The organism is uncultured Brachyspira sp. (assembly GCF_944390845.1).
Lineage (GTDB): Bacteria > Spirochaetota > Brachyspiria > Brachyspirales > Brachyspiraceae > Brachyspira > Brachyspira pulli.
Window position 1 is genome coordinate 1 of the sequence record NZ_CALXRM010000011.1, and the last position, 57671, is coordinate 57671.

The window sequence follows — 57671 nt, forward strand, 5'->3', positions numbered from 1 at the left end:
TGTTAAATTAAAATCCATATTATTATTATACAATATATTAAAAAAATTGACAAACTTAAAAATTTTCAGTATATACCGAAAATTTTTAAGTTTATGTTTATTATTTTTCATATTTTTAATGATTATCATATTAAAATAATATAAATATAAAAGCTAATTTTTTACAAAATTTATAATTTTTAGTATATAATATAAAAAAATAAAAGGAGTGTAGTATGCAAAAAATAGCGGTTGGAATGAGTGCAGGAGTGGATTCTACTACTACAGCAAAACTTTTAAAAGAGCAAGGAAATGAAGTATTTGGTGTTACAATGCTTCTTTGGAATGGAGATAAAAGAGCACCTTTAAGCGGTTCTTGTTATAGTCCTTCCCAAGCAAATATGGTTGAAGAATGTAAAAAATATGCTCAGACAATAGGCATAGATTATTATGCTTTTGATGTTAGTGAAATATTTCAAAAGAAAGTTATAGATTATGTTACAGAAGCCTATAAACATGGACTTACACCAAATCCATGTATTATGTGTAATAGTGAAGTAAAATTTGGATCTTTATTTGAGGCTATAGAAAAACAAGGTTTGGAATTTGATAAATTTGCTACTGGTCATTATGCCGGAATAAGATACGATGAAAAAACTAAAAGATATATTTTAATTAGAGGAAAGAATTTAATAAAAGATCAGTCATATTTTTTATACAGACTTACACAAAATCAATTATCAAAAATAATGTTTCCTATGCATGAAAATACAAAAGAAGATACAAGAAAAATCGCAAGAGAATATAATTTAGATGTGGCAGAAAAAAGCGAAAGTCAGGATTTTTTTGCCGGAGAGTATCATAGATTATTTGATGAAGATAAAGAAGGCGAAATAATAAATATAGATACCAATGAAGTATTAGGTCATCATAAAGGAGTATGGCATTATACAGTAGGTCAGAGAAAAGGTTTAGGAATAGCATATAAGGAACCTTTATTTATAATAGCATTAGACAGCAAAACAAATACTGTTTATGTTGGAAATAAAAATCATACTTTTGTTAATGAAGTTAATATATATAATGTTAATTGGATAGTTGAACCAATACAAAAAGAATTCGAGGCTTTAGTAAAAACAAGAAGTGCACATAAAGGATCTATGGCAAGAGTTATACCTATAGATGAGAATACAATAAATATAAAATTCCTTGAACCTACAGGTATAGTTGCTAAAGGTCAATCTTGTGTATGCTATAATGATGATGTAACTATATGCGGCGGAATAGTTTATTAATATTTTTTATGAGGTATAAAAGATTTTAATAATATTATAATTACAAAACTTATTATGCTTATTAATACGATGGTTGCTCCTGGTTTTAAGCCTTCATAATAAGAAATAAATATACCTAATATAGTAAAAAATAAATTAAATAATACTGCATATATAATAGTTTTTTTGTAACTATTAGCTACCTGCATAGAACATGCTACAGGAACAACCATCATTGATGAAACTATTAATGCCCCTACTGCTCTTGCTGATATTGATACAGTTACAGCAGTTAATATAGTAAATATAAAATTTATTCTATTTACTGGAACTCCAGAAAGTTTTGCTAATCTTTCATTGAAAGTGATATAAAATATTTCCTTATACAAAAATATAAAAATTAGTATAGATATTGAACTTATAAATATTACTAATTTTAATTCAAAGTCACTTATAGCAACAATACTACCAAATAAAAAACTGTTGAAATTAGAATTATTAGCAACAAACCCGGAAAGCAGCCCTGCAATACCAATAGATAAAGACATTATTATTGATATAGACATTTCACCGTATTTAGATATTTTTTTTCTTATAAACTCTATTGATAAAGCAGCAAATATACAAAATATAATAGAAGCTAGTATTGGATTTATATTGAATACAAGTCCGAAAGTAACACCGGCAAGCGATGTATGTGATATAGCATCACCTATCATAGAAAGTCTTTTTAATACTACAACAACTCCTATACAAGGTATAATAACAGCAAGCATTATACCAACTATAAAAGCCTTACGCATAAAATCATATTGAAATATTTCCATATATTTTTCCAAACAATGATTTAAATTATATAAACGATCATTATATAGTTAATTTGTATAAAATGAAAGTTATTTATAATGATAAAAAATTAACAAGAACATACATTGTCATCATGCGGGTGCTTATGTTTATGTGAAAGTTCTATATCCAGCTGATTTTTAGCTAATTCAACTAAAGTACCTTCTTCAAAACAAAATACTCTATTTGATATTTTCGACATTCTCTCTACATCATGAGTAACCATGATTATAGATACATTCTTATTTTTATTTAATTCCTGTAATATTTTATATATTAATTCTATAGTTTCTCTGTCAACTCCATTAGTAGGTTCATCTAGCACAAGTAAATCCGGATTGGATATTAATGTTCTGGCTAAAAATACTCTTTGTACTTGTCCGCCTGAAAGTTTTGATATCATTCTGTCTTTATATTTTTCCATTCCTAAAAGGGTAAGCACTTCCATAACTTTTTCTTTATGTTTTTTGTTTGGAAATTTAAATAAGCCAATATCAGAAAAATTGTTTGACATAACTATTTCATAAACTGTAGCAGGAAAATGCAAAATTTTAGAATAAGCATTTTGTTCTAAATACCCTATTTTTTTCCAATCTTTAAATTTACTTATATCTTCTTCATATAATTTTATACTTCCTTTATACTGATGAAGTTCGCCTAAAATAAGTTTTAATATAGTGCTCTTTCCTGCACCATTAGAACCTATTATAGATACAAAATCTCCTCTATTAACATCAAAACTAATGCATTTTAATATGTCATCAGAAGTATAACCAAAATGTACATTTTTAAATTCTATAATCTTATTCATATTTTCTATTATTTATTTTTATTAATTAAGTCCGTTAGTCAATGACATAAGATTTTTTTCCATTATAGAAAAATAATCTTCTCCTGCTTTAACATCTTCTTCGCTTAAAGATTCTATCGGATTTAATGTATATATTGCAGCTGAAGTTTCCTTAGCTATAGAATCAACTAATTTAGAACTTGAAAATTCTTCATAAAATATAGCTTTTATATTATTGTTTTTTATAAAAGTAATAATTTCAGACATAGATTTAGGATCAGCTTCATCTCTTGCAATGGCTACTTGATTTAATGCATATTCTTTACAGAAATGACCAAAAGCAGGGTGTGTTACTACCAAATTAGTATTTTTTATATTTGATAAATTATCTCTAAAACTTTTATCTAGTTCATCTAATTTATCAGCATATATATTATAATTAGAATTATAGTAATCAGCATTATCAGGATCTATTTCCACAATAGCATTTTTTATATTTTCCATTTGTTTTTTAGCATTGATTGGAGAAAGCCAGAAATGCGGATCCAACCTTTCATTATTAATGCCTAAAGAAGATTCAAGATAATTTAAATCTTTAATGCTGTCTTTTACAGTATCAACCCAATGCTCCATACCGCCGCCATTATATACAAAAAGATTTGCTTTGGTTAAATTGGCCATATCTTTAGAAGTGATTTCAAAGTCATGAGGTTCTGAACCAGCTGATGTCATATTATAAACATCTATTTTATCTCCGCCTATTTTTTTAGTAAAATCATAAACAGGATATATGCTTGCATAAACTTGTAATTTATTTTCTGCATTATTATTTGTAATATCATTTTTTTGTGTATTATTTTTTTCACAGCTTATAATTAGGCTTAATATAATAATTATTGTTGTAATTTTTTTCATAAAGTCATATTCCCTTTATTTAAAATAATTGATAAATATAATTTTTACATTATAATATTATAATTAGCAAATTTCAATATGTTTTATAGTGCTAACATTTTATAATATATAAAAATACATATTTAAAATTAAGAAGTTTTTACCGAAAATTATAACGATATTATAAATTAATTAGGATAATTATGAAATATATTGTACATTTGTTGGTTATATCATTAATATTATTATCTTGTTCAACTACTCAAGTTGCTCAAAAAGAAGAAGTTAATGATGGACTTACCGGCAGGAAGTTTAAATTAGTAAGCATATATCCTGAGATGAATATTACTATAGAATTCTCATCAGATACTATTTCTGGTTTTTCTGCTGTTAATAATTATTCATCATCATATATGCTTGACGGAGATATATTTAATGTATTATCTATATCGCTTACTAAAAAAGCCGGAACAAGAGAAGAAATGGCTGCTGAGATTGATTATTTAAATATGCTTAAGAATGCTACTTCTTATAAAATTACAGGAAGACAGCTTACAATATATACTTTATTATCTAGCCATAATTTAGTTTTTGAAGAGATTTAGTTTTTTTATTAGGATATTTTAATGATAAGAAATTTTGCTATAATATTTTGTTTTATTACTACATTTTTTATAAGCTCCTGTGCTTCTCAAAATAAATCAATAGCAATATCTACAAGTACGCTTAATGGAAAAACTTTTCAGCTTACAAATATGTTTGAAGGCAGAGGAATAACAATATCTTTTTATAATGAAGAATTTTACGGCTACAGCGGTTTTAACACTTATTTAGGTAAATATGAAATGAGAAGAGGAAATATGATCATATTTAAAGATATGGTTGTTACAAAAATGGGCGGAGAATCTGAGGCAGTAGAAACAGAAAAAAAATATATAGAATTATTAAACAAAGCTTCTTCCATAGAACTTACAAGTACTTCACTTACTATAATAACTTTAGATGAGGAAAGACTTATCTTTAAAAGAATAAAATAAAATGAAGAATAAAAATATTATTTATTTTATTTTAGGTATAATTATATTCATTTTATTATGGTTTTTTATATCTTTAAAAATTAATTCTGAAATAGTATTTCCAAATATATTAACTATCATTAAAAAGTTAATTGAAATTATATTAGAAAAATCATTTTATAAAGATTTATTTTTAAGTCTAATAAGAGTATTTATCACATTTATATTATCATTTTTACTAGCTATTATATTTGGTATATTATCAGGTATATTCTCATCTATAAGATATATGTTAATGCCTATTATTAATTTTATACGCACTATACCAACAATACCATTGATATTAGTTGCTATAATATGGTTCGATAATAATACGGTACCAATATTTGTTTCTATGCTCGTGATATTTCCAATAATGTATGATGCTGTGGTTAATGGGATTATTAATGTTGATAAAAATTTGATAGAGATGTCATTATCATATAATGTTTCATTAAAGAATCAAATAATAAGTCTTTATATACCATCTATAAAACCATATATATTAACTGCTGTTTCTCAATCTATGGGTATAACTTGGAAAAGTATATTAGCTGCAGAGATATTAGCATTGCCTAGTTTGGGTATAGGAAGCAAACTTTATGAATCGCATTTATATTTAGATACTGTTAGTTTATTTGCTTATTGTTTAATTGCTGTTATTTTTAATGGTATTTTTGAAATTATTATAAGGCTTAAATCATGACTGAAAATATATTTAAATTAGAAAATATTAATTTATCATATAAAAATCTGATAATATTTAAAAATTTTAATATAGAATTTCATTTAAACAAAATTAATGTAATATTAGGTTCATCTGGATGCGGTAAAACATCTCTTTTAAATATAATATCTTCAAATATAGATAAAAATGACAAAGCATTTGTATATCAGGAACCAAGACTTTTAAATTTTTTTAACAGCTATAAAAATATAGAGTATGTATTGAAAGATAAAATAAAAAATAAAAATGAAATAGACAAAAAAATAAAATCATCATTAGAAATGGTAGGATTAAAAGATAACATATATTCAAAACCAAATGAATTAAGCGGCGGAATGAAACAGAGATTATCATTAGCAAGAGCATTAGCTTATGATTCAAACTTTATACTTATGGACGAACCGTTACAAGGTCAGGACATAAAAAAGAAAAAAGAATTAATTGATATAATAAAAAAAATACAATTAAGCACAAATAAAACTTTTTTCTATGTTACTCATGATGTATCTGAAGCTATTATGCTTGGAGATTATTTATATATACTTTCAAATAAAAATGAATATACTAAACTTATATATGAAAGAGAAATTAATGATTTAAATAGTAATTTACAATCAGAATTAATAGAAATCCTAATAAACAACTGATATATTTTCCCGCACGCAGAGTAAAATTAAAAATATAATTTGATTATAATTTTAGTTGTTATCATATATAAAATTTAGTTCACCGTGCGTTAAATGAATTTTAAAGTTAACAAAAAATTGGGTGGGGGCTTAAATTTCTAATTACACAATAAATATAATAAAAACTACAATTTTATAAATAAAACTAAAAAAATAAAGGGCGGGTGTTTAAATGAAATTCTATAACTATTCATCTTTAACTATTCTTTCTTTCAAATAATTAGCCTTTAATATAAAAGCTTCATTTTCTTTATAAAAATTTTTTTTAGATTCTTCATCTTTTAGAAGCGAACGCATTTCATCTTTAGCTTTACGCATTATTTCTTTATCTCTTATAATGTTTCCAAGTTTAAAATCAGGTATTCCGCTTTGCTTATCACCTAAAAATTCACCGGACCCTCTTAATTCCAAATCCTTTTCTGATATTTTAAATCCGTCAGTAGTTTCACATATTATATTAATTCTTTCTTTTATAATGTCATTTAACTCACTATGTAGTATTAAATAGCAGTAACCTAATTTATCTCCTCTGCCTACCCTACCTCTAAGCTGATGAAGCTGTGATAAACCAAAACGCTCTGCCCCTTCTATTAATATAGTTGTGGCATTAGGATTATCAATACCAACCTCTATTACTGTTGTAGAAAATAATACTTTTATTTCACCATTTGCAAATCTATTCATTATATATTCTTTTTCTTCATCTTTCATTTTACCATGTATTATTTCTATTTGAATGTCTGAAAAATAAGTTTCTTTGGCTCTTTTGAATTCGCTTGAAAGAGTGATGAAGCTTGAATCATTATTTTCTATTAATGGAAAAACAATATAACCTTGCTCTCCTTTTGCTATTCTGCTTTTTAAAAACTTGTAGCAATGATCTCTTTCATAAAGTTCTTTATATTTTGTAAGTACACCCTTTCTGCTGCTTGGCATACTCTTTATAATAGATAAATCTAATTCACCAAATAATGTTAATGCTAAAGATTGAGGAATAGGAGTTGCTGTCATAAGTAAATAATCAACATTATTTCCCTTTGACAATAATTTATTTCTTTGTGCCACACCGAATCTTTGCTGTTCATCTACTATTGCATAAGAAAGATTTTTAAATACTACTTCATCATAAATAATAGAATGTGTACCAACCAATATATTACTCTTACCCTCTCTAAGTCTTTTTAATAAATAACCTCTTTCACTTTGACTTACTGATGCAGTTAATATATCTACTTTTATAGTATCTTCCAAACCAGCTAATTTAATAATCTTTTTAAAATTATTATAATGCTGTAAAGCTAATATTTCAGTTGGAGCTAAAAATGCTGTCTGAAATCCAGCTTCTGCAGGTATTAAGGCAGTCAAAAAAGCTACTATTGTTTTACCAGCACCTACATCTCCTTGAAGAAGTCTAAACATTTGCTTCTCTGAAAATAAATCTTTTTTTATTTCTTCTATAGCACTTAATTGATCAGGAGTAAGCTCAAAAGTTAAACTGGATTTTACTTTTTCTAATAAATTTGATGAATCATATCTTTTTTCTTTTATAAGAATATTAGGTCTTCTCTCAATTAAATGTATATATTGAAAAGTTAAAAATTCTTCAAATATTAAACTTTCTTTAGCTTCAGATAATGCCTCAAAAGAAGTAGGAAAATGCATCTCCATTACAGAAGCAACAAAACTTTTAAGTCTGTATTTTTTCTTTATGATACTTGGTATATCATATTTCATATTTTTTTCAAAACTTACAAGTTCATCTACAATTAATGTTCTTAATTTCTTTTGAGAAAGTCCCTCTGTTAATGGATATATAGGTACAATTTTACCGTAAGATAATGCATTTGATGAAGGCTTTTCAAATTCAGTCATTCGGCATTGAAGTTTACCTCTGCTTCCTCTGACAAATTTACCAGTTAAATAAAGCTTAGCACCTTTCGTCACTCCTGCAGGAAGCCTTCCTCCATAAATAGGAACTTCACATACTGCAATACCATCTGTAACTATAACTAAAGGTTTATTTCTATATTGAAAAGTAAAGCTAGATATATCTATAACTTCAACATATACAACACAAGTTTTATCATTATTTTCTAATGCCTCATGTAGTTTTAAAGTTTTTCTTCTATCTTCATAAGTTCTTGGAAAAAAAAATATCAAATCATATAAGGTTACTATACCTTTTTTAGATAATATTTCAGCGTATTTTGGTCCTACACCTTTTGAATACTTGATACTTTTAGTGAAAATATCTTTACTATAATCATTAGTTGTCAAAATATATAATATTCCTCTTAATTATCTTTATCATCATCTGCTATTTTATATTCAACTTCATCAATTTCTTCTTCATCAATATCATTATCAGATTTTTTTATATCAGCTTCATCGCTGCTATCATCTTCTTCTCCATATTTCCAAATTTTATATTTATGCAAATCTTCAGAGAAATATTTTACACATAGCCCTATAATAAAAGCATCATCTAATAATCCTGCGAGAGGTATAACATCAGGTATTGCATCTATAGGAATTATTATATATATCAAAGCTCCTGCAACAGAAGCAATTGTTTTCCATGGTATATCTTTATAATTACCATGAATATAATCGCCTATCATATTAATCATAAGCTGTATTTGTTCTAAAAATTTTGAAAGATGTGATGATGATGATAAATTTAATATTTCTTTAGATTTCTCAAAAATTGATTTAAGCTTATCTAATGTAATATCTAATGAAAATTTATCCCATAATTCTTTTGCTTTATCCTTTATATCAGCCATAATAATTACCTATATCTTTATATTTTACATATTATAACATAAAATATAAAAATTATAAATATAATTAGTACTATATTTTTTCATCGAAAATATTGCATAAATAATAAATTATGTTATACTTAATCAGTAAGTATTTCCAGGAGTTTAATAATGGATAAAGAACAAATAAAAGCTGTAATAATAGAAAATGATCCTTCTATATTAAGTAAATATAAAACCGCTTTTAGTAACTTATTTAGTATAAGCAGTTTCGCAGATACAAATTCATCTTTAGCATATATAATAGAAAATAATTTAAGTATATATTTCTATATTATAAGATATAATGAAAGTGAAAAAGACAGTATTAAGTTTTTTACAGATAAAATAAGTAAAATAAATCCTCAAATAAAATTGGTATTAACTAATATTTCTGAAGACTTCGATACTAGTTTATATCCTAATGCTTTAATATTTCCTAAAAATACAGATGTTTCAGCTATAGTTCAATCTATTTCTAATGAAATATCTAAATTTGAAGAAAACAGCAAAAGAAGAAGACAATATTCAAGAGTAAATTGGCCTTTGAATGTAATTATAGCATATAAAGATAAAATTAGAGGAACAATCGACAGAAATATCTTATCCATTAGCGGTAACGGAGCTTACATATCTTCAGATACTAATATCCCTGATAAAGGCGATATGCTTGGACTTACTATATCCTTTAAGGATTTTAAACTCTTTACTGAAGCTAAAGTAGTTTGGATCAATAATGAAAATCAAAAACCTGATTTGCCAAAAGGTTTTGCTGTACAATTTATTGATATTGGTATGGCTTCTCAAAAAATTATTGACCAAATCATTAGAGACAAATTATTACAAGAAATATTAGTAGAATTTAAAGATGAGAACTTCTCTTCATAATGATTCAGATATAAAAGAAGCAAAACAATTAATAAGAGCCTCATTTAAGCTTATTAGAAATAATTTAGAGGATTCTTTTATACAGAATAAAAGCAATATTATATATAAAAAATTTAAAAATATAGTTAATATTGCTAAATTTAACTCTATATGTGTATATATTGACTTCAACAATGAAGTAGAAACCAAAAACATAATCAAATATGCTATGGATAATAATATAAAAGTATCCGTACCATTTCTAGTAGATGATCATAATATGAAATTAAAATATATTAATGATTATGAAAAAGATATTAATAGAAATACTAGATTTGGTAATGGAGAACCTTTTGAACGCTGTAAAGACTGCAGTATTGAAGACGTTTCAATGTTTATTATACCAGCAATAGCATTCGATGAAAAATGTAACAGATTAGGCTTTGGAAAAGGCTATTACGATAATATATTAAGATTAAATAAAAATGCCTTGAGAATAGGATTAGCCTACGATTATCAAATATTACCATCTATACCAAAAGATGATAATGATGAAATATTAGACATCATTATTAGCGAAAGCAAAGTTGTTACTGCTATTTTTTAATTATTCAATTTAATATTAACTAATCAGAGTTATTTATTAAGATTAATTTTCAGATTTATCTTCTTCTTCCTCTTCTTCAGTAGTGAATAATTTTTCCAAATCAAGAACAACTAATAATTTGTCCTCTAATTTACCCACACCTTTAATATATTTTTGACCAATACCTGATAACATAGGAGGAGGAGGCTGAATATCTGAATTTGAAATAGATACTACTTTGGATATAGAGTCAATAATAATACCCATATCAACATCTTCTATTTTTACTATGATGATACCTGTATTTTTATCGCCTTCTGTTTCTTCTAAATGGAATCTCTTTTTTAAGTCTATGATAGGTATAATATTACCACGTAAATTTATTACACCTTCTACAAAATCTGGGGCATTAGGAATAAGAGTAATCTTTTCCATTTTAATTATCTCTTTTGCCTGCATGATATCTATAGCATATTCACCGCTGCCTAGTCTAAAAGTAACTAGATTTGTACTATCCTCAACATCAACCCTACTTTCTGTACTTTCTACTGGTTGTTGCTCTAGCTGCTCTGCCATTTATAATGCCTCCATAAATAATTAAAAAGTAAATTCATTATCGGAAATAACTTCTTATATTTTATAATATATAGAAATATTTGCAATCAAAAAATTAAAATGAATCTAACACTTATACTATTCTAATCTATTTTTAGTTAAAAGTCAATCTATACATAAATTTATTAAATATAATTTCATATAACAGTATAATTTTGTTGTAAATATTGACATTACAATAAAAATATGTTATATATTGTTGTAATGTCAACTATTACAATAATTGTTTTAATTAAAATGGAGTAAATTATGGAAATAAAAAAAATTAATACATTTTGGAAATTATTCCCATTAATTTTCATACTCATTACTGTATTAATATTTACTGTTAATTATGGTGTACCAATAGAATTTTTACTTACAATAGGAACATTAATATCCTGTGTCATAGCATATTTTGCAGGATATAAATGGAAAGATATGGAAAATGCCTTCATAAAAAAGATTGTTGATACTTGGATTGGAGTATTGATATTTATATTAATAGGTATTGTTGTAGGTTCTTGGGTATATTCAGGAACTGTGCCAATGCTCATATATTATGGAATAAAATTAATTCACCCTTCTTTTATACCATTAATGGCATTTATTGTTACATCATTCTTGTCAATATTTACAGGTACTTCTTGGGGTTCTGCCTCAACTGCAGGAGTAGCATTCATAGGAATAGCACAGGCAACAAATACACCTCTTCCTTTAGTGGCTGGTGCTGTTATAAGCGGAGCATACCTTGGAGATAAAAATTCTCCTATATCTGATACTACAGTTTTGGCTGCTATGGGTGCTGGTACTACACTTCAAAATCATATAAAAACCATGTTAGTTAATACTATACCTTCTGCTATATTAGCTGCTATAGTATTTACAATATTAGGATTTAATTCCTCCCCTGCTAATAGTGATATATTAAATTTAAAAGAAGCCAAAGAAATATTAACATCATTAGATTTGATATTCAATTTCAATATACTATTATTGCTTCCTCCTATATTTGTACTTATTGCAAGCGTAAAGGGAGTTAATCCAGTAATTACTATGTTTATAGGAAGTTTAATAGCCATTATATTAGGAGCTTTGTTTCAAAACTTTGGAATAATAAATGCTATGAAATCATTCGTAACAGGATTCAATATATCAATGTCGCCTACAGTAAATCCTAATGATATACCATCAAATTTACATTCATTATTAAACAGAGGCGGTATGATGAGCATGATGCCAAGTGTGCTATTTTTAATACTGGCATTAACTTATGGAGCTATGCTTGAATTAATAGGAACTTTCAATACGCTCATAGAATTATTGATAAAAATAACTAGAGGTGTAAGAAGTTTAATATTCATAACTTGGTTCACAACTTTTACTATAAATTCAGCATTAAGCAGCTTACAATTTACATTCCTAACATTAGGTTCAGTACTAAAAAGCGTATACGAAAAATATAATATTAATAAAGGAGTGTTATCAAGAACAATGGAAGAAGGAGGAACTTTAACAGAAGTACTTTTGCCTTGGACTGTAACTGGTGTTTATATGACTTCCATACTTGGAGTGAATACTTTAGAGTACATGCCTTATTCATTTTTTAATTTAATTAGTATAGGTCTTTCATTTATTTATATGCTTACTCTGCCGAAATTTGCTGTACCAATCAATAAGGGCAATTTAAAAAATTAAAATATATTAAACTATACATAAACAATTACTTTTTAACAACTTCTGTATATTATATAGATATTATCAACTTTTTTGCCGCACAAAAAAGTTTTTATCCTTCAGGATACGCTACGCGAAAAACGCACATACTACAGCTTAATATTTTAAGAATATACATCAAATAGTATATAAGACCCTAGTTTTAGGTTAAAAATGCAGTCTTTCATGAGAAGAGTATCCGAATTTATCAAGGATATAAACTTCTTTTGGGAACGCCAAAGGCACTCATTTCAGTCGCAAAATAAGCGGGGTACGAAGCACACAGGACGGTTTGGATAGTCCCCCACAAATAATAAAATAATTTTTTACAAAATATAGTTGTTTAGGTATATACTAAAATAAATTGTAATTGAACTATAAAAAAGATATATTCAATCCGTATTCTTCTGAATGGTCTTTTATACTATAAGTTTTATTATGTTCAAGAAGTTTTATTTTTAATTTTTCTTGACTAAATATAGATGAAATATTATCTAATTCTAAAACTTCATTACTATTATTAATTGATAATTTTTTATTTGAAATTGCCTGTTTGTAATAAATAGGATTTGTACTTATATCTTTTCTTACAAAAAATAAATATACTTTATTAAGTGTAATATTCTTAAAATAAGAAAGTACTGCTAAAGATCTCAAACAAGCTCCATCAAACTGCTGTATTAATTCATCATCTTTTTTTCTCCCCTTACTAAATTCAAAAATATACAAATTGTAAACTTTTTCACTTTCTTTTTGGATAATCACTTTATCAGCACATTTTTTATTTTGTAAATATGGAAATGATTTATCTCCTTCTAATCCTATTATGGATAAAGAATTTTCAAAAACTTCTATAGTTACAGATATATCATGATCAGTTAATATATATTCTTTCTCATTATAATCATCAAAGAAATTATTAAGAAATATTTTTTTTAAAACTTCCCTAAAAACTTCAGGATAATTTTCATACCATTTCATTATTATAATTCTTCCTGAAAATCATATATTTCATCTGATATTTTTTTTAGTACTTTATTGAAAGTAGGAACTTCAAAACCGTACTCTGAACTTTCTAATTTTGTAACTTTTGTAAATCCGTCTTCTTCAATGTCAAACTGATACATTCTAACCTTATCTTCTGAAATCAAATCATCTTCATCATAACCGTATTTATTCATCAAATATTTTTTTCTTTCTTCATCATTTGAATTTAATTTAATCATATTATTTATATGCTGAACAATAGTATCGCTGTGAGTTGTTATTAAAATATGAGTATTAATATTCACTAATTTAATAAAAACTCTTGTCAATTGCTGCTGAAGATAAGGATGTAAAGAAATTTCAGGCTCTTCCATCATTATATCTTCATTATGTTTACTATATTTTAAAAATAGTATTAAAGCAGCAATTTCAGTAATTACTGCAGAACTTACATGCATTTTTAAATCGATATCTAAATTATTACTTTTATAATGAACTTTTGGAGAAGGCATATTATCTAAATATATCTTACCATTTATAATTTTATTTTCTAGTAAATCCACAATATTTTTTTTATTAATATTCTCATTGAAATTTAAATACGATAATTTAAAGAAAAAATCTCTTATAGGTAATGTTAATTCTAATTTATCATTAACATTAGAATAATAACTATTACTAAAATAACTGTTTAACGATTTATCTATTATTAAATCTTTAAACAATAAAAAACCTGTTCTTGATATAGGCAAAAAAAGAGTATTATTATATTCTCTTGACATAATACCCTCCAATATTCTAATACATAATAATGTAATAATGCTATCAATACTGTTACTAGCATTTCCTGGAAAATATTTATTATTATGATAAAAATAAATAATATTATCATTAGATTTATTAGATGAAATACTCTTATGATATTTCATATTAATATTTATATCATAATTTTGATACGATATATATATTTCTTCAGCAATAATATTTTTATAAGTAAATATACTTTCAAAAATAGCAACCTTATTATAAGATATAATATCATTTGCTACATTTATACATTCATCTATAACTTCATTAGATATCTTTATTTCTGTAACTTCAGTTTTATTGTTAGAAAATATTTCATTTGACAAATTATATAAATAATGATAATTTTTAAAATTCAAAGATTGTTTATAGTCCCAAAAAAACATTACACTAGAAATATACCAAACTAAACTAGCTAAATAACTTTTACCGCTGTTGTTGTCGCCGACAAAAAGTGTGAATGGAGCCAATTCTATTTCTGCCTCTTTGATTTTAGCAAAATTTTTAACATATAGTTTAGGGTATTTATTTTTTTCTGACATAATAATTCTTTACACATTAATTTTTTTAAATTATATAATAGATTAAAAACTATATCAATATAAAAGGCATGCTGATATAATAATCAACATGCCTCTTTATTATAAACAATAATAAAATTATTTAATTATCATATTTGTACATCTTCATCATAGTTGATGCCTTCCAAGCCAAAACCATGAAGATGTAAATATTCATCTCTAAATTGTGCTAAATCAGCATTAGCTTTTAATGAATCATTATCTTTTATTTTATTCCAAGAATCAGACACTTCTTTTTGTACATCTTCTCTTAATTCCCAGTCATCTAATCTTAATCTATGTTCATTGTCAAGTTCAACACCTTTAGAAGAATATATTTTATCAGCAAATTGTCTGTACATTTGTTCTATGCAGCCCTCATGTATACCTTTCTCTTTCATAACTTTAAATAATATGCTTATATATAATGGCATAGCTGGTATAACTGCAGAAGCTCTTGTAACAACAGCTTTAGCAACACTTACATAAGCATGACCATTTAATTTATCTTGCATTAATTTATCTATTTCTAAAGCTGTAGCTTCCAAATCATCTTTAGCCTTACCAATAGTACCGTCTCTATATATATCTTTAGTCATCTCTGGTCCTATATATGAATAAGCTAATGTTAAAGCATTTTCTGATAACATATCTTCTTTTATTAAAGCTTCAATCCATAATCTCCAATCATCACCGCCCATAACTTTTACTGTAGCTTTTATTTCTTCTTCGCTTGCAGCAGGCATTTTTACTTCGATGAGTTCTTCTGTCATAAAATCAACGCCCATACCAGCATAATCTTTTCCTACTGGTTTTAAAGCTGAACGATATGTTATGCCTTCTTTTTCATCTTTTCTTATACCTGTAGCTAAACTGTATATAACACAGTCAATTTTTCCGCCGAAAAATTCTTTAGCTTCTTTAATAATATTTTCTTTAGATGATTGTAAGAAAGCATCTCCTATTATAGTTTTTTCTTTTAAACCGTCTCTTTTAGCATATTCGCTGAATGCTTTATTATTATACCAGCCTGGAGTTCCAGTTTTTTCTTCTGTAGCTGCTCTTTCAAAAGATACGCCCAAAGTTGCTGCTCCCATTCCATAAGCTAATACTATTCTGCTTGCAAGTCCGTAACCGCCTGAAGCTCCTAATATTAAAGCGTTTTTTATGTTAGAATTTATTTTTGGTTTAGATTTAACATAATTAATTTGATTTTCTACTTCTTTAGCACAGCCTGTAGGGTGAGAAGTTCTGCACACATTATTTGCTATTTGTGGTTTTACTACCATAATTAACAACCTCCACTAATTTTTATTTTATAAATTACATTAATAATATATCAATAATATTTTTTTTCAATATAAAAAAGCATTTTATTGTTACGGTAATGATTTTTTTTGATAAATATTTGTTTATTATATTACTATATATAATTATCAGTTTTATAATACAAAAATACTATATATCAATTTTTAAGTACATAATTAAAATAATATAAAAATTATAAAAGATATAAATTATTTGTATATATTTTGAACTGATATATTAGAAACTGTTTAAAAATGAAATATATTTACAAAGAATGGTAAAATATAATACTAATTTTTAATGAAATACCTGGTTTTCGATTATTGAAAATTAAATAATAAAAAACGGCCTTTAATAAAAATATTAAAAGTCATTTTTAATAATAGAATATAAAATTTCAAAAAAATAAATTATTTTATAAGCTTTCTCATATATCTAAAGAAATCATCTTTTTCCTTAGGAGAAATCATACAAGTATTCAAAAAGACTTCCATAATTTCTTGATTAACACTGCCCATAGCTGCCTTAACAGCGAGAGACTGATTGAGTATATCTCCGCAATACTCGCCCTTAGCTAACATTTTCTTCATACCTTTAATTTGACCTTCAATTCTGTTTAATCTGATAATAAGTCTCTTACGTCTTTCCAAAGCCTCCTCTCTATCAAATTTAGACACCTTGTTGCTATCACCAAAATGTTTATTCCAAGCTTTTAATCCCCCCTCTAGTACATAAAGATTGTTAAATCCTTCATCTTTCATATACTCTGCCGCTTTTACACTTAACTTGCCAACGGAACAATACAACATATAAGGAAGTTCTTTATCAAGCTTGGATATCTCCCTTTTAAACACTCTTGGCTTAAGGAAATCCATAGAAATGGAATCTTCAATCATACCCTCATAGTTATGCTCCATCTCTGTTCTTACATCGAGTATAACTATATTTTCGATATTTTTAATAATTTCGCCAGCCTCCGAAGGAGACACTATATTTAATCCATTTTCTATAACCATAATTTAAATCCTTAAAAAAATCTATTATATTAACTATTATATAAAAAAAATAGATTTTTACAAAATATTTTTTCAAAATAAAATACAAAAATAGTTTGTATTACATAAAAAAGGCTATTTTTCTAATAAATAAAAAATAACCTTATATCTAAATCAATTTATAATAAAATTATTTGAAATATGATGTTAATATTGGTTTTCTTCCTGTAGTTTTATCATTATAGTATTCATATTGTGATAAACCTATAAATCCTCCTGAAACATTAACTACATTATCAAATCCCATATTTTGAAGTATTTTACAAGCAGTATAGCTGGTTAATCCTGTTTTACAAGTAATATATACTGTTCTGTCTCTAGGTATTTCATTATATCTGCTTCTTAAAGCTCCTAAAGGTATATTAACAGCTTTTTCTAAGTGTCCTGCCGCAAAATCTTCAGGCATTCTTACATCTAAGAAATAAGAATCTTTTTCAACTAACTCTCTAACCTGACTATAATGTACTTGCTTAAAATCTCCATTTCTTAAATTAGATGCTACATAACCAGCAAAATTAACTACATCTTTAGCAGTTCCGAATGAAGGAGCATAACATAATTCCAAATCTTTCAAATCATCTATAGTTCCACCGAATTTTATAACTGTAGCTATAACATCTATTCTCTTATCAACATTTCCTCTGCCTATTGCCTGAGCACCTAAAATTTTTCCTGTTGGTACTTCATATATAAGCTTGAAATGCATTAATTTTGTAGTAGGCATAATTGATACACCGTCAAAAGGAATTATATCAACTGTATCATAGTCTATATTCAAATTCATAGCCTTAATAAAGCCTTCTGAAAGGCCTGTAGAAGCTCCATTATATCCAAATACTTTTATAACAGATGAACCTATAAATCCTCTGTTATCTACTGTTCTTCCATTAATATGATCTGCAACTGCTCTAGCTTGTTTTTGAGCAGGTCCAGCTAATGCCAATTTGAAATAATCATTAAATAATGCTCCATAAACTTCTATAGCATCGCCTACTGCATAAATATCTTTATCATTAGTTCTGTAATTAGAATCAACTTTAATAGCCTTAGTTTTTCCAAGTTCTATTCCTGCTTTAACTGCTATATCAGTTTCTGGTGCTACACCTATAGCGAGTATAACAGCATCAGCCTCTACTTTCTTTCCTGAAGCTAAAACTACTGTATTAGTATCAAAACTATCAACTTTATCATTAACAATTAATTCAACACCATTATCAATTAATTCTCTATGCAGAATTTGAACCATATCATAATCGAAAGGCTTCATTATTTGAGGCAATGCTTCTACTATTGTAACATTATATCCGGCATGCTTTAAATTTTCAGCCATTTCAATACCTATAAATCCGCCGCCTATAACAGCTACTTTAGCTTTAGGCTTGCCGTTAAGGAAATGATGTATTTTGCTTATATCAACAACATTTCTTACTGTAAATACATTAACTTTTTCTATTCCTTTAATAGGAGGAACTATAGGTTTAGCACCCATAGAAAGTATAAGTTTATCATAACTTTCTTTATATTCTTTACCCTCGCATACAACAGTAACTTCTTTTTTCTCTCTATCTATAGCTATAACTTCACTATTAACTCTGGCATCAACATTAAATTGCTTTAAAAATTTCTCAGGCGACATAAGAAGTAAAGTTTCTTCATTAGGAATTAATCCGCCTATATGATAAGGAAGCGAACAATTAGAAAATGATACATGAGGCCCTTTTTCAAACATTATTATTTTATCTTGTTCATTTAATCTTCTAAGCCTTGCAGCAGCTGAAGCTCCTCCTGCAACACCGCCTACTATTAATATTTTTTTCATTTTTTTCACTCCATAAATATATATTTCTTTATATATACCTAGTATATGTATAATACATAAATAAGTCAATATATTTTAATAATAAAAAATATAAAAAGTAAAATATTTTATTTGTAATATTTGTATAAAATTTAATAAATATTATATACATTCCGATATTAAATGTATATAAATAAAGTCTTTGGAGGTTATAAATGGGAGTTTATTCTATTTATTCATCTGAAATGTTTCCATTGACTAGACATATGACTTCTGCTGGATTAAATGTTTACAATTCTTCAGCTTATGGTTCTGCTCAATCTGCTGAGAAAGTTGCAAGCATAGTAACTCCTCAGGGATCATCTATGCCAATCAATAATAATATTGGAAAGAATTTAGATGTGTATGCTTAATTATTGTTCCTGACCAATTGTGTTTTTTGAAATAATAAAAATGCAATTGGTCTTTAATTTTATTAAATTATGTAAACATTAAATTATCATAATATATTCCATAGTGTTTATTTTCTAATATTTTTATATAAATTAACTTGATAAAATATACGATTGCTTTACAATTATAGAAGTAAATTGTTTTATTTATGTAAAGTAAGGAGGATAAACATGGATATTTCAGCTTATAATACTTATTCCACAGCAATGCTTAAACAAGATGTATCTTTAAGTATGATAAGAAAAACTTCTGATATGCAAGCTCAAGCAGTAGATAAAATAATGAGCAGCGTTCAGCCTCAAGCTGTTTCTGCTCCTGTTAGACCTGGAATCGGTCAAAATTTAAATGTTTATGCATAAGAAACAATAAATACCTATGGGCTGCTAATAATAATTCATTATTGGCAGCCTTTTTTTATATAAATATGTTATACCAATACAATACCGCTCATAAGTAGACAAAAATTACTTTTTTCTCAAATAGTCAAATTATAAATTGTTTTTTTAAATAAAATTTTTATATATCATAAATAATATAAGGTTAAAGCATTAAACTGGAGTTTTTTATGATGGACACAGAAGTAGTATTAAAAAATTTAGGTCAAAATATAAGAGAATTAAGAAAAAGCAAAAAAATGACTATAGATCAGCTCGCAGAAAAATCCTCGTTATCTGGAAAATACTTACAAGGTGTTGAAGTAGGAAACAGAAATATATCAATAAAAAATCTAAATAAAATATGCAAAGCTTTAGAAACCTCCCCTGATATACTATTAAATATGAAACCATATAATCTAAAAAACTCTGAAGAAAAAATATTTGCTATATCAGAAAAATTGAAAAAATTTGAAGAAAATAAATTGGATTTTATAGGAAATATGCTGGATCATCTTAATAATATAATGAGAGAACAATCTCAAAATAACAATTCAAAAGATGATAAATAATAAAATTTAATCTCTTATACTAAATTCACAGCCACAATAATTTTGTCTGTAAAGACCAGCTTCATTTGCTATTATATTAGTCTTTTTAAATCCGTCTTTCTTTTTAAAATCGAAATGCAAATACTCTATTCCATCATATTCTTTAGATAAAGACTCCCCTATCATTTGAATAACTTTACTATTTTTATGAGGACTTACTGTCATAACTGTAGCAACATATTTAGCATTTATACTTTTAGCATATTCAAATGCCTTTCTTATTCTATGCTTAAAACAAATACTGCATCTTGCACCTTTTTCCGGTTCATTCTCAAAACCTTTTATATCATCATACCAATTTTGCACCGCATCATTTTCTTCATGAACATGAATATTTATACCCAAAGAATTAGCATAATTTATAAACTCATCACGCCTTCTTTCATATTCTGAAATAGGATATATATTAGGATTATAAAAATAAAATACACTGTCATAATCTTCAAGTATAGTACGCGGATAAGACATACAAACAGCACAGCATGTATGAACAACTAATTTTTCTTTCATAAAATAACCTTAAATAAAATAACACTAAAAATTATCTTTTATTGGCTTTTAATGTAATAGTTTTATCATCAAAGCTGCTTATTATTATTTGATACCCCATATTTTTAGCTTTTGAATTGATATCTACCGCTAAATCTCTGCTGCTTCCTATATAAGTAACTACATATTTAGAAGAATCGCCTGAAACACCTCTATTATAAACACTTTTCAATCCGCCTACATTCTTTTTTAATGCTTCTTCAAAACCTATAGAATCATTAAAATCAAGTCCTTTAACATATATAGTATACTCTGTACCATTTTGAACTTCGCTTTGCCATTTGCTAACTATTTGATTAACAAAATCTTCTGATACAGAATCTGCAGATTTAACTAATGCAATAGAATGAGCATCTTTATCGCTTCCGCCAACTCCTCCAGCCTGATGGGTAACTCTTGCTATAGTACTGTAATCGGATATATTAACTGCAGTAATTGCAATATCGCTTCTATAGCTTTTCATTGCTGTACCTTTTATAGTAGTAAAGAATGAAGCATTAGCCTTTCCTAATATAGCTATTTGAGCACCTGTAGCCTCTGCTATCTTTTTTATAGAATCCGAAGAACGTGAAGTATCTTCATAAGTAATATTTTCTTTTCTCATAGCATTTTTTAATGATGAAGCACTTACAAATTTAAATCCCTTCTCGCTCATATTTCTTTCTAATTCAACATTAAATGATTCACTTAAATTTCCTGTTTCATCTGTAACAAGCGTAACTATAAGAGGCATATTTTTTCTATCCATAAGTATTCCCATAGCCTGCAAATTATCCTGAAGCATATCAACACCTACAGTAGCCTCTATTTTTGAATACCATACTGAACCTGATTTTGCAATATTTAACACTTTATATGCAGATATATAGCCTGTTGTATTATCATATATTTTTGAACTTATAAGTTTATTATTTTCTACCAAAGTAGTTCCCTGCACCATAGAACCAACTGCCTGCTCTACAGCATTACGCTTAGCACTTTCTATTGATCTTTCTATGGCATCAGCCTCCCCTCTGCCGTCAGCAGAAGCAAAACCTTCAGCAACTATTTTTGTAGTTTTGCCGCCTTTAAAGTCTGGGTTTTTCCAGTTATTAACTATTCCGATTTCTCCTGTATCTTCTCCTACATACACACCGCTTGATGTGCTTTTAGATGTTGTAGCACAAGATATAGCAAATAAAGATAAAAAAACAAATAGATATAATTTATTAAACTTCATTTTCATATTAACATAAACCTCTAATCATTAGTTAGTAAAATAACTTTAAATAGTTTATCGAATAAAAATATAATTACTGCAATTATATTTTAACCCTATAATATAGTTATAAGCATATATATTATAATAAAGTTATATTTTTTCAAGAATTAATTATAATTAAAAATTGTTAAATTCTTCCTGCAAATCATTAAAAAACACAGATGCATGATAACCATCGCATACACTATGGTGAATTTGTAAAGCTAATGGAAGAACAATATTATTTTTATCATCTGTATAATACTTTCCCATTGTAAATATTGGTGCTAAATAATCGAAGCCATTTTGTAAATTTAGATTAAAACCTGTAAATGTAGATAATGGAAGAGATGAAATATTAAATATATTCTTTATATTACAAGGCTTAGCTAAAAATGATTTATTATTTCCGTAAGTTTCTATATCTGAAATATAATTTTTATAAAATACATCAAAATTTTCATTGTATTCCGTATAAATAGATGAAAAAGTCTTAGTATCATCATGAAATATTGTATAACTTGGATAAACTATATCATAATAACCAAGCTCTTTATTATCATTTAAAGACATTTTAAACTCTTCATAACGATTAACAACTTTTGATATTAAATATATAACTGAAGCATAGAATTTAATATTTTTACTCTTAACTGATTTATAAAAATTAGTGATATTCAATTGAACTGTTATACTATATGTGCAAGGTACATTATACATATAAGCTTCGTAATGTTCCTTTCTGTTATAATTATTTAAATCTATTTTGTTAAACATACAATAGCCTTTAAAATTTATACATTTTTATAAACATTTAAAAGATGAGGCAATACTTCTTCATAGGATAATTTTTTCAAACAATCTATAGTTTTACATCCTCTTTTCATATACTCACAATGAAAACTTTTCAAAGCATTGCAGTATTTTTTTCTAGCTTCTATATTTATAGCTTTTTCTCCTCTGGCACCATAGATCAAAGGCAAAGTATCGCCAAATATGCCTATAGAAAATATTCCGCATGCATTAGCTATATGAAGCGGAGCACTGTCGCCTCCAATTAAAGCATAAGAATTTTTTATAACGGATATCAATTCTCTGATGCTTAATTTATTAGTAAAATCATCTGCTATTATATTTCCTAATCTATTTTTCATCTCATCAGAAAAATCAATATCATCTTTTGCCCCTATTAATATTATAGGAACTTTTTTTTCTTTATAAAACATTTCTATAAGTTTTGAAAAATTATCTATTCCATATCTTTTACTTATTCTGGTAGCTCCTCCATGCACAAGCAAAGCATTTTTATAGTATTTCATTTTAGCAATACCAAAATTATTTTCTTCTTCAGATAAAAATATTTCTGTATTAATTCCGTCTTCTTTTATATTCATAGGTTTTAATATAGAAAGAATAGTATCTACTATATGTCTGCTATGCTTTTTCCAAGAAGTTTTTTTAGTTAATAAGAATCCTCTGCATTCACTATTAACACCTACTCTTTCTGGTATCTTAGCTTTATACAAAAGTGATGCCCCATAAAATGCAGTTGTAGCTGTAATGCCTATATCATATTTTTGTGATTTTATATAGTCCATTACTTTATCATCTCTAACTATAATATTATTTATATATGGATTTTCCTTTAATATATCAATTCCTCTTGCACCATTTACAACATCAATAATAGAATCATTATAATGTTTTTTTAAAGCTCTTATTAAAGGAGTTATAAATATTGTATCTCCAATATAATTCATTCCTATAATTAATATTTTTGTCATAAAATAAAACTCTTATTAAAATTGTCTTCTTCTTTTTGCCATTTTCTCTTTTTTAGCTTCTAATAATCTTTCTTCATTATATATTTTCATAATCTCGAAGAATAATATAACTGTTAAAGGTCCAAGCAATATTCCTGAAAGTCCGAAGAACAAAACACCTCCAAGTATAGAAAAGAATATAAATAATGGGTGAAGTTCTATTCTATTCCCAAGAAGCAATGGACGTACAAAATTATCCGGTATAGTTATAAACAGCCAAGCACAAACAACAAATATTATTGCTTTTATAAGATGACCATTAATTACAAATAATACACCAAGAGGAATCCATATTATTGTAGTACCTATTATAGGCATGAAAGATGCTATTATTGTAAGAAATGCAAAAGTAAATGAATTAGCAACTCCAAATATTGTATATACTATAAAAGCACATACACCCTGAAATATACCAGTGAATAAATTTCCAAAAACAATACCTTTAATACCTTCAGATACCTGTTTTATTAATCTGTCTAAATATTTTCCATCTATAGGAACTAATGTTCTAACTTGAGATATTAAATATTCTCCGTCTATAAAGAAAAAGAAAAGCGAAAACATCATAAATATAAATGAACTTACAAATCCGCCTGTACTCTTTACTAAGCTAGCAACATTTTGAGTTAAATAAGAACTAAAAAATGTCAAATTCGAAAGCGAAGAATCTTGAATTCTTTTTAATATAGTTTCCATTGATACATCTATTGGAAGCGTTTTTAAAAAATTATTAATATTTGAATTACTTAAAACTTCATTAACATCAAGATTCATGAAATATTTTATCCCTATATTAGAAATATCTATAAGCTGAACTATAATAGTATATGCTAAAATACTTGTAGGAACTAAAAATATAATCAAAGATGTTAAAGAAAATAATAAAGCTAAAGTATTTCTTTTAATCATAGAGAATTTATCTTTCTTCTTATAGCTTTTTCCCATAGCCTTTATAAATAATGGATTTAGTACAACATAAAAAACAACAGCAAAAAATATAATCATACCGAATGGTCTTAAAAGTTTGTACATTATATAAATAGATAAAAAGATAAAAGCTATAAAAAAGATGTATCCTATATTGTTTTTATTCATAAATTCTCCATAAATCAATAAAATTAGAAAGTTTATAATAATATATATACCATATTTTTCAAGCATTTTAATTTGAATTATTATGTATTTGTGTTATCATATTTATATGAGTTTTAATTTAAATAAACAACAACAAGATATAATAAATTGCTTCTTTGATAATGGTATATGCTTCGTTAATGCATCAGCTGGTACTGGAAAAACAAGTACTATAATAGAGTTATATTTAAAATTATTAGAGAAAGGTGAAAAAGTATCAAATATAGTAGTTATCACTTTTACAAAAGCTGCTGCTAATGAAATGCTTCTTAGAATAAGATTAAAAGTAAGATCAAAAATCAAAGAAATAGATAATAAATCAATAAAAGAAAAACAATATTGGCAAAATATTTATAGAGATATTCTTACAAACGCCAAAATATCCACAATAAATGCATTTGCAAATTCTATAGCAATGGAAAATGCTATGCTTCTTTCTATACCTCCTAATGCTAAAATATTGGAAGATAATTCTGATATTTATGAAACATTAAAAGAAGAAGTATTAAATACATTAAAAGAAGTTGATTACACAGAAAAACTTCGTTCAATATACAGAATATATACTGAAGAATCAAAAAACAACTTCGCTGGTGCAATATTAAATTTCTTATTAAAGATAAAGCCTAGATTGACAAATATAGAGAATTTTGAAAAAAAAGCATTAGAAATACTAAACATAAAAGAAGAATACAGCAAAATATATAATAATATTTGTTTATTAAATAACTTTATTATAAATGATGACGGTCCGGAAAATAATACTATCAAAACTTTTAAAGTATTAGTAGAAAACACAACAAACTATATAGCTAAATTATCAAATTTAGAATCTATAAAAAATATAGAAGAAAATGAATTTGACAAAATAAAATATATAATTAGTGAAGTAGAAAATCAGCCTAATAGATGCGGAAATAAAAATGAGTCTTTTAAAAATGCTATTACAGAATTAAAAACATTATATTCTACATTATTCGTATATATTGATATTGAAAGGAATAGAGAAAATTATATTGCTGTTGTGAATTTTATAAAAGATGCTTACAATCATTTTGAAGAAGTAAAAAAATCATTAGGCGTTTATACACATGAAGATATAATGTACAAGGCAATAGAAGCTTTGGAAGATAAAAATATATCAAAATCGATAAGAGATAATATATCCACTTTGATACTAGATGAAGCACAGGATACAAGCTCATTACAATTTTCGTTTATAAATTTAATAGTATTTGGAAAATCAAATATAGACAGCAGCATTAAAACTGATAAAAAATTAATGGTAGTTGGAGATAGAAAACAGTCAATATATAGATTTAGAAATGCAAATTTTAGAGATTTTATCAATTCCCAGCATCAATTTAATGATTATGTTAAGTATTTGAAGGATAATTACAGAAGTAATTCTATGCTTATAGAGTTTTTCAATGATTTATTCCAAAATACAGTATTTACTGATGATGAGATAGAATACACAGATAAAGACAATTTAACTCCTAACAAGAAAACTAAAGATAAAGCAATATCAATATTAGTGCTTAATAAAAATTGCCAAAATACTGAACCGAATTTTAATATAGAATACAGAACATTATTAGAATCATTTGCAATAGCAAAATACATAAAAAACAATTATGATAATAATTATAAAAATGTTGTTATACTGCTTCAAAACTTTAAAAGACTGAATGTATATTTAAAAGCATTATCATATTTACAAATACCGTATTATATTGATGGAGGAAATGGTTTTTACGAAAGACAAGAAATCATACTCATAAAAACATTTTTAGAATATTTAGTTTTAAGAGATCATGCTAAATTACCTACACTTCTTAGAAGCGAATTCTTTGATATAGATATAGGAAATTTATCTGATTTTCTATTTACTTTATCAAAATTAGGATATGATATAAATGATTATTTCCCTAAGGCAATATACGATGAAGATAAATATAATAAAATATTAGAAATAGCAAAATCTAAGCCATATTATAATCAATTAAAAGAAGCAAAAGAGCTTTTAAACTCAATAGAAAGTAAAATATCAATGTTAAATGCTTCTGAAATAATTGAAACTATATGTAATGATACCAATTTTTATAATTATTTAATGACTATGGAAGATGCAGAGCTTTCATACTCAAATATAGAGAAATTAAAGACTTTAGCTAGTGAATTTGAAAATCAAACAGGAAACAATGCTTATGATTTTGTTTTGAATATTCAAAATGCAAATACTAAAGAACCTTATTCATCAATACCAAAACTATCTGTAGAAGCTGTAAAAATAATGACAATACATAAATCTAAAGGATTGGAATTTGATAATGTATTTGTTGCAGGAATGGGAGATTATAATAGTCCTAAACTTAATAATTTCGATTTTATAGAAGATTCACCATTTATAAAACTTCCTGTATATTATAGAAATGATTATCATCCTATAAATTGCTCAATATCAGATGAAGAATATAATAAAACAAGTGAAAAATCTGAAAAAAGAAGACTTATGTATGTAGCTTTAACCCGTGCCTCAAATAATTTAGTATTATCAGGAGAGCATTCAAGGGGAACTAGCTATAGGGAATATATAAATCAATACTTCAATGATGTATTTAAAGATTATATGCCTAATACCATAAGCGAAGAAAATGATGATTTAATAAATGATGAAAATATTAAAAATAACTTTATTAATACATATACTTATGGTACAGCAATAGAGCCTAAAGAAAATATAGATGCCAACATAGTAGATATAAATAAAATAAAAGAAAAAATAGAAGATATAAAAGAAAATAAAAAAGAAATTACAGTAAAGGCTATTAAAAACCGTATGCCTTCAAAAAATGTAAATAATGATAAATATGCTCAGAAACATATAATTGAAATATCTGAACTTTTAGACAATAAAATATCTGAACTTGAAAGTGAAATAAATGAAAACGATAGTGAAGATTATAATGAAAATATATCATTCATATCATATACTGATTTAGGTACAATAATACATAAAATGTTGGAATATTTTGATTATGAGAAATATAATGATGAAAAAGATTTATATTTAGAAAAAGTTAAAAAAAGTGTGTTAAAAAATAATTCACATTACAATAAAAAACAATTAATGAAAAGCTTAACTTTAGCATTTGAAAGATTATTTGAAAATGAACATATAAAAAATATATTAGAAAATAATGAGCAAATAGTTTCAAGAGAGCATACTTTCCAAAATTTCGATGGTGAAATATTAGAAACAGGAAAGATCGATATAATCACAAAAAATAAAAAAGGTGAATATTTTATCTTAGACTATAAGGTATCAAAATACAGTAAAGAAAAATTAGATCTCTATCAATCACAATTAAATAAATATAAAAATATGTTCCAAAAAACATTTAAAATAGATGAAAATGATATAAAAACAGATATTATATTTTTGAAATAATAAACTTTTAATAAAATATGCAGTTAATAATTAAAATATCAAAATTTAATATTATACAATTATGAAACCTATAAAAAACTACAAATAAAATCAAAACTGTACAATTAACATCATTTAGTATATAGATACACTATATTTATAAATTATAATGATATATTTTTATCATTTATATATTATTATATTAATAATCTCCTTTACTTTTTTCTATTATAATGTATATATTATATATAATAGAAGGAAAAATTAATGAAAAGTATTATTAAATATTTATTACTAATAATCTGTTTAGTATCTATTGTATCTTGCGACAAACAAGTATTTACTAATAGATTTAAATTAAATAAAGCATATTCTTTATACGAAAAAGGAAAAAATGCAGATGATGATAAAGCCCTTTTGGATATCACATCTACATATAATGATATTATCAATCAAAAGATATATGCTCAGGACAGATTGGCAGCAGTATACAGAACATTAGCAGAAAGAAGTTTAGTAAAAGAGCAATATGGTTATTCAGCAAAATACTTCTCTGAAGCATTAAAAATACTTCCTAACAGCCCATATTTAAGATACGGACTGGGAATATCTTATGCAAATTTAGCTGAAAGTGCTGATACAGCTGATAAAAAGACAAATTTCTTGCAAAGAGCGGAAAGCAATATCACTTTTGCAATTAATAAAGACCCTAATAATGCCAATTATTATGCAGCTTTAGCATCATTAAAAGGCATACAGCAGCAGGACTATGAAGCTGGATTTGAAAATATAAAAAAAGCGGTAGAAATGAACCCTAATAATGTAGACTATTTATTTATATTAGCTAGAATACAATACGGCAGGGGAAATTATGATGAAGCTATAGCGGCTTATAGAAAAATATCTACTATAGCTACTGAAAATAATATAAAACAAACAGCATTAAATAATATAAATCAAATTATAGGACAGAGAAATTGAGCAGTAATAATGATATTAAAACCTATTTGATTGCCTTAAATCAAATTGATAAAGTAGGAGATAAAAGAATATCCGAACTTATTAATCATTATGAATCTGTTGAAAATATTTTTGAAGATAAAGAAGAAAATATAAAAGAACTTCTAGAAAAGAAATTCAAATCTCAAATATCCAATTTTGATAAAAATGAAATATTAGATAAAGCAAATACAATAGTAGAGAAATCAAAAGATTACGGAATAGGAATATTAAGCTTATTTGATGAAGATTATCCATTCAATTTAAAACAAATAGATAATCCGCCATATATTTTATATTATAAAGGCAATTTGAAAAAATTAAGAAGAAATGCTATAGCTATAGTTGGAACCAGAGAACCTACAAATGAAAGCCGTAAATATTCATTTGAACTTGCAAGCAAATTATCATCTTTAAATATATCAGTTGTATCTGGAATGGCAAAGGGAGTTGATAGAGAAGCACATCTTGGAGCTATATCATCGCTTGTTAATACAGTTGCCGTTTTAGGAAATGGAATTGATACAGTTTATCCTTCAGAAAATTTACAAATATATAATAAATTAGTAGAAAAAGGTGTCATAGTAAGTGAATTTGAAATAGGAAGAAAACCTGACAGAATGAATTTCCCTAGAAGAAACAGAATAATATCAGGACTTTCTTATGCTGTTGTTATGGTTGAAGCGGCAAGCAAATCTGGAGCATTAATTACAGTTGATTATGCTCTTAATCAAGGCAGAGATGTTTATATTGCACCTTATGATGAAAAAAATAATGCTTATTTCGGAAATCATAAATTATATAAAGACGGTGCTAAAATAGCATACAGCTTTATAGATATATTAGAAGATTTTGATTCTATATTCTCAAATGATGATGATTACACAAAAATGAAATTGAAATATTTTGAAGGCGGAGATATAAAATCAAAAAATATAAAAAAAGAAAAAATTATAAAAGAAGAAATTGTAATAAATAAAAATGAAAGAGAAATAAAAAAAGAAGAAAAGAATCAACAAAAAATTGAAAAGCAAAATAATGAAGTTATTAATAATTTAGAGGAAGAAGAAACTATACTTTATAATATAATCAAAAATGCAGAGAAAATTCATATAGATGATATTATTGAAAAAAGCAATATGCAAATACAGACTGTAACTTCCATGTTAATGCAATTAGAGATTAAAGGTATTATAAAGCAGCTATCAGGAAAATATTACACTATAGAAAAATAAAAAAATTAATTATAACTTTTTTAGGATATTAAGAAGGAGATTTAACTATGCCTAATGAAACAGAAGAAAAAATAAAAAAAACAACAAGTAGGAAAACAAAAGAGAAAAAAGAGTCTAAAGAATCAAAGAAGAAAAAACTTGTTATAGTAGAGTCTCCGGCAAAAGCGAAAACCATTAATAGATATTTAGGCTCCGATTATCTTGTAATGTCATCAATGGGGCATTTAATAGATTTACCTAGAAGCAGACTGGCTATAGATGTTGATCATGGATTTGAGCCTGAATACATTACAATAAGAGGAAGGGCTAAAATATTAAATGAATTAAAGAAAGAAGCTAAAAAAGCCCAAGAAGTATTACTAGCAGCCGATGATGATAGAGAGGGAGAAAGTATAGCTTGGCATATAGGAAATAAAATCAGAGGAGTAAATTCTGCTGTACCTATAAAAAGAATAGTATTCCATGAGATAACAAAAGATGCTTTAAAAGAGGCTATTGATCAGCCTAGAGATATAGATATTGCAAAAGTTAATGCCCAAAAAGCAAGGAGAGTATTAGACAGACTTATCGGTTATAATTTAAGCCCTTTACTTTGGGATAAGATAAAAAGAGGACTTTCCGCAGGAAGAGTACAGAATGTAGCTTTACTTATTATTTGTAATAGAGAAGATGAAATTGAAACATTTGTACCTGTTGAATATTGGACTTTCGGAGTATTTTTAAAGCATAAAAATAAAGAGTTTTTAGCTGAACTTCAAAAATATAAAGGCGAAAAACCTGATTTAAAAACTAAACAAGATGTTGAAGATATAATGGAACATCTTAAAGACAAAACTTATACTGTTTCAAGCATAGAGGTAAAAGACAGATTAAGAAATCCTACTGCCCCATATACTACAAGTAAGCTTCAGCAGGCAGCAAGCAGTGCATTAGGATACAGTGCTTCAAAAACTATGCAGGTAGCACAATCACTTTATGAAGGTGTTGACATTGCAGGAGAAGCTACAGGTTTAATAACTTATATGCGTACCGACAGTGTAAGAATATCTCCAGTAGCACAAGAACAAGCTAAAGAGTTTATAGAAAAAGAATATGGAAGCAATTATTTACCTTCAGAACCTCCTGTTTATTCTGTAAAAAAGAATGCTCAAGATGCTCACGAAGCTATAAGACCTACTAATGTATTTTTAACTCCGGACAGCATTAAAGAATATTTAAAAACAGATCAATATAAATTATATAAACTTATATGGGAAAGATTTGTTTCTTCTCAAATGCTTCCTGCAAAAATGAAAAATACAAGAGCTATAATAGTGGCAGGTGATTGTGAGTTTTCTCTTTCTTCTTCAAAAATAGAATTTGACGGATTTATGAAAGTTCTTACTATAGATAAAGAAGATAAAGAAAAAGCTTCTAAAATGCCTAATTTATCAAAAGATGATGTATGTGATTTTGTTGAAAATAATCCTCAGCAGCATTTCACAACACCACCTCCAAGATATACAGATGCTTCGCTAGTTAAAATATTAGAAGAATCAGGAATAGGAAGACCTTCTACTTATGCTCCAACTATTAAGACAATTATATCAAGGCATTATGTACAGAGAAAAGGAAAACAATTAGTACCTACAGAATTAGGAAAACTTGTTAATGAACTTATAAGCGAGAACTTCCCAGAGCTTGTTAATATCAATTTCACAGCTGATATGGAAAGTAAACTTGATAAAATAGAAGACGATAATATAGAATGGAATAATATATTAAAAGAATTCTATCCTCATTTTTTGGATACATTGAAAACAGCTACTGAAAATATTAATAATATGAAAGACTTTTTCAATGAAGAAACTGATTTTGTATGTGAAAAATGCGGTAAGAAAATGATTAAGCGTTTAGGAAGATATGGATATTTCATAGCTTGTTCAGGATTCCCAGAATGTAAAAACACTAAAGGAATATCTTTCGGAGTTTGTCCTAAATGCGGCGGCGATATAACATTAAAACGCTCAAAAAGAGGAAGAGAATTCTATGGCTGTTCCAATTATCCTAAATGCGATTTCGTAAGTTGGGATAAACCGCTTCAAGAACCTTGTCCAAAATGCGGAGGACTTATGGTTGAGAGGAACATAAAAAACAAAGGATTGTTTAAAGTTTGTATCAAGGAAGATTGTGGTTATTCAGAGGAAATAAAAGAGAACGAAGAATAACATTATTCTTTATTATTGTATTAACTCTATTTAATACTTACTTTTTATACCCGCAGAATAATGATAAAATAAAATTAGATAATCTAAACATAAAAGTAGAAGATCTAAAAAAAGCATTTAATCCTGCGGTTAATAAATTCAATGAAAAAACAATATCTACTATAATCATAGACCCCGGACATGGCGGAAAAGATCCGGGGGCTATTGGTATAAATAAATTATTTGAAAAAGACGTAGTTTTATCATTCTCTTTGGAATTAGAAGAAGAATTAAAAAAAATTATGCCTAATGTAAAAATAGTTTTAACAAGAAAAGGCGACACCTACCCTACTCTTGAAGAACGCTTCAAAATTGCCAATGATGCCGCAAAAATAAATACAGACAAATCTAAAAATGCATTATTTGTAAGTGTGCATGCTAATGCTTCATTCAGTCCAAGTGCTAAAGGTTTTGAAGCTTATTTTGTAAGTGCTCAGGAATCAAGTGAATATGCTAGAGCTGTATCAATGTTTGAAAATGAGGCTTTGGTAAAATTCGATAATATAGACACTTCAAAATACGAAAAAGATTCTTCTCAAATCACTCATAACTATATGCTTGTAGAACAGTATCAAAAAGAAAGCAGATTATTAGCAGAATCTATTACAGAACAAGTTCTTAAAGTATCCGGAGTTGCCAGAAGAACAAAACCTGTACAGAATGCCTTATTCTATGTATTAAAAGGAGCTATAATGCCTTCTACTTTAATAGAATTAGGTTTTATTACCAATCCAGATGATGCCAAATTCATGAAAACAAAAGAAACAAGATTAAAAATGGTAAAAGCTACAGCAGAAGGTATAAAGCAATACATAGAGCTTTTTGAAAAGACTAAAGGTTTTACAAAATAATTTTTGAATATATAATAATATTCTAAATCATTTAATAATAACTTGGAATCAATATGGAACTTCAATTAAGAAATATCGGAATGATAAAAGAGGCTGATATCATATTAGACGGGCTTACTTTAATAGCTGGTGAAAATGATACAGGTAAAAGTACAGTCGGAAAGGCTTTATATTCTGTTGTTGCTGGTTTGAATAATGCTGAAAAAAACTACAAAGAATATATTGAAGAAATAAAAATATATCCAATAACAAGAAATATAGCAAGAAAATTAGAAAATGAATTTTTAAAAAAATGGAACGATAAAAATTCTTTAGTTAGAATAAGAGATTTAGACTTTGTAGGATTTCAGGAATATATAGGTGCCATATTACAATATTTTATTTTTGATGTAAATAATTTGAATAACAATTTTTTTCAAGAAGATAAAAAAAATCTTCAGGAATATGATTTATATAATTGTATAGAAAATGATATAAAAGAATATTTTAATATATTAAGTAATAAAACAAACATTAATGAAATAAAATATTATAGTATCAAACAGCATATATTAAATGAATTAAAAAATAATGTGCAATCTTTTAATTGTGAAAAATCAAATATATCTATATTAGAAGATAATAATAAAATCATAAATATAGATATTATAAATAATCAATTTAATGATGACGAATTAATAGGAAATGTATATGCATCTAATATAACATATATAGAAACTCCGTTTATATTTAATATAATAGAAAATTATATAACTCCTTATAAATTAAAAAAATATACAGTTGATAATCATTTAATAGATTTAAGTAAAAAAATAATTGAAAATAGAAATAAATCTATTATGGATACTGATTATTCTCTTTTTGAAGAATTTAATAAAATAAAAAAAATATCAGATAAAATACAAAAAAATATAAATGGGTCTATAGAATATGATAATATAAAAGATACGATGTTCTTCAAAAAAAATAATAATTATATAGAGCTTTCAAATACTGCTGTAGGAATAAAATCTTTTGCTATAATAGATTTACTTTTGAAAGCTGGTGTTTTTAATGATAAACATATTTTAATACTTGATGAACCTGAAGTGCATTTACATCCTAAATGGCAAATTGAATATGCTAAACTTATGGTTAAAATGGCTGAAGAATTGGATATACAAATTTTAATTAATTCTCATAGTCCGTACTTTATAGAAGCTATACAAAAATATTCTGAAAAGTCAGAAAAAATTGCTGATAAAACTAACTTCTATTTAAGTGAAAAACAAGAAGATGGTTATGCTGTAATAAAAAATGTTAATGATGATATAGAAAGCATATACAAAACTTTAGCCGATGCCTACAGAAAATTAGATGAAGATACATTATGGAATGAGTCAGAAAAATGACACCAAAACAAATAAGCGATATTACAAACCAATTAAAAAATATATTAAATACAGATTTTAATAATTGTAAAGATAAAATATCAGAAGTATGCAAAGATATTGATAAAAATATAAGTAAAATAACTTTAGACACAGAAGTTTTTGATTTTGATAAAATAACTTTTAATATAAAAAAGAATAACAGACCAAAATCAGCCGATATGATACATATACAGAATAATATAATATATTTGATAGAATTTAAAAATACATCTTTATTAATAAATTCAGAAAGCAGTAAAGATTTTAAGCAAAAATTAAAAAATGAAATAAAATTAAAAGGCATAGAAAGTTTAATAACAATACATAAAATAATTAATAAAATGATAGATGAAAATATTTTTTGGATTTAAATATATATTATTACCTAATAGCAAATGAAAATGCAGAAAATAATACTTCAGAAAATAAAGAAAATAGAAATAGAGTTAGAATTAATGAAGATTGTGCAAGATTGACAACAGAGTATAAAAACCGTTATTTCAAAGATATAAAAATTTCTACATTTGAAAGTTTTGAAAAATATTTTATTAATAAATATTTCTAACTAATAAAATTTTTATTCATTATTTCATAAAAAAATTTTATAAAATATATTGACAAATATACAATTAGTTATATATTACTTTACGTTTTTTATTGAATAGACTGAATTTATACTTTTTAATCTTAAAAAAGAGAAAATATTATGAATACCAATTCAATTCAACTTAATAATAACAAAAAAAAGTTATTCGGAAATTTTGATTTTTACAAATTATGTATATCTATTGCTGTTCCTGTAATGCTTCAGCAGCTTATAATGGGTATGGTATCATTAATAGATAACTTTATGGTGGCTGAATTAGGTGATATAAAAATGGCTGCTGTAAATGTATCGAATCAATTAAATTTTATATATTTGGTGCTTCTTAACACCTGTTACGGTGCCGGCGGAATATATATGGCACAAAACAGCGGTGCTGATAATAAAGAAGGTATGCAGCAGGCTTTCAGATTTAAAGTAATACTTCCGCTTATTATTTCTATTTCATATATGATATTAATGCTTGTCAATCCTGAAATATTTATGCGTCTTATGACAAAAGGAAATACTTCTCAGGAAGCTATACTTGTATCAAGCACTAAATATATGAGTATAATAGCATTTACATTTATACCTATATCCATTTCCGGTGCTATAGGTACTTCTTATAGAGAAATAGGAAAACCACATATACCTCTTATAATATCTGTTATAGCAACATTATGCAACGCTCTTGGAAATTACATACTTATATATGGTAATTTTGGTGCTCCTAGACTTGAAGAAACCGGTGCTGCTATTGCTACACTTATAGCAAGAATTATAGAAATGATTTTATTTATAGTATATATAAAATTACATAAAGAAAAATTCTATGTAAGAACAAGAGAGATATTAAAAGTAAAATTAAACGTATTTTATTCAATGCTTAAGAAATCCAGTTTAATATTTTTAAGTGAAATAAGCTGGGGATTAAGTGAAATGTTTATGACAGCATTATACAATAGCAGAGGCGGAGCTGAAACAGTTGCTGGTATGGCATCAGGATTCACAATAGCAAATATATTTTATTTAGTATTTCAGGGAGTATTTGTATCAACAATGGTAGTTGTAGGCGGAACATTGGGCCGAGGAGAACTTGAAGATGCCAAAAATAAAGCTAGATGGATAATGAATGGTGCTGTTATAGCTGGTTTGGTTGTCGGATTGGTGCAAATGTCCTCAGCATTACTAATACCAGTAATATTCTCAAAACTGACCCCAGATGCACAAGCAATTACAAGGAATTTGGTAATATTAATAGCATGTTATATGCCTATATGGACTTATATTAATGCACAATTTGCCGTTTCAAGGGCTGGAGGCGATACTGTATTTGGTTTTGCAGTAGATGTACCTGTATCCTTATTAATATTTGCTCCTTTAGCTTTAATTTTAGCTAAATTTACTACTGTAGGCCCTGTTGCTATGTTTGGTATAGCTAAATTAAGCGATTTTGCTAAAATAGCAGTTGGTGTTATAATGTTAAAAAAAGAAAGATGGGTAAGAAAACTTACAGAATAAAATGTATACAATTAGTAAATACTTAATAAACTAATTCCGATTATATTAACGGTATTTTATTTTTTAGTTAATTTTATTTTTCTGCTTTTAATATATTAAAATTAACTTATAATATTATAAAACTTGATTTAATTATTTACTAATAGAGGATTTATGAGTTACGATTTTTCTCTTATGACATTAGAATTGGGAATTCCCGTTATGGCTACTATTATATCTATTGTTGGTATAATATTATATGCCTATATATATTTTCAGTTATATGAAGAAACTCAAGCGATAATATTAGTTTTAGGTTTTTTATGCTTTGCATTTTCAGGATTAGAAGCATTAAATATAATAATATCATTATACTCACCAAATAATGAAGTATCGCTAAATTTATATAAATTTGAACAAATAGCGTTATCATTAACTATTATTCCTTGGCTTACATATATACGAACTCATCTAACATTAAATGAAAGTTTTCATCGTGCTTTAGATAAACTATATATATTTGCTGTATTTGTATTGATATTATTGTCAGCTGTGGCTTTATTATATCCTCAAGTATTTATATCTACAAAAGTACCTATAACTACACTTAACGAAACTATGAAAAACAGTATAAAAGCTAGAGGTGCTTTAGGCCCTATATATGTATTTAGAGACTTTATATTTACAGTATACTGTTTTATAATAATTTGTGCATTTATTTATGAAATGACAATAAATAAAAATGTCAAAAAGAATATACCTTGGTTAATATTAATATCTTTAATATCTATAGCATTCTTTGATGATTTTAACGGCATATCAATATATACAGATTATTCAAGTAATTTCTTATTCTTTAAGAATTTAACATTTTCAAGAATAACATTAACTTATGCTATATTTAATATAATAATGATATATTTCTCTGTAAGCAGATTTATAACTGCAATACATAAAAAGACAACACAATCTTATGATTTAGAAAGTATAAGAGCACAAGACGCTATAATTATAAATACTGCTGTGACAACTTCTGAAAAATTATCAAAACTTAAAGATAATTTTGAAGATGCAGTTAAAAGTTTAGTACATAAAGTAGAAAATACTTATTCTACAATAAATAATTTGAAAGTTGATATTAACAAAGTAATAGAATATACAAATGAATTTATAACTATAGAAAATTTCCAAATAAATGATGGTAAAATAAATATAGAAAAGATTAATGAATTAATAGAAACCTACCCTAATTTACAAGTTTCAGTAGAAATGCAAAAAAAAGCATTGGAAGAATCTAATTTAAAATTACAGGAATCAGTTGAGAAGATATATACATTACAATCAAACAGTAGAGAAATAGTTTCTGTATTTGAAGATTTCCAAACAAAATTGGAAGAAGAAAAAAATAATTTTATTAAGGAATTTACTAAATCAGAATCTTTCAATCAATTAAGCTTCCAAATTAACAGAATTATATCATTTATGGCAAATATGGCAGATAAAACTAAAACATTAGCAATAAATTCAAGCATACAAGCATCAAAAGCTGGCGAATGGTATAATAACTTTTCTGTTGTATCAAGAGAGGTTAACGAATTAGTAAATGAAACATCTCAGGCTACAAACAGAATGCAGACTTTGTTATTCCAAATAGAAGAAATATTTAAGAAATTTAATTATTCAAGTAATAATATTATTAATAATGTATCATTGTTAATAGAAGAAATGCATGGTCATTATGAAAGACTTACCAAATTCAATAAAGGAATGGAAAAACAAAATGACTATAATATGAATATTATTAAGAATACTGATAAAATGTATACTTCAATATCAAATATGACTAATATTATTGTTAATGAAGAAAATGATTTTATTAATATTAAAGATAAGATAGAAGAAATTAATGCTTATATAGTAGATATCTCTGAAAAAGCTTATGCAGAAAATAATGAAGTAAAAAATCTTATGAGAGATATGAATAAATTATTAGCTACATCTGATGATTTAGAAGCTATTACAAATACATTAAATGAAGAAATGGAAAAATTCTTGAAGTATATTAATGACTTAGAAGATAAAGTAGATGAATATTCTAAAGTTATGTAAGAGGAATAGATATGAATATATTTGCAAATTTAATAACTGGATATAATATAACAGTAGTAAAACTATTAATTCCAATTATTGGTATTTCTTTAATGTCAGTTTTTATTATGTTATATCTTTTATTATCTATAAAAACTAGAAAAGTTATATACATTACGATTTCTGTTATACTTACATTAATTTTAATTTATAATATTATATCACTTATAATAATATTCTTTGAAATATATGGAATAAATAAAGATACAGCATTGAATATGTATGTGTTTAATAATATACTGATGCTAGTTGCCATTATGTTAATGCCTATTAATTCAAAAAGTTTTATAGGCTCTACAAAAACATTAATGAATTTAAACAATGCCACATTTATAGTAACAATAGTATTATCTGTTGTATTAATAGTTTTCAGTATAATATATTCTTCACAATTCTTAACAGTTAGAATAAGCTATTATGATGCTTCTAATACATCATATTTTTTAACACCTATAGGATTATTCTTTACATTAAAAGCTTTTATTACATTATTTGTATTCTTTATAATATTTATTTCAACAGTTTCAGATATGATATTGAATTATAATTATAAGGGAAATATACCTATGATTATAGCTAACTCTTTATCATTAATATTAATAATAAGATATATATATGTAAATACAACAGCAGATGGACCGGACTTTGATAGAATAGGACTTGCTGTTATAATATCTTCTTCTTTCAGATCAATATCTATATTCTCAACATTTGCTAAAAATGCACTTGATTCTATAAAGAAAGAAAATATGTTGAACAATAGATTACATTTAAATTTAAAAACATTAAATAATATAGACAGAATATCAGAAGAATTAAACAACATAGATAAAAATTTAATGGACACATCTATGTTCGTATTTGAAATAGATAAAGAAAATAAAGATGCCTATAATATTATCAGTTCTAAAATAGATTCTATCTTAGAAGCTAATGATAAATTAATAGAGGCTAAAGATAGTAAGAAAAATCTAATAAAAGACGGATTAAAATATACAAATACTATATTTACTTTCTTTGATAAATATAAATCACAAATGCAGGAGCACTTCAGAGTATTAAGTCAAACAATTTCTAATTTGAAAGAATCTGATTTCTCAAATGAACAAATAATGACTTTAAAGAATGACCTAAGACTTATAAAAGAAAGTTTAACTGAAACATCAAATAAATTTTTAAGTATTATAATTGAATCTGCTAATCAATTTAAAGATGTAAATGTAATAACAGAATCTATATATGAAACAATATCATATATAAAATCTATAACAAGCAAAACAAATCTTTTATCTATAAATGCTGGTATACAGGCATCTAAAGCTGGTTTTTACGGAAAAAGTTTTTCTGTTGTAGCAAAAGAAATAGGTGCTTTATCTTTTGAAATATCTAAAGGTACAGAATATATAGAAAAAATGCTTACAGATATATTCAGCGGATTAGTTGTTATAGAAAATTCATCATTCTATATACAAGACCATTGTAAAATAATATCTGAAGAAGTTAATAAAATTACAACAACTATTGATAATCTTATGGATGAAATAGACAATGATGTTAATAGTGATTCTAAGAAATTAAGCAACTTTAAATCATTAGAGCAATATAATGAAATTATGTCTAATATTCTAGTAAATCAAAATTTAATAGTATTATCTATTAAAGAAAATATAGCAGCTATGTTGGAAGTTCAAAACAATTTAAACTCTAAAATAGAATATCAGAACCAAGATGTTTATAAAATATTTAACAGCTTCAATAATATAATAAAAGCAAAAGATGAGCTTAATGATATAACTAAAAAAATAGGAAGTTATTCTTCATTCTCTCATACTGACATAGAAGCATTGTCAAATATTATCAATACTCATAGAAAGAAAAGTAGCTTTACATTTGCTCCTATAATAGCTTTATTAAAGAAATCATAAAAATGATCACTCTTGATACATTATTAATAGTAATATTTGCTGTACTTCTTATATATGGTTTATGCCGAGGTTTAATATCTATTATTATACCAATTCTAGCTATAATAGCTACATTTTTGATAGCACCGTTAATATATAATCATATGTCGAAATTTTTTTCACATTCAGCTATATTGAAAATAATATCATTGATAGCAAGCTATTCTATTATAAGGATAATACTTTCAAAAGTGGAAAAAAGTATTAAAGACATATTGAAAGTAATATATTTATCTTGGGTTGATAGATTACTTGGTGCCGGTACAATAATTATGATTTCTGTAATTATCACCTACTTTGCAGTTAATTTGATTATATATATATTTCCAGAATATTCTGATGCTGTAAATCAATCTAAAATAATAAATTATATATTTGTATTATTCCAAAATGATAACTATATATCAAATTTTATAAACAATTTTAATAATAAAAGTATTTAAAGTTTATATAATTGACAATAAAGCTATTTTAATATATTATATTAGTACAAATTTATTTAAGGAAGTAATACTTATGAAAACAGTAGATGCTAGAGGCATACCTTGCCCAAAACCATTAATTCTTACTAAAACTGCAATCACTAATGCAGCATTAAATGAAGAAATAGAAGTACTAATAGATGATGATGTTGCTTTCCACAATATCACAGACTTTTTGAAAAACAATGGTATAACTTATACTAATGAAGGTAAAAATTTCAAAATTGTGAAAAATAAAGAATTATCTTTAAATAACAATAAAGAAAAATCATCTGGTCCAGTAATAGCTGTTGTTGATAAAAAAGTAATGGGACAAGGAAATGATGATCTTGGAGAATTATTATTAAAATCATTCTTAGGTGCATTAAAAGATGCTAACCCAAAACCAGAAGCTTTATATTGCTATAACGGCGGAGTTTATTTAGGCGTTGAAGAACCTTATAAAACTTTATTACAAGAATTAAGAGATGCTGGAATAAAAATATTTTTCTGCGGTACTTGTGTTAAATTCTATGAATTAGAAGGCATAAAAGTAGAAGAACAAACTAATATGCTTGGAATAATAGAAGCTATGGCTAATGCTTCAGCTGTTATAAGAGCATAATTAATATTTATTTATAATCATGAAAAATTACTATTTTGATAACTCTACAACAAGTTTTCCTAAACCTAAAGAAGTTGCAGAAGAAATGTACAATTTTCTTATGAATGTAGGAGGAACTTACGGCAGAGTAAATACACAAAGAGGAAAAGAAACTACTCAAAAAATAGAAGAATGCAGGGAAATATTGGCTAATAAATTTTTAGGTACAAAAAATGACGCTAATATAATATTCACACCCGGAGCTACTAGGTCTGTAAATGATATACTTATAGGGCTTAATCTTCATAATTGTAAAGTCTTAATATCAACATTAGAACATAATGCTGTATTAAGACCAATACACAAATTAAGTAAAAATAATAATGTAGAATATGATATACTGCCCTCTTTAGACGGAGGAATAGTAGATATAAATGCTCTTTCTGAAATTGTGAAAAAAGAAAAAATAGCATTAGTTGCAATCAATATGGAAAGCAATATAAGCGGAGTAATACAGCCTATAAAAAAAATAAAGGAAGCTATAGGCGAAATACCTCTACTTGTAGATGCTACTCAAGCTGTTGGGGTACATGAAATAAAAGCAGATGAATGGAATGCTGATTTTATAGCTTTTACGGGACATAAAGGACTTTTAGGCCCAACTGGTACCGGCGGTTTCTATGTAAAAAATCCGGAAAAATTAAAAGCGGCATATTTTGGAGGCGGTTTCGGTGACGGATATGAAACTCCTTACAGCGTACCTGAACTATATGAAGCCGGCACTCCTAATACTGTAGGAATTATAGGGCTTTTGGCAGCATTAAAAAATAGACCTAATTGGAATATAAATATAGAAGACTTAGTATATACTATAAAAGAAATAGAATCTATGAATAAATATAAAGTAATATGGTCTAAAAATATCGAACATCAGGGCTTCGTATTTTCTATAACTACTGATTCTATAAGTATGTCTGATTTAGCTCATAAGCTTTATGAGGATTATGGTATAGAATGCAGATATGGATTTCATTGTGCATTCTTAGCTCATAATTTTTATAAAAATGATAATGGTGCTATAAGATTTTCTTTTTCACCATATACAACAAAAAAAGATTTAGAATACTTAATAAACACATTAGGAAACAAATTATGGTAAAAACTTTTTGTTATTTACAAACACCTAGAGATTTAATCAAAGCAGAAAAAATTTTATTAGATGCCGGCATAGAAGTTGTTGTAAGACCTGCACCTGAACCTGTATTTGGAGTATGCAATATGGCAATAGATATAGAAGACAATGATAAAGTATATATTGTATCTTTGCTTGAAGCTGCAGGTTTAGTTGTAAAAATTAAAGATATGGAAAAATAACAATAAAAAACTTGATTGATTTAAAAATAATAAAGGCTTATTTCTTAAGTAAGAAATAAGCCCTTATTTATGGAAAACTTTTAGTTGGATATGTCTTTATTATTTGGCCATAATAGTACCAACGTACATTTTATCTGTTCTAATACCAGGTTTAATTTCCCCATTGATAGAATATATTTTATTTCCTATTAATATTAAACCTTCACCGCAAGGAGCATCAAAAGGAACCTCCCCTATTGTTTTCCAAGTATTAGATTCACAGTTATAAATTAATATGTTGCTGTTCCAATTAAATTCATAAGGATCAGCACCAAAATATTTAGCTCTGAAATCAGCTAATGCTGCATCTTTAAGATTTCCTAAATTATAAACAGCATCGTCATAAATAGTTTTATTGAAACCGCCTATAACAAGCATTTCTGTTTCATTAAGTTTAACAGATACAGCACCAAGTAAAGATATTCCTTCACCATTCAAAGCTACATCAGCAACTTTTTCCCAAGTATTATTAGCAAAATCATATTTGTAGCCGTCAGTATAAGCAATAGCATCACCGCCGCTGAATACATATATATTACCATTTAATAATTGAGCAACAGCCTGAGTTCTGCTTGCTTCTCCAGGTACAGGAGCTAATTCTTTAGCTTCTTTAGTTGCTAAATCATACTCATAAACTTTATTGCTTCCTTTACCTGCTTGTTTACCAGTGATAACATATAATTTATTATCTTTATAAACAGCTACGCCATTTTGTAATGTGAAAGGTAAATCACCTATTTTTTCAACATTCAATTTATTATCTTTTAATGTAATGAATAATATATCATCATCAGCTTCAGGATTAGAAGATCCGCCGATATAATATATTCCATTTTCAGTAGTTATAGAAGCACCATATCCTAATTCATTTTCCCAATTGATATGTTCTACAACTTCTAATACACCATTCTTATCTTCTAACATATAAATGTCAGAATAAGTTTTTTTAGCTCCGCCATTAAGTACGGATTCTTCAGGGAAGTTGGCACCGCCGCCTACAACTATATATTTACCGCCTAAAGAACCGTATAATACTCCGGCAGTACCTATATTTTTTTCCATTCCAGTTTGAGCAGGCAAATGTCCTCCCATTTCCCAAACTATTTTTTTATCAACTTTAGAATCTAATACATTAGCATTGTTAGAAGATGTGCCAGCAGTATTACCACCTGAACAGCTAACAGCAGCAAATATAATAGATAATATTAAACATAATTTTTTCATTTATATTTCCTTCTAGTAATCTACTATTATTTTTGATTTTTTATAGTAGTAGAATAAGTTAAGCCTTTTATTTTTTCTGCAGATGGTTTTCCAAAAGCAAAAGAAGCTAATAAAGAACCAACTACACCAACACCTATGATTATGAATGAAATCATAAACTCAAAGATTTTTGGTTTAGCATAACCAGGTATAAATTTAGTAAGCATACCAGCAGGATCGCTAACATAGAATGCTACTATAACAGAAAGAGCAAATCCAACCCATACAGCTTTACTTTCAACTTTATCAAAGAATATACCTACCAAGAATACAGCAGCTATAGGACCGCCTAAAAGACCTGTTATAGCTTGGAAGTATAAGAACATATCTCCCTGACCATTATATATAAAGTAAATAGCAAGTAATGTACTGAATATACCTACTATCCAGCTTGATAATCTAGCAAATTTTAATTTACTAGCATCTTCCATTCCAGGTTTAAGATATTCTAATATATCAGCTGTCATACAAGTAGAAACAGAGTTTAAGCTAGATGATACAGTAGATTGAGCAGCAGCAAATATAGCAGCTATTACAAGTCCAGATATACCAACTGGTAAAGCGTTTACAACAAAGTAAGGAAGTATAGCATTACCATTAACATTTTCTGGTAATGTAGCTTTGAAATGGAAATAAATGTATAAAGCAGAACCCATACCTATGAATATTATTACACTTGTACAAAGTAAAGGAACATTCATAAATAAACTTTTTTTAGCTTCATTTTCATCTTTGTTTGTAGCATATCTTTGAACTATATCTTGGCTGCCTACATAAGAATATATAGAGTTAACAAAACCGCCAACTATCATAACCCAGATACTTGATTTAGCTAAATCTAATGAGAAGAAATCAGGGCTTATGATTTTTCCATCATCAGCTAAAAGCTTGAATCCTTGACCTATTCCTTCAGGAGCAGATGAGAAACCTACTATAATTACTAAGAAAGCACCTAAAAGAAGTACAACTGTTTGTACGGCATCAGACCATAATACTGCTTCTATACCGCCCATAGATGTATAAGCAACACAGAATATTGATACTATAACTGTTATTAAAACAGGATTAAGAGTAGGAAGTACCTGCTGTATTGCCAATGTAGGAAGATAAATAACTATTGCCATTCTTACAACGTGGAAAAGTATGAATGTTAAACTGCCAACAAGTCTGAAAGAATTATCAAATCTTCTTCCTAAATATTCATAAGCAGTAGTAACATTAACTCTTCTGAAGAATGGTACAAAAGTATAAGCAGCCCATAATACCATTAAAATAATTCCTAGAGGAGCCATACCAAGAAGCCAGCTGTTATTATAAACAGAAGCAGGTATAGCAATAAATGAAATAGATGATAATGCTGTAGCGTAAATACTCATAGCAGTTACCAAAGCAGGTACTCTACCGCCAGCTTTGAAATAATCATCTGTAGATTTTGTTCTTTTAGCAAAGAATATACCAATTAAAAACATTACAACGAAGTATAGTCCGATGACTACCCAGTCAAACCAATGCCAAGCCATATTAGGTTCTCCTATAAATAAGTTTTTGTTCACGTGAACAATTATATTATAGTCAAATAACACTACAAAGTCAATCATAAAATAGAAAATATTACAATTTATTACAATTTATTATAAAAAAAATGAAAAACATCACTAAAAATATAAAGTTAAATACTTTAAGTAATAACATTCAATTATATAAAATATATTAGATAGAATTTTTTTATCAAAAAGTAATAGATATATGAATTATTACATAATAGAAAACATTTAATACATATTAAATAAATATACATATATTATTCCAATTAGAAATTATAATTAATATAACTTCTATGGCTTTACAATTTTTAAGTTCATTTTTATTAAATTTTAATTATAGTTTTTTATTTTTTATAATTATTTTACATAAAATCAATATTTGTAAATTTTCTACACTATTAAGCTTACATAATAAATTTAATTTTACTATTGACAAAAATAAAATTTACAAATAATATAAATTTATCAATGCAAATGGAGATAAATATGTTAAGAAAATTATTAGTCACATCTTTATTATTTATAGCTTTATTTACTGTAAGCTGTGAAAAAGTAAAAGAAGCAGCTGGAGAAATTACAGGAACAATTACAGGAATAGACAAAGCTTATGCAGGAACTTGGAATGCAGAAACAACTGATAAAAAAAGTGTATTTTATTCATCTACAATGGATATTAAAGAAGACGGAAGTATGATTTATCATGATATGTATACAAGATTAGATTTTCCTTTTGAGGCTATTGAAATATTCAAACTAGGAAATAAATATTCTGCAACTTCTACAGAAAAAGATAGTGCTGGAAATGTTACTGTTTCATATACTATTGATATAACATTTGAATCAGAAAGCAAAGCTAATATCACTTATACCAAAAAAGAAGGTGAGAAAGAAGAAAAATATTCAAATGGTATCTTCAATAAACAAGCACAATAAATTTTTAATATAAAAATTATTAAGGGGGCTTTAAAAGGCTCCCTTTTTATTTTTAAAAATTAAATTTAATTGATGAAATGATATTTATAATATAAAATCAAAATAATAAAAATATTTAGGTTTCATAATGGCTTCAAGTAAAAATAGTAAAGCAAAACAATTCAATATAAAAAATAATGACAGAAGATACATAATTGAAAAATACAGTTCAGATATATATTCAAAATATACTCCATACAACAGTAATAAAAATAGAGATTATGATGATTATTATATTCTTCACTCACTCAAAAATATAGTAAATAAAATCAATACTTTAAAAAATAATGATATAAAAGTATTATTAGTATCAATGAATTCAGGAAAGCCCGCACAATTAGATAAAGGAAAATATAAATATATAGAAATAGAGTTTGATAAAAGATTAAACTATAAAGAAGTGGAGTCTGATTATACAGATGACATTTATTTCTTTTTAGATGAAAATAAAATTTGTTTTTTTGAAATAGGTGTCTTTTTAGAATTATATAATAATTTGAAATCTTATGAGCAATTCAGTTACACTTATATATATAAAATAATTAATAAAATAATAAGTCCTTATAAATTAATATATGATAATTACCGCTTTTTAAATAATAAAGAAAGAAATTATAAAGATATTATAGAAGATATAAAAAATAACAATTTTGAACTTATAATCAAAGAGAGAGAAATTGATAGATTAAAAAAAGTCATGCAGGAATATTTTGATAATAATAAAAACACTGTTTCAATTCTTCCTTCATATAGATTGTATAAAGAAGATAAGAAAAAAGATACTAGATATTATACATTAGAAAGTTTAATAGTTTTAGATGAAATATTAAGAATATACAAAGATATAAAAAGTACAGAATTTGTATTTATTAGAAATATAAGCTATTTATATGATGCTGAAGATATAGCAAAAGAAATATTTAATTTTGACAAGATACTAAAATCAAATATATATACTATTGAAAGTGAAAAATATATAAAAGAAATTCTTTTTAATATAAGCGATGATAAAAAACGACAAAAAGAAATAAAGAAAATTGATATAAAAAATATACTTAATAATTTTGAAACTATAAAAATAAAAGACTTAGAGAATAGCATATTTTATTTGTATGATACAATACTTAATTTAATAAGAGATAATAATAACTATAATATAAAAGAAGATGAACAGTTACAAAATGGCATTTTATACTATGACAATGTTTTTCATTACTTACAATATTTTATAGGGTATTTATTTACTGATAAAAAAATTATAAATGAAGAAGAATATAAAAAAATAATAGCTCTTTACATTTATAAATATAATACACTTAGAAATCATAATACTTATAGATTCTACAAATTTTATTTAAATAATGAAACAGCAAAAAAACATAATATAAAAGATTACGGTATCATTGACTATAATATTTATATTTATTATGATGAAGAAAAAATAATTAAAAAATATTCAATATATGATTATAAAGAAATATACATTTATTATTATAAGTTTATATTGATGAGTATCGCATATGAAATTATAAAATATAATTTAGATGTAAAAAATTATTTAAAAGCTAAAAGAAAATATGAAATAGAACATAAGGAAGAAAAAAAAGAGGAAATTATTGAATATAATATTACCCCTTCATACGAATATGATTTTAATAAGATAAAAAAACATATTAATACATTTAATAATATTATTAATAATTTATATTTTATTAATATTATAAACTATGAAAAGTATAAAAAATATGACTGCTGTAAACTAGAAAAATTAATAAATGATGCTATTAATCTAATTAAAGATGAAAAAACATTTATAGATAGTGATATAGAGGAAGAAATAAAAGTATTTGAAGAATATAAATTAATAGAAAAAGAAGCAGAAAAAATAAAAAACACTATTAATAAAATTAAAAAAATTTTTGAATATATGTGCAAAAATAATATGATTGATAAAAATATTAATAAAAGATGGACTAAATGGGTTCAATTTTACACATTGAGCGAAACAGAATTATTAATATTTATTACAAATAAAATTAAAAATAAATTTTCTGATATAGAAGAAAATATAAAGGAATTTGAAGGATTCAAATTAATAAAAAAAGAGATAGAATTAAATAATAACAAAATAGGTTTAATTAATAACAAACCAGAATATATTAATAATTCAGAAGATATTTTAAATAAATTCTTCTACTCATTTTTAGAAGAAGAATATAAATTAAGCTATGATAATACAGAAGATATAATCAAAAAAATCAATAACTTCTATAATATATACAAATCAATAGAAATTCCTATAAAAAATATCTAAAAAAAATCAAAAAAAAAATTCTCGATTGACCTCCATACGAATATGTCAAATGATAAATTAGTATAAAAGTCCTAATATATAACTATGGTTAGATAAAAAAATATGTATCTAACTAAATATAATTTTCATATAAGGAGGCTCAATATGAGTAAAAAATCAAATCATAATGCTGACATTTCAAATGCCAACAAAGGTACATCTGGAACAAATATTACCTATGACAAGAATCAAGGTAATAGAGGCAAACAGATGAACCCTAATCAAAAGAAATAATAAATAAAATTATTTCTTCTGGCCGCTTCAAATTATTTATTGGTTTGGGGCGGCTTAAACAATTAAAGTTAATGAAAGGTATTATAAAAAGTTTGTATCTAATGATAACGAGGTATTAAAAAATTTAATAATAATATTTAAGGAGATTGTATAATGAACATTTACTTATCTATTGACTTACATAGAAAAAGAGCAAAAGAAGTGAGAGAGTATTTCACAAATTTATTAAAGATACTATACACATTAAAAATAGTATTCGGAGATAGTTTAAGCATTAATATGGAGGTGGTATTTGGCAGAGGGGTTCATAGTAAAAATAAAATACCTGTTTTGAAATATGTTGTTTTAAAACAAGCTAAAAAATACCAAGATTTAGGATACAAGTACAAATTAAATAAAAAAACAGCTAACGGATCTATGATTATAACTTTTTAATAAATAAGGTAAATGCAAAATGGCTAAAAGAGATGAAAACAACAATATAGATATAAATGCTAAGAGGGACATAAACAATTTTGATTTATATTATTTTATAAAGAATAAAAAATATTACTTGCCAAAATATTTATTTATTTTGAAAAGCAAAAAAAGATTAATGTCCATAGGAGAATTTTTAAATCTTTTGGAAAAAAATAATATAAATAATATGAGCATTAATTTATTAAGAGAATGGGATAATAAAGAGCTTCTTCCGGCATACAGAGTTGAAAGAGGAATGATCAGAACAGAAAGCAGGTACTACATAATGGAGCATCTTGATATTGTAAAAGAGATAGTAAAGTTAAAATCCTACGGGCTTGAGATAAGAGAGATAGAAAAAATAATTTTTGAAAATAAATCTTTTGAAATACTTTTCTTATCAAAAATAATAAAAAATAAGGAGTTATTTATGAAGATGAAAGAGATTATAAAAAACATAAAAAATATAGAAGATGATCTTGTAAGTTCTATATGCTTAGAAGTAAAAAATATATTTAATATAAATGATGATGATTTTAAAGAAACTTTCAATGATAAGTATTTAAACACTATATTAAATGATTATAAAAAGAGCAATTTAAATCCTGATGAATCAAGCATATTATTATTATCTTTAATACTTTTAAGTTTATACAATTCTTATGACAATGATTCTTTTGACAGGAAAAAATTCTCTAAACAGTTTTACAGCATCATAAGCGAAAACAAAAATCATACCTAACCATACTTAGGTTCATACTTTATTGATTAACAACATTGAATAAAGAGCAAATATATACCTAAACAACTATACTTTGTCAAAAGTAAAGTTATATTTTTGTTTTTATATCTGGGGCTTTGCCCCATACCCCACTTCTTTTGTTGCCACAAAGAAGCAAAAAGGCTACATTTGGGCTTTAATTTAATAAATTATCTTACATGTAAGACAATTTTAGTATGATTTAGTACTAATTCTATCCTTGCACTTTTTGCAACTTTTTGCGGCGGGAAAAAGTTGACTAAAAAATTGACAAACTTAAAAATTTTCAGTATATTTAATATAGATAAACGCTTTTAAAAACTTGATAACTTATTAAAGATAATAAAAAATCTTTAATTGTTATAAATAAAAAATATTTAAGGAGCAACCAAAATGAAAAAAACACTTGCATTGATTACGATTGTAATGATGATTTTTATTGCAAGCTGTAAAAAAACACCTACAACACCAGATACAATACAGCCTGGTAAGGTATCTCTTCAAAATTTTACAGAGTGGCTTGGTGCTATTAAAGTAACTGATTTCACAGCACAAACAGCAAATAATTCTTTAACTTTAACATCTGAAAAAGAAATAACAGCAGAAACAGCATTAACATCAATAAAAACTGCATTAAAAGCATTATCTAAAGAAAATATAGTAATAAACAATATAGATTCATTAACTTGGCAGCAGGAAGTAACAGCTGATAAAGATGGAATCATAAAAGTAAGCGTATCTCCTGCAGAAGGTATGCAATTTGCTGATGATTTAACTGCTTCTTTAGCTAATAATGAATTTACTATAACAGTAAAAATAAACTCTACTCCTCCAGTTACAGAAGAAGATATATCAATAGACGGAGCAGGTAAGTCTGCCGATATGCCTTTAGATATTTCTCTTTATACAGGAACTGATTTTACTAAAGAAGCCCCATTTACAATAAAAAAAGAGGCAGGAATAACTATTTCCAGCATAAAACCTTCTCAATTAAAACAGGCAGAAGGTATACAAGATAATTGGAATGTATCAAGTTTAAAAATATTTATGGATCTTATTTCTACCTTAAGTCCAAAGCTAATGATAAATTGGGTAGAAACTCTAAAGATATTAGAGGATTTTAATATTAAAGTAAAAACTTCTCAAATATATAAAATGACATTAACAATATCATATAGAAAAGACAGTAATACTTTGACTAAAGATATAGATTTGTATGTAAATTTAAAAAAAGATCATCAAATAGTAAATGATAAAGCTATAATAAAAGCATTTATTGAGGGAATATCAGGACAAACTTATACAGGTTCTGAAGAGACTATTAATATAATGGTAAATGACAATGTAACATTTAATATGGTTGACTTTTCACCTAGTTTTTCAGCATCATCTAGCGTAAACGAATTAAGATTTGCTGATAATACTACTGAGTTTGGAAAAAATGGAAGCATAAGTTATATAAATAGTACTGCTACTGGTCTCAATAAAACAGATGTAATACAAAGATTAAAAATTAAACTTTCAGAAATAGGAATTAATTGGTCTGGAAGCAGTTTCAATTTTTCTAAAGATACGTCAGGCGGCATAACATCTGACATAAAAGCAGTATCAAAAATTGATTCTATGACTGCATCAGACAGCTCTTTTGTATTTAGAACATCATTTAGTACTATTGATATTACAAAAGGTATAGATATTACTCTTATGACTTCTAAAGGCTGGGTTGAGTGATAATAGAAAATATTATTTTATAAATTAAATCAATCAATAATAAAATCCTGTCTTAATACTTTATTAGGGCAGGTTTTTTAATACTAAATAAAGGTTCAATTATGAAAAAAATTTTATTATTATTTTTTATTATTGCATTATATCTTTACCCTAATACTTCTATAGATAAATATTTACTTATTACTTTTAAAGGAAGTATAGATAAATACCCTATAAGTATGTATATAAAAATAATAAACCCCGATTCCATAATGTCAGGAAAAACAGCTTCTATAATAGGACATTATAAATATGACAAAATAAATACTCCAATAAAACTAGAAGGAACTATTAATAAAAAATCAATGACAATAAAAGCAAATGATAATGAAATATTTGCTTTTACATTTAATGAAGATCAATTATATAATATCATCAATTCAAAAACTGAAAATTATATTAATTTGAATGGCAAATGGAGAAACAATAATAAATATTTAGACTGTAATATAAGAACTTCAAAATTTATACATTCAATTTATGAAATATATATAGAAAAAGAATATCAAGGAAATGAAGGCTCTATTGGCGGAATATACATAGAAGACGAAGGAATAGCAATAGAAAATTTAGAGTCAAAAAGTACTACATTAAATCAATTCATATATGATTTAAATAACAGTCTTGATGAAACACTTAGCAATGATGATTACATGGCTAATTTAAGTTATACTGAATCTTCAAGACTTCATAGTTATTTTGATGATAAAATATTTTCTATAATATATTATTCCAATGGGTATTATGGAGGAGTTGGAATGGTTCATGATACTGTGGTAAGTATATTCTCAATAAATACATTCAATAGAGTAAATAACAAATTAAATGATTTAGTGTATGATACTATAGGTTTCAGAAATTTTATAAAATCAAAAATAAAAGAACAAGTTTCTAATTACGACTATGATAATTTTGGAGAATATTTTGATGAAAGAGTTACAAGTTTAGATTATGCAGAAATATATTTTAATAATGATGCTTCTGTAACAATTAATTTTTATTTTCCTGCTGACAAAATAGAATACTCTTCTATTGATGTAAATATGTACGAGTTGCTGCCTTATATAAAAAATGACAGCTTTTATAAATATTTATTTATAAAATAATTGTTTTACTTTATTAAAATCTCTGTATATACTGAAACGATTTCATTTTGCCGACTACTGCACATTATGTAATATTATCAACTTTTTTGCCGCACAAAAAAGTTGCTGCCTACGGCACGCAGAGCGAAAAACGCAATTGCTAGAACTTTATATTAAAAAATATATGTATTAAATGTATGGTATAACCTAGATTTAAACTAAAAATGCAGTCTTTCGCGAAGCGTATCCGAGCCTGTCGAGGATATAGGTTCTTTGTGCCAATACCATACCTAAAGGTACTCCTTTCAGTCACGGCACTCCCTGCGGTCGCAAAAGAATTGGGGGTGTTACGAAGTACGTAGAGCGGTGGGGCAAAGCCACCACAAACAATAAAATTGAAAAAACAAAAATTGACAAAATATAGTTGTTTAGGTATACACTATTTAAAGTTTATTAATTTCTTCAATGCTAAGACCTGTTAATTCACTTATAAGCTGTATATCCATATTTTTATTTTTCATATTTTTTGCTATTAATATTTGATTTTCTTTTATACCTTCTTCTTTACCTACTTTTATACCTTCCTCTTTACCTAATCTTCTTTCCTCAGCAAGCATTATTTGATTGCCGTATAAATAAGCTTCTTTTTTCTCATATTCAGTCATCATTAATTTACTTTTTACAAAATTATTATATTTTTTCTGTACTTGTTCCATTATAGGTTTTTCTTTTACTATTTCAGACATAGAAGCCTCCACATTTTTTGATGTAAAAAATTTAAGCCAGCAATTTAAATCTTTTGCTAATAAATTTTTCTTAAATTTTTTTAATTCAATTATATGTATTTGTAAATGATCAGTTAATAACCTTTTATTATTCATTTCATAAAGCATATAACAGGAATGAATATTGTTCTTTTTATCTAAATTAAAATTAAGAAGATTAATACTAATTACAGGAGTAAGCTCATCATATTTTTCGCCATGTTTCAATAATTTACTATAATTAACAGCCCAATAATAAAGTATTCTCTCTGGAAATCTTGAATTACCTTGTAATTGAATCTCTATAATAACAACTGCTCCATTTTGTGTTATACATTTAACATCTACTATAGTTTCTTTATTACTTTTATTGCTTTTATAATTAAAAGGAGTAAGTATTTCTACTGAACGGAAAGTTTTCATACCTGCATTAAGCATTATAGAATTAATAAAGTCTAATAAAATAACTTCGCTTCCTTTATCAGCAAAAAGATATCTGACAAAATAATCATTCAAAGTATTAAAATATTTTTTTTTATTAATATTAGTTGCCATATAAGCTATTATACTAAAAATATAATAGTTTGTCAAAATATTAAAAATTATATTATAAAATTAAAAGTTAATTATAAATATTATATTTCTTTATTCCTTAGTTTTTTTTATCATACAGAAATAAATTATATATATTATTACAGTTGATACCAACATAGCTATTCCAAATCTTAATGTTATATTTAATAAAGTAATTTCATACACACCCTTTAAATATAAAATAAAGTATGGAATGTTAAAGAATGTATTAACTATAAATGACTGAAGTAATATATATTTTATCTGTCCTATTGCATATAGTAAATTTGATATGATATTATAGTAAGCATAAAATACATAAAATGGAAGAAGTATCATAATCAGATTCATAATTACATCAAGATTTTGAACATTCATTATATACTTCAAAAAATATTTATATGTAGGTATTAAAGCTATCCATATAATCACAAATATAGTCGTTAAAACACATAAGGCTTTAAACTTCTATTATGCTTTTTAGATAAATCTGTTTTTATCAAAGTACCTATTTGATTTATTGGTATCAAAAGCCAAGACCAGAAAAAAGAATTAGCTATCCAATAGTTACCCTGCTCTCCTACAATATTTATCATTCTTACAAGCACAATACTATAAATCAAATTTCTATAAAAAGACTCAAAACCTGATATAACATTTAATGAAGTAATATTTTTATTCCAAAGGAAATTTAATTTTATCTTAGCAAAAATATTATATCCGCTTTTATCTAATAATATTAAGGCAATGATCACAGATATTAAATTTGATATTATATTATTATAGGCAATTCCATTAACACCTAGATTTAATGATATAGGATACTGAGAAACAAAAAGTATATCAAGTATAATAGTGAGAACCATTTTTATTGTTGTAATTGCAAATATAGATTTATAATTTTCTAATGAAGTATGTGCTACAATAATTAAATGAAATAGCACTATAGCAATATTGGCAAATGATTCTAATTTTATATAAGTTGTTGTTTGTGCATAAAGTTCTGTTTGCTGTTTCATTACATTTACTAAATTGCCGGCAAATATATTTATTATTAAAGCCATTATTATATATATAAAAGTTATTATGATAAGAGAACTTCTTACTTTATTAATGAATATTTCTTTATGATTATTTATGTCATCATCTTTGATATTACCAAAAAAGAAAAATAAAGGAGCTATTATCGCTTCTTCAAATACTTCATATATTATCCCAAGCCACATTTGCTGAGAAGCTATATTTATTCCGCTTGAATCAGGATAACTGTCTAATAAATATATTCTAAAAATTGAATAAATAGAAGGTATTAAAGCTTGTATATACTGAAACGATTTCATTTTGCCGACTACTGCACATTATGTAATATTATCAACTTTTTTGCCGCACAAAAAAGTTGCAAAAAACGCAATTGCTAGAACTTTATATTAAAAATATATGTATTAAATGTATGGTATAACCTAGATTTAGACTAAAAATGCAGTTTTTTTGGTTCTTTTATACCAATAAAAGAACTGGGGTATGG

General features: G+C 25.8%; 54 protein-coding genes. 33 read left to right on the forward strand and 21 right to left on the reverse strand.

From position 1 onward, the window contains the following. Window positions 1–215: 215 nt before the first annotated feature. Complete coding sequence (gene mnmA, locus Q0K52_RS03580) at window positions 216–1274, forward strand: tRNA 2-thiouridine(34) synthase MnmA (RefSeq protein ID WP_297296542.1); 1059 nt, start codon at window positions 216–218, stop codon at window positions 1272–1274. Here the strand turns inward: mnmA and Q0K52_RS03585 are convergent. From Q0K52_RS03585 to Q0K52_RS03595, 3 genes are all read right to left on the reverse strand, one after another. Beyond that, on the reverse strand, window positions 1271–2080 hold the full coding sequence (locus Q0K52_RS03585; protein ID WP_297296544.1) for a metal ABC transporter permease: 810 nt from the start codon (window positions 2078–2080) through the stop codon (window positions 1271–1273). The genes mnmA and Q0K52_RS03585 overlap by 4 nt on opposite strands. 89 nt (window positions 2081–2169) lie before the next feature. Then, window positions 2170–2910, reverse strand: a complete 741-nt coding sequence (locus Q0K52_RS03590; protein ID WP_297296547.1) for a metal ABC transporter ATP-binding protein — start codon at window positions 2908–2910, stop codon at window positions 2170–2172. 21 nt (window positions 2911–2931) lie between these two features. Beyond that, window positions 2932–3804, reverse strand: coding sequence for a zinc ABC transporter substrate-binding protein (locus tag Q0K52_RS03595; RefSeq protein ID WP_297296549.1), 873 nt, complete (start codon window positions 3802–3804; stop codon window positions 2932–2934). 182 nt (window positions 3805–3986) lie between these two features. Between Q0K52_RS03595 and Q0K52_RS03600 the strand changes: the two genes are divergently transcribed. The 4 genes from Q0K52_RS03600 to Q0K52_RS03615 are packed head-to-tail and all read left to right on the forward strand — an operon-like array spanning window position 3987 to window position 6212. Then, the gene (locus Q0K52_RS03600; RefSeq protein ID WP_297296551.1) at window positions 3987–4388 is read left to right on the forward strand and encodes an META domain-containing protein; all 402 of its coding nucleotides are present in this window, start codon (window positions 3987–3989) and stop codon (window positions 4386–4388) included. A 21-nt stretch (window positions 4389–4409) separates the two neighbouring features. Then, window positions 4410–4820 (forward strand): META domain-containing protein, encoded by a 411-nt coding sequence (locus Q0K52_RS03605; protein ID WP_297296553.1) that lies wholly within the window; start codon window positions 4410–4412, stop codon window positions 4818–4820. Window position 4821: 1 nt separating this feature from the next. Then, the gene (locus Q0K52_RS03610) at window positions 4822–5544 is read left to right on the forward strand and encodes an ABC transporter permease (RefSeq protein ID WP_297296555.1); all 723 of its coding nucleotides are present in this window, start codon (window positions 4822–4824) and stop codon (window positions 5542–5544) included. Next, on the forward strand, window positions 5541–6212 hold the full coding sequence (locus tag Q0K52_RS03615; protein ID WP_297296557.1) for an ATP-binding cassette domain-containing protein: 672 nt from the start codon (window positions 5541–5543) through the stop codon (window positions 6210–6212). Before Q0K52_RS03610 ends, Q0K52_RS03615 begins: the two co-directional genes overlap by 4 nt. Before the next feature lie 225 nt (window positions 6213–6437). Here the strand turns inward: Q0K52_RS03615 and recG are convergent, their stop codons facing one another. Continuing rightward, complete coding sequence (recG, locus tag Q0K52_RS03620) at window positions 6438–8528, reverse strand: ATP-dependent DNA helicase RecG (RefSeq protein ID WP_297296559.1); 2091 nt, start codon at window positions 8526–8528, stop codon at window positions 6438–6440. A gap of 17 nt (window positions 8529–8545) precedes the next feature. Beyond that, window positions 8546–9037, reverse strand: coding sequence for a DUF1232 domain-containing protein (locus tag Q0K52_RS03625; RefSeq protein ID WP_297296561.1), 492 nt, complete (start codon window positions 9035–9037; stop codon window positions 8546–8548). Window positions 9038–9187: 150 nt separating this feature from the next. On the opposite strand from Q0K52_RS03625, the gene Q0K52_RS03630 reads away from it, so the two are divergent. Together Q0K52_RS03630 and Q0K52_RS03635 are read left to right on the forward strand one after the other, a co-directional pair. Continuing rightward, a complete protein-coding gene (locus tag Q0K52_RS03630; RefSeq protein ID WP_297296563.1) occupies window positions 9188–9943 on the forward strand; it encodes a PilZ domain-containing protein in 756 nt (251 codons plus the stop codon). Next, on the forward strand, window positions 9924–10529 hold the full coding sequence (locus tag Q0K52_RS03635) for a 5-formyltetrahydrofolate cyclo-ligase (protein WP_297296565.1): 606 nt from the start codon (window positions 9924–9926) through the stop codon (window positions 10527–10529). Before Q0K52_RS03630 ends, Q0K52_RS03635 begins: the two co-directional genes overlap by 20 nt. A 42-nt stretch (window positions 10530–10571) precedes the next feature. Here the strand turns inward: Q0K52_RS03635 and Q0K52_RS03640 are convergent, their stop codons facing one another. Then, window positions 10572–11084: a chemotaxis protein CheW gene (locus Q0K52_RS03640; RefSeq protein ID WP_297296567.1), complete on the reverse strand. Its 513-nt coding sequence runs from the start codon at window positions 11082–11084 to the stop codon at window positions 10572–10574. A gap of 288 nt (window positions 11085–11372) precedes the next feature. Here Q0K52_RS03640 and nhaC point away from each other — a divergent pair, with 288 nt between their 5' ends. Further along, on the forward strand, window positions 11373–12800 hold the full coding sequence (gene nhaC, locus Q0K52_RS03645; RefSeq protein WP_297296569.1) for a Na+/H+ antiporter NhaC: 1428 nt from the start codon (window positions 11373–11375) through the stop codon (window positions 12798–12800). Between the two features lie 393 nt (window positions 12801–13193). Here the strand turns inward: nhaC and Q0K52_RS03650 are convergent, their stop codons facing one another. The 5 genes from Q0K52_RS03650 to Q0K52_RS03670 form a co-directional block, all read right to left on the reverse strand. After that, window positions 13194–13799, reverse strand: a complete 606-nt coding sequence (locus Q0K52_RS03650; RefSeq protein ID WP_297296571.1) for a hypothetical protein — start codon at window positions 13797–13799, stop codon at window positions 13194–13196. 2 nt (window positions 13800–13801) lie between these two features. Next, a complete protein-coding gene (locus Q0K52_RS03655) occupies window positions 13802–15154 on the reverse strand; it encodes an AAA family ATPase (RefSeq protein WP_297296573.1) in 1353 nt (450 codons plus the stop codon). 128 nt (window positions 15155–15282) lie between these two features. Then, window positions 15283–16461 carry an enoyl-ACP reductase FabV gene (gene fabV, locus Q0K52_RS03660; RefSeq protein ID WP_297296575.1) on the reverse strand — a complete coding sequence of 393 codons (1179 nt, stop codon included), beginning with the start codon at window positions 16459–16461 and terminating at the stop codon, window positions 15283–15285. A gap of 429 nt (window positions 16462–16890) precedes the next feature. Further along, entirely contained in the window at window positions 16891–17496 is a 606-nt protein-coding gene (locus tag Q0K52_RS03665) for a metal-sensing transcriptional repressor (RefSeq protein WP_367270956.1), read from the reverse strand. Window positions 17497–17665: 169 nt separating this feature from the next. Further along, complete coding sequence (locus Q0K52_RS03670) at window positions 17666–19354, reverse strand: FAD-dependent oxidoreductase (RefSeq protein WP_297296579.1); 1689 nt, start codon at window positions 19352–19354, stop codon at window positions 17666–17668. A gap of 194 nt (window positions 19355–19548) precedes the next feature. Between Q0K52_RS03670 and Q0K52_RS03675 the strand changes: the two genes are divergently transcribed. From Q0K52_RS03675 to Q0K52_RS03685, 3 genes are all read left to right on the forward strand, one after another. After that, window positions 19549–19746 carry a hypothetical protein gene (locus Q0K52_RS03675; RefSeq protein WP_297296581.1) on the forward strand — a complete coding sequence of 66 codons (198 nt, stop codon included), beginning with the start codon at window positions 19549–19551 and terminating at the stop codon, window positions 19744–19746. 210 nt (window positions 19747–19956) lie between these two features. Beyond that, window positions 19957–20145, forward strand: coding sequence for a putative motility protein (locus Q0K52_RS03680; protein WP_297296583.1), 189 nt, complete (start codon window positions 19957–19959; stop codon window positions 20143–20145). Window positions 20146–20351: 206 nt separating this feature from the next. After that, a complete protein-coding gene (locus Q0K52_RS03685; RefSeq protein WP_297296585.1) occupies window positions 20352–20732 on the forward strand; it encodes a helix-turn-helix transcriptional regulator in 381 nt (126 codons plus the stop codon). Window positions 20733–20738: 6 nt separating this feature from the next. Here the strand turns inward: Q0K52_RS03685 and Q0K52_RS03690 are convergent, their stop codons facing one another. From Q0K52_RS03690 to Q0K52_RS03710, 5 genes are all read right to left on the reverse strand, one after another. Then, the gene (locus Q0K52_RS03690; protein ID WP_297296587.1) at window positions 20739–21281 is read right to left on the reverse strand and encodes an epoxyqueuosine reductase QueH; all 543 of its coding nucleotides are present in this window, start codon (window positions 21279–21281) and stop codon (window positions 20739–20741) included. Window positions 21282–21312: 31 nt separating this feature from the next. Beyond that, on the reverse strand, window positions 21313–22545 hold the full coding sequence (locus tag Q0K52_RS03695; RefSeq protein ID WP_297296589.1) for a DUF6175 family protein: 1233 nt from the start codon (window positions 22543–22545) through the stop codon (window positions 21313–21315). Between the two features lie 153 nt (window positions 22546–22698). Further along, window positions 22699–23337 (reverse strand): type A chloramphenicol O-acetyltransferase, encoded by a 639-nt coding sequence (gene catA, locus Q0K52_RS03700; RefSeq protein WP_297296591.1) that lies wholly within the window; start codon window positions 23335–23337, stop codon window positions 22699–22701. A 17-nt stretch (window positions 23338–23354) separates the two neighbouring features. Next, the gene (locus Q0K52_RS03705; protein WP_297296593.1) at window positions 23355–24344 is read right to left on the reverse strand and encodes a glycosyltransferase family 9 protein; all 990 of its coding nucleotides are present in this window, start codon (window positions 24342–24344) and stop codon (window positions 23355–23357) included. Between the two features lie 15 nt (window positions 24345–24359). Continuing rightward, window positions 24360–25478 carry an AI-2E family transporter gene (locus Q0K52_RS03710; RefSeq protein WP_297296595.1) on the reverse strand — a complete coding sequence of 373 codons (1119 nt, stop codon included), beginning with the start codon at window positions 25476–25478 and terminating at the stop codon, window positions 24360–24362. 106 nt (window positions 25479–25584) lie between these two features. Between Q0K52_RS03710 and Q0K52_RS03715 the strand changes: the two genes are divergently transcribed. The 15 genes from Q0K52_RS03715 to Q0K52_RS03785 all read left to right on the forward strand — a co-directional run bounded on the left by Q0K52_RS03715 (window position 25585) and on the right by Q0K52_RS03785 (window position 44330). Next, a complete protein-coding gene (locus Q0K52_RS03715; RefSeq protein ID WP_297296597.1) occupies window positions 25585–28971 on the forward strand; it encodes a UvrD-helicase domain-containing protein in 3387 nt (1128 codons plus the stop codon). A 246-nt stretch (window positions 28972–29217) separates the two neighbouring features. After that, window positions 29218–29931 (forward strand): tetratricopeptide repeat protein, encoded by a 714-nt coding sequence (locus Q0K52_RS03720; RefSeq protein ID WP_297296599.1) that lies wholly within the window; start codon window positions 29218–29220, stop codon window positions 29929–29931. Beyond that, the gene (gene dprA / locus Q0K52_RS03725; RefSeq protein WP_297296601.1) at window positions 29928–31184 is read left to right on the forward strand and encodes a DNA-processing protein DprA; all 1257 of its coding nucleotides are present in this window, start codon (window positions 29928–29930) and stop codon (window positions 31182–31184) included. Before Q0K52_RS03720 ends, dprA begins: the two co-directional genes overlap by 4 nt. Window positions 31185–31231: 47 nt before the next feature. Beyond that, a complete protein-coding gene (topA, locus tag Q0K52_RS03730) occupies window positions 31232–33391 on the forward strand; it encodes a type I DNA topoisomerase (RefSeq protein WP_297296603.1) in 2160 nt (719 codons plus the stop codon). Next, entirely contained in the window at window positions 33337–34281 is a 945-nt protein-coding gene (locus Q0K52_RS03735) for an N-acetylmuramoyl-L-alanine amidase (RefSeq protein WP_297296605.1), read from the forward strand. Before topA ends, Q0K52_RS03735 begins: the two co-directional genes overlap by 55 nt. Before the next feature lie 53 nt (window positions 34282–34334). After that, window positions 34335–35672: an AAA family ATPase gene (locus Q0K52_RS03740; protein WP_297296607.1), complete on the forward strand. Its 1338-nt coding sequence runs from the start codon at window positions 34335–34337 to the stop codon at window positions 35670–35672. Further along, window positions 35669–36064: a hypothetical protein gene (locus tag Q0K52_RS03745; protein WP_297296609.1), complete on the forward strand. Its 396-nt coding sequence runs from the start codon at window positions 35669–35671 to the stop codon at window positions 36062–36064. The genes Q0K52_RS03740 and Q0K52_RS03745 overlap by 4 nt, the downstream gene beginning before the upstream one ends. Beyond that, window positions 36055–36258, forward strand: coding sequence for a hypothetical protein (locus Q0K52_RS03750; protein WP_297296611.1), 204 nt, complete (start codon window positions 36055–36057; stop codon window positions 36256–36258). Before Q0K52_RS03745 ends, Q0K52_RS03750 begins: the two co-directional genes overlap by 10 nt. A gap of 141 nt (window positions 36259–36399) precedes the next feature. Continuing rightward, on the forward strand, window positions 36400–37800 hold the full coding sequence (locus Q0K52_RS03755; RefSeq protein WP_297296613.1) for an MATE family efflux transporter: 1401 nt from the start codon (window positions 36400–36402) through the stop codon (window positions 37798–37800). Between the two features lie 153 nt (window positions 37801–37953). Beyond that, the gene (locus Q0K52_RS03760) at window positions 37954–39888 is read left to right on the forward strand and encodes a methyl-accepting chemotaxis protein (protein WP_297296616.1); all 1935 of its coding nucleotides are present in this window, start codon (window positions 37954–37956) and stop codon (window positions 39886–39888) included. A gap of 11 nt (window positions 39889–39899) precedes the next feature. Continuing rightward, on the forward strand, window positions 39900–41852 hold the full coding sequence (locus tag Q0K52_RS03765; RefSeq protein WP_297296618.1) for a methyl-accepting chemotaxis protein: 1953 nt from the start codon (window positions 39900–39902) through the stop codon (window positions 41850–41852). A gap of 2 nt (window positions 41853–41854) precedes the next feature. After that, window positions 41855–42334: a CvpA family protein gene (locus Q0K52_RS03770; protein WP_297296620.1), complete on the forward strand. Its 480-nt coding sequence runs from the start codon at window positions 41855–41857 to the stop codon at window positions 42332–42334. 73 nt (window positions 42335–42407) lie between these two features. After that, window positions 42408–42977: a sulfurtransferase-like selenium metabolism protein YedF gene (gene yedF, locus Q0K52_RS03775; RefSeq protein ID WP_297296622.1), complete on the forward strand. Its 570-nt coding sequence runs from the start codon at window positions 42408–42410 to the stop codon at window positions 42975–42977. Window positions 42978–42996: 19 nt separating this feature from the next. After that, window positions 42997–44115 carry an aminotransferase class V-fold PLP-dependent enzyme gene (locus Q0K52_RS03780; protein ID WP_297296624.1) on the forward strand — a complete coding sequence of 373 codons (1119 nt, stop codon included), beginning with the start codon at window positions 42997–42999 and terminating at the stop codon, window positions 44113–44115. After that, the gene (locus Q0K52_RS03785; protein WP_297296626.1) at window positions 44109–44330 is read left to right on the forward strand and encodes a putative Se/S carrier-like protein; all 222 of its coding nucleotides are present in this window, start codon (window positions 44109–44111) and stop codon (window positions 44328–44330) included. The genes Q0K52_RS03780 and Q0K52_RS03785 overlap by 7 nt, the downstream gene beginning before the upstream one ends. Window positions 44331–44429: 99 nt before the next feature. Here the strand turns inward: Q0K52_RS03785 and Q0K52_RS03790 are convergent, their stop codons facing one another. Beyond that, a complete protein-coding gene (locus tag Q0K52_RS03790; RefSeq protein ID WP_297296628.1) occupies window positions 44430–45593 on the reverse strand; it encodes a cyclically-permuted mutarotase family protein in 1164 nt (387 codons plus the stop codon). A 26-nt stretch (window positions 45594–45619) separates the two neighbouring features. Continuing rightward, the gene (locus Q0K52_RS03795) at window positions 45620–47152 is read right to left on the reverse strand and encodes a sodium:solute symporter (RefSeq protein WP_297296630.1); all 1533 of its coding nucleotides are present in this window, start codon (window positions 47150–47152) and stop codon (window positions 45620–45622) included. Window positions 47153–47662: 510 nt separating this feature from the next. Here Q0K52_RS03795 and Q0K52_RS03800 point away from each other — a divergent pair. The 7 genes from Q0K52_RS03800 (at window position 47663) to Q0K52_RS03830 (ending at window position 54830) form a co-directional block, all read left to right on the forward strand. Further along, window positions 47663–48109: a hypothetical protein gene (locus Q0K52_RS03800; protein ID WP_297296632.1), complete on the forward strand. Its 447-nt coding sequence runs from the start codon at window positions 47663–47665 to the stop codon at window positions 48107–48109. A 127-nt stretch (window positions 48110–48236) separates the two neighbouring features. After that, entirely contained in the window at window positions 48237–50462 is a 2226-nt protein-coding gene (locus Q0K52_RS03805) for a hypothetical protein (RefSeq protein ID WP_297296634.1), read from the forward strand. A gap of 102 nt (window positions 50463–50564) precedes the next feature. Then, window positions 50565–50735, forward strand: coding sequence for a hypothetical protein (locus Q0K52_RS03810; RefSeq protein ID WP_297296636.1), 171 nt, complete (start codon window positions 50565–50567; stop codon window positions 50733–50735). 153 nt (window positions 50736–50888) lie between these two features. After that, window positions 50889–51170: a hypothetical protein gene (locus tag Q0K52_RS03815; RefSeq protein WP_297296638.1), complete on the forward strand. Its 282-nt coding sequence runs from the start codon at window positions 50889–50891 to the stop codon at window positions 51168–51170. Window positions 51171–51189: 19 nt separating this feature from the next. Continuing rightward, window positions 51190–51936, forward strand: coding sequence for a MerR family transcriptional regulator (locus tag Q0K52_RS03820; protein ID WP_297296640.1), 747 nt, complete (start codon window positions 51190–51192; stop codon window positions 51934–51936). 411 nt (window positions 51937–52347) lie between these two features. After that, entirely contained in the window at window positions 52348–53685 is a 1338-nt protein-coding gene (locus Q0K52_RS03825) for a hypothetical protein (RefSeq protein ID WP_297296642.1), read from the forward strand. Between the two features lie 101 nt (window positions 53686–53786). After that, window positions 53787–54830, forward strand: coding sequence for a hypothetical protein (locus Q0K52_RS03830; RefSeq protein WP_297296644.1), 1044 nt, complete (start codon window positions 53787–53789; stop codon window positions 54828–54830). 422 nt (window positions 54831–55252) lie between these two features. Here the strand turns inward: Q0K52_RS03830 and Q0K52_RS03835 are convergent, their stop codons facing one another. The 3 genes from Q0K52_RS03835 to Q0K52_RS03845 form a co-directional block, all read right to left on the reverse strand. Further along, entirely contained in the window at window positions 55253–56128 is an 876-nt protein-coding gene (locus tag Q0K52_RS03835; protein ID WP_297296646.1) for an Rpn family recombination-promoting nuclease/putative transposase, read from the reverse strand. A 90-nt stretch (window positions 56129–56218) separates the two neighbouring features. Further along, the gene (locus tag Q0K52_RS03840) at window positions 56219–56524 is read right to left on the reverse strand and encodes a hypothetical protein (RefSeq protein WP_297296648.1); all 306 of its coding nucleotides are present in this window, start codon (window positions 56522–56524) and stop codon (window positions 56219–56221) included. Between the two features lie 65 nt (window positions 56525–56589). After that, complete coding sequence (locus Q0K52_RS03845) at window positions 56590–57486, reverse strand: hypothetical protein (protein ID WP_297296650.1); 897 nt, start codon at window positions 57484–57486, stop codon at window positions 56590–56592. Between the last annotated feature and the right edge of the window lie 185 nt (window positions 57487–57671).

What these genes read in the sequence shown, in the direction of transcription:
- Q0K52_RS03780 (WP_297296624.1), top strand. Translation starts at nt 42,997, where the DNA reads ATGAAAAATTACTATTTTGATAACTCTACAACAAGTTTTCCTAAACCT.
- Q0K52_RS03630 (WP_297296563.1), top strand. Translation starts at nt 9,188, where the DNA reads ATGGATAAAGAACAAATAAAAGCTGTAATAATAGAAAATGATCCTTCT.
- Q0K52_RS03615 (WP_297296557.1), top strand. Translation starts at nt 5,541, where the DNA reads ATGACTGAAAATATATTTAAATTAGAAAATATTAATTTATCATATAAA.
- Q0K52_RS03600 (WP_297296551.1), top strand. Translation starts at nt 3,987, where the DNA reads ATGAAATATATTGTACATTTGTTGGTTATATCATTAATATTATTATCT.
- Q0K52_RS03760 (WP_297296616.1), top strand. Translation starts at nt 37,954, where the DNA reads ATGAGTTACGATTTTTCTCTTATGACATTAGAATTGGGAATTCCCGTT.
- Q0K52_RS03840 (WP_297296648.1), bottom strand. Translation starts at nt 56,524, where the DNA reads ATGAATGTTCAAAATCTTGATGTAATTATGAATCTGATTATGATACTT.
- Q0K52_RS03795 (WP_297296630.1), bottom strand. Translation starts at nt 47,152, where the DNA reads ATGGCTTGGCATTGGTTTGACTGGGTAGTCATCGGACTATACTTCGTT.
- Q0K52_RS03715 (WP_297296597.1), top strand. Translation starts at nt 25,585, where the DNA reads ATGAGTTTTAATTTAAATAAACAACAACAAGATATAATAAATTGCTTC.
- mnmA (WP_297296542.1), top strand. Translation starts at nt 216, where the DNA reads ATGCAAAAAATAGCGGTTGGAATGAGTGCAGGAGTGGATTCTACTACT.
- Q0K52_RS03695 (WP_297296589.1), bottom strand. Translation starts at nt 22,545, where the DNA reads ATGAAAATGAAGTTTAATAAATTATATCTATTTGTTTTTTTATCTTTA.
- Q0K52_RS03655 (WP_297296573.1), bottom strand. Translation starts at nt 15,154, where the DNA reads ATGTCAGAAAAAAATAAATACCCTAAACTATATGTTAAAAATTTTGCT.
- Q0K52_RS03800 (WP_297296632.1), top strand. Translation starts at nt 47,663, where the DNA reads ATGTTAAGAAAATTATTAGTCACATCTTTATTATTTATAGCTTTATTT.
- Q0K52_RS03625 (WP_297296561.1), bottom strand. Translation starts at nt 9,037, where the DNA reads ATGGCTGATATAAAGGATAAAGCAAAAGAATTATGGGATAAATTTTCA.
- Q0K52_RS03605 (WP_297296553.1), top strand. Translation starts at nt 4,410, where the DNA reads ATGATAAGAAATTTTGCTATAATATTTTGTTTTATTACTACATTTTTT.
- Q0K52_RS03685 (WP_297296585.1), top strand. Translation starts at nt 20,352, where the DNA reads ATGATGGACACAGAAGTAGTATTAAAAAATTTAGGTCAAAATATAAGA.
- yedF (WP_297296622.1), top strand. Translation starts at nt 42,408, where the DNA reads ATGAAAACAGTAGATGCTAGAGGCATACCTTGCCCAAAACCATTAATT.
- Q0K52_RS03805 (WP_297296634.1), top strand. Translation starts at nt 48,237, where the DNA reads ATGGCTTCAAGTAAAAATAGTAAAGCAAAACAATTCAATATAAAAAAT.
- Q0K52_RS03720 (WP_297296599.1), top strand. Translation starts at nt 29,218, where the DNA reads ATGAAAAGTATTATTAAATATTTATTACTAATAATCTGTTTAGTATCT.
- Q0K52_RS03830 (WP_297296644.1), top strand. Translation starts at nt 53,787, where the DNA reads ATGAAAAAAATTTTATTATTATTTTTTATTATTGCATTATATCTTTAC.
- catA (WP_297296591.1), bottom strand. Translation starts at nt 23,337, where the DNA reads ATGTTTAACAAAATAGATTTAAATAATTATAACAGAAAGGAACATTAC.
- Q0K52_RS03770 (WP_297296620.1), top strand. Translation starts at nt 41,855, where the DNA reads ATGATCACTCTTGATACATTATTAATAGTAATATTTGCTGTACTTCTT.
- Q0K52_RS03710 (WP_297296595.1), bottom strand. Translation starts at nt 25,478, where the DNA reads ATGAATAAAAACAATATAGGATACATCTTTTTTATAGCTTTTATCTTT.
- Q0K52_RS03675 (WP_297296581.1), top strand. Translation starts at nt 19,549, where the DNA reads ATGGGAGTTTATTCTATTTATTCATCTGAAATGTTTCCATTGACTAGA.
- Q0K52_RS03590 (WP_297296547.1), bottom strand. Translation starts at nt 2,910, where the DNA reads ATGAATAAGATTATAGAATTTAAAAATGTACATTTTGGTTATACTTCT.
- topA (WP_297296603.1), top strand. Translation starts at nt 31,232, where the DNA reads ATGCCTAATGAAACAGAAGAAAAAATAAAAAAAACAACAAGTAGGAAA.
- Q0K52_RS03810 (WP_297296636.1), top strand. Translation starts at nt 50,565, where the DNA reads ATGTATCTAACTAAATATAATTTTCATATAAGGAGGCTCAATATGAGT.
- Q0K52_RS03690 (WP_297296587.1), bottom strand. Translation starts at nt 21,281, where the DNA reads ATGAAAGAAAAATTAGTTGTTCATACATGCTGTGCTGTTTGTATGTCT.
- Q0K52_RS03825 (WP_297296642.1), top strand. Translation starts at nt 52,348, where the DNA reads ATGAAAAAAACACTTGCATTGATTACGATTGTAATGATGATTTTTATT.
- Q0K52_RS03705 (WP_297296593.1), bottom strand. Translation starts at nt 24,344, where the DNA reads ATGACAAAAATATTAATTATAGGAATGAATTATATTGGAGATACAATA.
- Q0K52_RS03740 (WP_297296607.1), top strand. Translation starts at nt 34,335, where the DNA reads ATGGAACTTCAATTAAGAAATATCGGAATGATAAAAGAGGCTGATATC.
- Q0K52_RS03785 (WP_297296626.1), top strand. Translation starts at nt 44,109, where the DNA reads ATGGTAAAAACTTTTTGTTATTTACAAACACCTAGAGATTTAATCAAA.
- Q0K52_RS03635 (WP_297296565.1), top strand. Translation starts at nt 9,924, where the DNA reads ATGAGAACTTCTCTTCATAATGATTCAGATATAAAAGAAGCAAAACAA.
- Q0K52_RS03790 (WP_297296628.1), bottom strand. Translation starts at nt 45,593, where the DNA reads ATGAAAAAATTATGTTTAATATTATCTATTATATTTGCTGCTGTTAGC.
- Q0K52_RS03595 (WP_297296549.1), bottom strand. Translation starts at nt 3,804, where the DNA reads ATGAAAAAAATTACAACAATAATTATTATATTAAGCCTAATTATAAGC.
- Q0K52_RS03815 (WP_297296638.1), top strand. Translation starts at nt 50,889, where the DNA reads ATGAACATTTACTTATCTATTGACTTACATAGAAAAAGAGCAAAAGAA.
- Q0K52_RS03820 (WP_297296640.1), top strand. Translation starts at nt 51,190, where the DNA reads ATGGCTAAAAGAGATGAAAACAACAATATAGATATAAATGCTAAGAGG.
- Q0K52_RS03650 (WP_297296571.1), bottom strand. Translation starts at nt 13,799, where the DNA reads ATGAAATGGTATGAAAATTATCCTGAAGTTTTTAGGGAAGTTTTAAAA.
- fabV (WP_297296575.1), bottom strand. Translation starts at nt 16,461, where the DNA reads ATGGTAGTAAAACCACAAATAGCAAATAATGTGTGCAGAACTTCTCAC.
- Q0K52_RS03670 (WP_297296579.1), bottom strand. Translation starts at nt 19,354, where the DNA reads ATGAAAAAAATATTAATAGTAGGCGGTGTTGCAGGAGGAGCTTCAGCT.
- Q0K52_RS03585 (WP_297296544.1), bottom strand. Translation starts at nt 2,080, where the DNA reads ATGGAAATATTTCAATATGATTTTATGCGTAAGGCTTTTATAGTTGGT.
- Q0K52_RS03765 (WP_297296618.1), top strand. Translation starts at nt 39,900, where the DNA reads ATGAATATATTTGCAAATTTAATAACTGGATATAATATAACAGTAGTA.
- Q0K52_RS03755 (WP_297296613.1), top strand. Translation starts at nt 36,400, where the DNA reads ATGAATACCAATTCAATTCAACTTAATAATAACAAAAAAAAGTTATTC.
- Q0K52_RS03610 (WP_297296555.1), top strand. Translation starts at nt 4,822, where the DNA reads ATGAAGAATAAAAATATTATTTATTTTATTTTAGGTATAATTATATTC.
- Q0K52_RS03835 (WP_297296646.1), bottom strand. Translation starts at nt 56,128, where the DNA reads ATGGCAACTAATATTAATAAAAAAAAATATTTTAATACTTTGAATGAT.
- Q0K52_RS03665 (WP_367270956.1), bottom strand. Translation starts at nt 17,496, where the DNA reads ATGGTTATAGAAAATGGATTAAATATAGTGTCTCCTTCGGAGGCTGGC.
- Q0K52_RS03845 (WP_297296650.1), bottom strand. Translation starts at nt 57,486, where the DNA reads ATGAAATCGTTTCAGTATATACAAGCTTTAATACCTTCTATTTATTCA.
- Q0K52_RS03640 (WP_297296567.1), bottom strand. Translation starts at nt 11,084, where the DNA reads ATGGCAGAGCAGCTAGAGCAACAACCAGTAGAAAGTACAGAAAGTAGG.
- Q0K52_RS03745 (WP_297296609.1), top strand. Translation starts at nt 35,669, where the DNA reads ATGACACCAAAACAAATAAGCGATATTACAAACCAATTAAAAAATATA.
- Q0K52_RS03680 (WP_297296583.1), top strand. Translation starts at nt 19,957, where the DNA reads ATGGATATTTCAGCTTATAATACTTATTCCACAGCAATGCTTAAACAA.
- nhaC (WP_297296569.1), top strand. Translation starts at nt 11,373, where the DNA reads ATGGAAATAAAAAAAATTAATACATTTTGGAAATTATTCCCATTAATT.